This window comes from Microcoleus sp. Pol8_D6 (genome assembly GCF_036700965.1).
GTDB lineage: Bacteria > Cyanobacteriota > Cyanobacteriia > Cyanobacteriales > Microcoleaceae > Microcoleus.
The window spans coordinates 57672-115342 of the sequence record NZ_JAUBPW010000001.1 but is presented as its reverse complement, the minus strand read 5'-3'; the positions used below and the strand labels follow the sequence as shown (position 1 = coordinate 115342).

Annotated in this window: 45 protein-coding genes (2 of these 45 cut by a window edge); 17 read left to right on the top strand and 28 right to left on the bottom strand. The window is 46.3% G+C overall.

Annotation, left to right across the window (positions count from 1 at the left end):
- Window positions 1-1254, bottom strand: partial view of a photosystem II high light acclimation radical SAM protein gene (locus tag QUA10_RS00480; protein WP_333080656.1) — the 5' portion only. Its footprint begins 327 nt before the window's first position; 1254 of the gene's 1581 nt are visible here — the first part of the coding sequence; the start codon lies at window positions 1252-1254; the stop codon falls past the left edge of the window.
- A gap of 374 nt (window positions 1255-1628) precedes the next feature.
- Here QUA10_RS00480 and QUA10_RS00475 point away from each other — a divergent pair, with 374 nt between their 5' ends.
- Window positions 1629-2018, top strand: coding sequence for a DUF1830 domain-containing protein (locus QUA10_RS00475; RefSeq protein WP_333080653.1), 390 nt, complete (start codon window positions 1629-1631; stop codon window positions 2016-2018).
- Window positions 2019-2255: 237 nt separating this feature from the next.
- Entirely contained in the window at window positions 2256-2846 is a 591-nt protein-coding gene (locus QUA10_RS00470; RefSeq protein WP_333080651.1) for a hypothetical protein, read from the top strand.
- A gap of 140 nt (window positions 2847-2986) precedes the next feature.
- Here QUA10_RS00470 and QUA10_RS00465 read toward each other — a convergent pair whose 3' ends face one another.
- From QUA10_RS00465 to purL, 8 genes are all read right to left on the bottom strand, one after another.
- Window positions 2987-4072 carry a DUF3474 domain-containing protein gene (locus QUA10_RS00465; RefSeq protein ID WP_333080649.1) on the bottom strand — a complete coding sequence of 362 codons (1086 nt, stop codon included), beginning with the start codon at window positions 4070-4072 and terminating at the stop codon, window positions 2987-2989.
- A gap of 740 nt (window positions 4073-4812) precedes the next feature.
- Window positions 4813-6279, bottom strand: a complete 1467-nt coding sequence (gene purF / locus QUA10_RS00460; protein WP_333080646.1) for an amidophosphoribosyltransferase — start codon at window positions 6277-6279, stop codon at window positions 4813-4815.
- A gap of 566 nt (window positions 6280-6845) precedes the next feature.
- Window positions 6846-8861 carry a bifunctional serine/threonine-protein kinase/formylglycine-generating enzyme family protein gene (locus QUA10_RS00455; RefSeq protein ID WP_333080644.1) on the bottom strand — a complete coding sequence of 672 codons (2016 nt, stop codon included), beginning with the start codon at window positions 8859-8861 and terminating at the stop codon, window positions 6846-6848.
- Between the two features lie 67 nt (window positions 8862-8928).
- Window positions 8929-9279, bottom strand: coding sequence for a hypothetical protein (locus QUA10_RS00450; protein WP_333080642.1), 351 nt, complete (start codon window positions 9277-9279; stop codon window positions 8929-8931).
- Window positions 9280-9296: 17 nt separating this feature from the next.
- Window positions 9297-9644: a DUF5615 family PIN-like protein gene (locus QUA10_RS00445; RefSeq protein WP_333080640.1), complete on the bottom strand. Its 348-nt coding sequence runs from the start codon at window positions 9642-9644 to the stop codon at window positions 9297-9299.
- Window positions 9645-9648: 4 nt separating this feature from the next.
- Complete coding sequence (locus QUA10_RS00440) at window positions 9649-10008, bottom strand: DUF433 domain-containing protein (protein ID WP_333080638.1); 360 nt, start codon at window positions 10006-10008, stop codon at window positions 9649-9651.
- 328 nt (window positions 10009-10336) lie between these two features.
- Window positions 10337-12085: a bifunctional serine/threonine-protein kinase/formylglycine-generating enzyme family protein gene (locus tag QUA10_RS00435; RefSeq protein WP_333080636.1), complete on the bottom strand. Its 1749-nt coding sequence runs from the start codon at window positions 12083-12085 to the stop codon at window positions 10337-10339.
- A gap of 245 nt (window positions 12086-12330) precedes the next feature.
- A complete protein-coding gene (purL, locus tag QUA10_RS00430; RefSeq protein ID WP_333080634.1) occupies window positions 12331-14892 on the bottom strand; it encodes a phosphoribosylformylglycinamidine synthase subunit PurL in 2562 nt (853 codons plus the stop codon).
- 156 nt (window positions 14893-15048) lie between these two features.
- Between purL and QUA10_RS00425 the strand changes: the two genes are divergently transcribed.
- A complete protein-coding gene (locus QUA10_RS00425) occupies window positions 15049-15654 on the top strand; it encodes a pentapeptide repeat-containing protein (RefSeq protein WP_333080632.1) in 606 nt (201 codons plus the stop codon).
- A gap of 20 nt (window positions 15655-15674) precedes the next feature.
- On the opposite strand, the gene QUA10_RS00420 is transcribed toward QUA10_RS00425, so the two are convergent.
- Window positions 15675-16049, bottom strand: coding sequence for a Uma2 family endonuclease (locus QUA10_RS00420; protein WP_333080630.1), 375 nt, complete (start codon window positions 16047-16049; stop codon window positions 15675-15677).
- Between the two features lie 459 nt (window positions 16050-16508).
- Between QUA10_RS00420 and QUA10_RS00415 the strand changes: the two genes are divergently transcribed.
- Window positions 16509-18263 (top strand): DUF3352 domain-containing protein, encoded by a 1755-nt coding sequence (locus QUA10_RS00415; protein WP_333086134.1) that lies wholly within the window; start codon window positions 16509-16511, stop codon window positions 18261-18263.
- A gap of 181 nt (window positions 18264-18444) precedes the next feature.
- Here QUA10_RS00415 and mrdA read toward each other — a convergent pair whose 3' ends face one another.
- Together mrdA and QUA10_RS00405 are read right to left on the bottom strand one after the other, a co-directional pair.
- Window positions 18445-20271: a penicillin-binding protein 2 gene (mrdA, locus tag QUA10_RS00410; protein WP_333080750.1), complete on the bottom strand. Its 1827-nt coding sequence runs from the start codon at window positions 20269-20271 to the stop codon at window positions 18445-18447.
- A 159-nt stretch (window positions 20272-20430) separates the two neighbouring features.
- The gene (locus QUA10_RS00405) at window positions 20431-20691 is read right to left on the bottom strand and encodes a hypothetical protein (RefSeq protein ID WP_333080626.1); all 261 of its coding nucleotides are present in this window, start codon (window positions 20689-20691) and stop codon (window positions 20431-20433) included.
- A gap of 127 nt (window positions 20692-20818) precedes the next feature.
- Between QUA10_RS00405 and QUA10_RS00400 the strand changes: the two genes are divergently transcribed.
- Window positions 20819-21301 carry a hypothetical protein gene (locus QUA10_RS00400; RefSeq protein WP_333080624.1) on the top strand — a complete coding sequence of 161 codons (483 nt, stop codon included), beginning with the start codon at window positions 20819-20821 and terminating at the stop codon, window positions 21299-21301.
- A gap of 175 nt (window positions 21302-21476) precedes the next feature.
- Window positions 21477-22283: a serine O-acetyltransferase gene (gene cysE / locus QUA10_RS00395; RefSeq protein ID WP_333080622.1), complete on the top strand. Its 807-nt coding sequence runs from the start codon at window positions 21477-21479 to the stop codon at window positions 22281-22283.
- A 169-nt stretch (window positions 22284-22452) separates the two neighbouring features.
- On the opposite strand, the gene QUA10_RS00390 is transcribed toward cysE, so the two are convergent.
- Window positions 22453-23034 (bottom strand): Npun_F5749 family FMN-dependent PPOX-type flavoprotein, encoded by a 582-nt coding sequence (locus tag QUA10_RS00390; protein WP_333080621.1) that lies wholly within the window; start codon window positions 23032-23034, stop codon window positions 22453-22455.
- A gap of 156 nt (window positions 23035-23190) precedes the next feature.
- Between QUA10_RS00390 and QUA10_RS00385 the strand changes: the two genes are divergently transcribed.
- Together QUA10_RS00385 and QUA10_RS00380 are read left to right on the top strand one after the other, a co-directional pair.
- The gene (locus QUA10_RS00385; RefSeq protein ID WP_333080619.1) at window positions 23191-24309 is read left to right on the top strand and encodes a tocopherol cyclase family protein; all 1119 of its coding nucleotides are present in this window, start codon (window positions 23191-23193) and stop codon (window positions 24307-24309) included.
- A gap of 68 nt (window positions 24310-24377) precedes the next feature.
- A complete protein-coding gene (locus QUA10_RS00380; protein ID WP_333080618.1) occupies window positions 24378-24875 on the top strand; it encodes a plastocyanin/azurin family copper-binding protein in 498 nt (165 codons plus the stop codon).
- A 70-nt stretch (window positions 24876-24945) separates the two neighbouring features.
- Here the strand turns inward: QUA10_RS00380 and clpS are convergent, their stop codons facing one another.
- The 4 genes from clpS to pflB form a co-directional block, all read right to left on the bottom strand.
- A complete protein-coding gene (gene clpS / locus QUA10_RS00375; protein WP_006633998.1) occupies window positions 24946-25239 on the bottom strand; it encodes an ATP-dependent Clp protease adapter ClpS in 294 nt (97 codons plus the stop codon).
- A gap of 230 nt (window positions 25240-25469) precedes the next feature.
- Entirely contained in the window at window positions 25470-28103 is a 2634-nt protein-coding gene (adhE, locus tag QUA10_RS00370) for a bifunctional acetaldehyde-CoA/alcohol dehydrogenase (protein ID WP_333080617.1), read from the bottom strand.
- A gap of 124 nt (window positions 28104-28227) precedes the next feature.
- Window positions 28228-28968 (bottom strand): pyruvate formate-lyase-activating protein, encoded by a 741-nt coding sequence (gene pflA, locus QUA10_RS00365; RefSeq protein WP_333080616.1) that lies wholly within the window; start codon window positions 28966-28968, stop codon window positions 28228-28230.
- A 179-nt stretch (window positions 28969-29147) separates the two neighbouring features.
- A complete protein-coding gene (gene pflB / locus QUA10_RS00360; protein WP_333080615.1) occupies window positions 29148-31376 on the bottom strand; it encodes a formate C-acetyltransferase in 2229 nt (742 codons plus the stop codon).
- A 414-nt stretch (window positions 31377-31790) separates the two neighbouring features.
- Here pflB and QUA10_RS00355 point away from each other — a divergent pair, with 414 nt between their 5' ends.
- Window positions 31791-34526, top strand: a complete 2736-nt coding sequence (locus tag QUA10_RS00355) for a bifunctional acetate--CoA ligase family protein/GNAT family N-acetyltransferase (protein WP_333080614.1) — start codon at window positions 31791-31793, stop codon at window positions 34524-34526.
- A gap of 102 nt (window positions 34527-34628) precedes the next feature.
- Here QUA10_RS00355 and QUA10_RS00350 read toward each other — a convergent pair whose 3' ends face one another.
- A complete protein-coding gene (locus QUA10_RS00350) occupies window positions 34629-35234 on the bottom strand; it encodes a superoxide dismutase (RefSeq protein WP_333080613.1) in 606 nt (201 codons plus the stop codon).
- Window positions 35235-35615: 381 nt separating this feature from the next.
- On the opposite strand from QUA10_RS00350, the gene QUA10_RS00345 reads away from it, so the two are divergent.
- Entirely contained in the window at window positions 35616-36155 is a 540-nt protein-coding gene (locus tag QUA10_RS00345) for a phosphate-starvation-inducible PsiE family protein (RefSeq protein ID WP_333080611.1), read from the top strand.
- Between the two features lie 505 nt (window positions 36156-36660).
- Here the strand turns inward: QUA10_RS00345 and QUA10_RS00340 are convergent.
- Window positions 36661-37209, bottom strand: coding sequence for a peroxiredoxin (locus QUA10_RS00340; RefSeq protein ID WP_445243544.1), 549 nt, complete (start codon window positions 37207-37209; stop codon window positions 36661-36663).
- 123 nt (window positions 37210-37332) lie between these two features.
- Here QUA10_RS00340 and QUA10_RS00335 point away from each other — a divergent pair, with 123 nt between their 5' ends.
- On the top strand, window positions 37333-38682 hold the full coding sequence (locus QUA10_RS00335) for a peptidylprolyl isomerase (protein WP_333080609.1): 1350 nt from the start codon (window positions 37333-37335) through the stop codon (window positions 38680-38682).
- A 113-nt stretch (window positions 38683-38795) separates the two neighbouring features.
- Here QUA10_RS00335 and QUA10_RS00330 read toward each other — a convergent pair whose 3' ends face one another.
- Window positions 38796-39506 (bottom strand): tetratricopeptide repeat protein, encoded by a 711-nt coding sequence (locus QUA10_RS00330; RefSeq protein WP_333080608.1) that lies wholly within the window; start codon window positions 39504-39506, stop codon window positions 38796-38798.
- Window positions 39507-40111: 605 nt separating this feature from the next.
- Here QUA10_RS00330 and QUA10_RS00325 point away from each other — a divergent pair.
- The 3 genes from QUA10_RS00325 to QUA10_RS00315 all read left to right on the top strand — a co-directional run bounded on the left by QUA10_RS00325 (window position 40112) and on the right by QUA10_RS00315 (window position 43863).
- Window positions 40112-40816 (top strand): pentapeptide repeat-containing protein, encoded by a 705-nt coding sequence (locus QUA10_RS00325; protein WP_333080607.1) that lies wholly within the window; start codon window positions 40112-40114, stop codon window positions 40814-40816.
- A 573-nt stretch (window positions 40817-41389) separates the two neighbouring features.
- Window positions 41390-42121, top strand: coding sequence for a cytochrome c biogenesis protein CcdA (locus QUA10_RS00320; RefSeq protein ID WP_333233091.1), 732 nt, complete (start codon window positions 41390-41392; stop codon window positions 42119-42121).
- Between the two features lie 329 nt (window positions 42122-42450).
- On the top strand, window positions 42451-43863 hold the full coding sequence (locus QUA10_RS00315; protein ID WP_333080605.1) for a cytochrome c biogenesis protein: 1413 nt from the start codon (window positions 42451-42453) through the stop codon (window positions 43861-43863).
- 554 nt (window positions 43864-44417) lie between these two features.
- Here QUA10_RS00315 and queF read toward each other — a convergent pair.
- Window positions 44418-44837, bottom strand: a complete 420-nt coding sequence (gene queF / locus QUA10_RS00310) for a preQ(1) synthase (protein ID WP_333080604.1) — start codon at window positions 44835-44837, stop codon at window positions 44418-44420.
- Between the two features lie 145 nt (window positions 44838-44982).
- Between queF and QUA10_RS00305 the strand changes: the two genes are divergently transcribed.
- Window positions 44983-45579 (top strand): hypothetical protein, encoded by a 597-nt coding sequence (locus QUA10_RS00305; RefSeq protein WP_333080602.1) that lies wholly within the window; start codon window positions 44983-44985, stop codon window positions 45577-45579.
- Window positions 45580-45663: 84 nt separating this feature from the next.
- On the opposite strand, the gene speD is transcribed toward QUA10_RS00305, so the two are convergent.
- From speD to QUA10_RS00280, 5 genes are all read right to left on the bottom strand, one after another.
- A complete protein-coding gene (gene speD, locus QUA10_RS00300; protein ID WP_333080601.1) occupies window positions 45664-46086 on the bottom strand; it encodes an adenosylmethionine decarboxylase in 423 nt (140 codons plus the stop codon).
- 513 nt (window positions 46087-46599) lie between these two features.
- Window positions 46600-47661, bottom strand: a complete 1062-nt coding sequence (locus QUA10_RS00295) for a pentapeptide repeat-containing protein (RefSeq protein ID WP_333080600.1) — start codon at window positions 47659-47661, stop codon at window positions 46600-46602.
- Window positions 47662-49135: 1474 nt separating this feature from the next.
- On the bottom strand, window positions 49136-50347 hold the full coding sequence (locus tag QUA10_RS00290) for a histidine kinase (protein WP_333080598.1): 1212 nt from the start codon (window positions 50345-50347) through the stop codon (window positions 49136-49138).
- Window positions 50348-50745: 398 nt separating this feature from the next.
- On the bottom strand, window positions 50746-51228 hold the full coding sequence (locus QUA10_RS00285; RefSeq protein ID WP_333080596.1) for a BON domain-containing protein: 483 nt from the start codon (window positions 51226-51228) through the stop codon (window positions 50746-50748).
- A gap of 480 nt (window positions 51229-51708) precedes the next feature.
- Entirely contained in the window at window positions 51709-52263 is a 555-nt protein-coding gene (locus QUA10_RS00280; protein ID WP_333080593.1) for a hypothetical protein, read from the bottom strand.
- 69 nt (window positions 52264-52332) lie between these two features.
- Between QUA10_RS00280 and QUA10_RS00275 the strand changes: the two genes are divergently transcribed.
- Window positions 52333-53733 (top strand): S-layer homology domain-containing protein, encoded by a 1401-nt coding sequence (locus QUA10_RS00275; protein ID WP_333080592.1) that lies wholly within the window; start codon window positions 52333-52335, stop codon window positions 53731-53733.
- 551 nt (window positions 53734-54284) lie between these two features.
- The gene (locus QUA10_RS00270) at window positions 54285-55316 is read left to right on the top strand and encodes a histidine kinase (RefSeq protein WP_333080591.1); all 1032 of its coding nucleotides are present in this window, start codon (window positions 54285-54287) and stop codon (window positions 55314-55316) included.
- A gap of 500 nt (window positions 55317-55816) precedes the next feature.
- Here QUA10_RS00270 and QUA10_RS00265 read toward each other — a convergent pair whose 3' ends face one another.
- Together QUA10_RS00265 and holA are read right to left on the bottom strand one after the other, a co-directional pair.
- Window positions 55817-56806 carry a hypothetical protein gene (locus QUA10_RS00265; protein ID WP_333080590.1) on the bottom strand — a complete coding sequence of 330 codons (990 nt, stop codon included), beginning with the start codon at window positions 56804-56806 and terminating at the stop codon, window positions 55817-55819.
- A gap of 229 nt (window positions 56807-57035) precedes the next feature.
- A protein-coding gene (holA, locus tag QUA10_RS00260) for a DNA polymerase III subunit delta (protein WP_333080589.1) crosses the window boundary here: on the bottom strand, window positions 57036-57671 show its 3' portion. The gene runs 345 nt beyond the window's last position; only the last 636 of its 981 coding nucleotides appear in the window; its start codon lies off the right edge, out of view; its stop codon occupies window positions 57036-57038.

The window sequence follows — 57671 nt, the reverse complement described above, 5'->3', positions numbered from 1 at the left end:
TCCGAAAATTCGCTCTAATTCTCGGTGATAAGCAATAGTTTGCCGGATGGTTTCAAAGGTTTCGTCAATGACGTTAAACGAGTAATTAACGGAAACCACATCGTTGTAACCGGCTGCTTTTAAATCGCGGCAATTCTCTAAAACTACTCGCAAGTTGTAGCCCATCCGCATTTTGCGAACCAGTTCCTGGGAACCGCTGGTGATGCCGATTTCAAAGTAATTCATCCCCGTTTTTACCATCAAATCGCACAATTCTGGTGTGAGATTGTCCGCACGGATGTAAGCAGCCCAGTGTATGTCGTCCATGCCGGCGGCGATGATTTTTTGCAATAATTCGATCGCATCATCGATGAATTTGCGTGCGGGGATAAATTGAGCGTCGGTAAACCAGAAATTACGGATACCTCGATCGTACAATTGCCGTATTTCCGCCACCACCTCATCCGCCGGATTGATCCGCACTTGCTTGCCTTCAATCACCGTATAAATGCAGTAACAGCAATTATGAGGACAGCCGCGCTTGGTTTGAACTCCCACGTAGAAGTCCATATCCTGTAGATAATAGGAAAATTCCGGCCAAATGGTTTCGATGTAGTTATAATCGCAGGCTGTTTTCTCGATGTTGGCTGGCTTTTCGTGAATTAGCTTCGCGCGCGGCACGGTTTCTCCCACCACATAACACCTTTCCTCGGCCAAATCTTCGCCCTTAATCAACTTCTCCAGCAAAGCTTCGCCTTCCCCCACCGAAACCACAGTTCCCGCCGGCAAACTGCGGCCCAACTGCTCGTAAAACACGCTCACAGCACCGCCACCGACCACTGCACGAGCTTCGGGCCGGTATTTCCGGGCCCGCTTCAATCCGCGCTTAATCAGTCCCAAATTGCGCCAGAGTTCGGTGTAGTAAGACGCGGCTAAACGCAGTCCTCCGAGGGCTCCCCGGAACTTGATCAGCGGATTTTTAGCGTAGTAAAACTCGAAGGCATTTTGCAACGGGTTGCCGCCCCTGCCGCCCACGGGCGCGTAAATTTGAATGTCGCGCCAAGAGAAAACCAGCAGAGTCGGCTTAAACTCGTCTATGCTGGCATCTAAAGCTTTAGCGAAATCCAGGGGGGGTACGGCACCTAAATCGAAAATGCGTTGTTCGACATCGGGAAACAGCTTGTGTACGTGATCCGAAAGATAGACAACTCCGATCGGGAAAATAGGATTGCAAGGGAGGCGAACGTACAGGACTCGGTTTTCTCGGTTTTCCATGATTGCCATATCCTAAAGTGGAACTTTTTCAGCTATGTTAATATTCTTTTAATATAACTTTACAATATGTCTAATTTTCGCAATTTGACATTAAATATTCTTAAATTTTTCTATTTGGCTCAAGGCCGAGCTTGTTAGTGTTGATCGGCGACAGCAGTAGAAAAAAGCTAATTTTTAAGTCTATACAGCGTATTTTGACTTAAAATCCCAGCGGGGAGTCAAAAATTCGATATTTATCTGGTTAGATTTTAATTTAAGTTCGATCGGTCTCTCATGTATTAGGGAGTTGGTAGTCGGCTTTACAGTAGGCGGGATCACCTAGTGTTAGCCTGAGAAGATAACTAAAACTTTTAGGCAAGGCTCCCTCAGCAGTTATGGCTCAAATTCTTGACCCCGTACCCTCAGACACCGACAGCAAGATTCTGTGCTGCTACGTCAACGCCACCAGTCAGATTCAGATTGCTCGCATCGCCAACATTCCTAACTGGTACTTTGAACGAGTGGTGTTTCCCGGACAGCGCTTAGTGTTTGAAGCGATGCCGGCGGCAGCATTGGAAATTCACACCGGGATGATGGCCAGTGCAATTTTGTCGGATAAAATTCCTTGCGATCGCTTGCAGATTAACGAAGGCCCCTATTCCAACGTCAATCCTAGCAGATCGCGAGAGGCAGTTCCGGGCGATCGAGCAGCAATGACTGGCCGCCCCAAATCCCGAGAAATCTCAGAACCTCTGACTGTACCGGCACTAACGGCCGTTGATTAATTGAAGTTGTGAGTTTTGAGTTATAAATTGTCAGTGAATTGATAACTCCGCGCTCAAAATTCCAACTTCAGCAAAGCCTTAAAAACTCAACACTTAAGAATCAAAGTTTGTGAAATAAATTTTAGATCAAAACTCCCGACTGCAAATATTGTCCGGTTTTTCCTATTTCCCTGAGTTTGGTTGGCGGGTTCGGCAACTGTGCAAAAATATCATTAAACAGCTTCTCGAATTTCAGCCATGTCAGCACAACCTCTTGCTTCTTCCCCATCTTCGGCCCCAGTATTTGAGCCGGCGGTATTCCGGCTTTCTCCCCTGATTAGAATCACGCTGTTGAGCTTGTACACAGCCCTGACAATTCCCTTGCCGTTTTTGTCGGAAGTAACAAAAGCACCGGTTCCCCCGGCGACCCTCTGGGTGGCAATCGTTGTCGGCGCTGTGGGCCTGTACGGCGTGCTCAGTGAAAGGGTAATTTTGAGCGAGGAGGGGATTGAAGTCACATATCCCAACTGGTTTCCGCGTTGGTTTCGCAAGGGTTGGTCGCTACCTTGGACTGAGGTAAAAGCTCTCAAAGCTCGATCGACAGGTCAAGGAGGTTTAGTTTACTATTTTTTGAGTCATTCGGGTGAAGGTTATTTGTTGCCAATGCGAGTGGCTGGGTTTGGTAAATTAGTCGGTTTGGTAGAAGCAAAAACAGGCATTGATACTAGAGATGTCCGCCCTTTGTCGCAGCCTTGGATGTATCTTATTTTGCTGGGATGTACGCTGCTGTTGCTGTTGGTAGATGCGTGGACTATTGTTACGGCGATCGGGCTTAAAGGTAATCTGTAAATTTCTTGTGGGGCGAGGAAGATGGCCGCCCCCAATATGCAGGCTAAATGTGGAACATCTTATTATCAAACACGCAGAAAAAAGAAAAACCCGGTTTCTTAAAGAAGCCGGGCTTTTACGTATTCTATTGTTTATTTAAGCTACTTAACTTCAGCCGATCGCCGACTGTTAGGTGATTCGTAGTAAACTCCAGAACCTGTATCCGAGACAAAATGACAATCCCAGTAAGAGCGAATAAAACTCTTCCAAATTGGCTCGGTTGACTTGCGGTAATAATCGCCCAACACTGGCTTGATGGCTTCCGTTGCTTCCTTCAAGTGATAGTGCGGCATTGTCGAGAAAATGTGGTGGGCTACGTGAGTCCCGATGTCGTGATGGATGGAATTAATGATTCCGTAGTCGCGATCGATCGTAGACAATGCACCTTTCAAGAAAGACCAATCATTACCGCGATACCAAGGAATATCGGCTTCTGTGTGGTGCAGGAATGTTACCAAATCCAGCCACATCACGAACACTACATAGGGAACCAAGTAGAACTTGAGTAAAAACAGCCAACCAAACTGATAGGTTAGCGCGCCTAAAAAGCCTACCATCAGTACCAAGGATGCGGAACTCGTCAACACATCCCATTTTTCGGACGGACGGAAAAGCGGGCTACCGGGCATGAAGTGAGAACCAGTTCGATCGGGCGAGCGGCGAAATAGATAAATTGGATAGGCAAATAACATCAAATAAAAGCGTCCCAGCTTTTCGTACCAAGGCATTTGATTGTATTTGCTCTCCGATACCGGATACCAGCTTTCATCGTTATCTAAGCTGCCTGTATTGGCGTGGTGGGTTCTGTGACTAATCCGCCAACCGTGGAAGGGCACGAGAATTGGAGCGTGAGAGAGGTGTCCGATCAGGTTGTTGAGCCATTTGCTCTTAGAAAATGAACCGTGTCCGCAGTCGTGGCCCACTACAAACAATGCCCAAAACATGGTTCCCTGCATCAACCAAAAAATTGGGTAAAAAAGCCAGGAATCGACGGTGTAGGCGATCGCATATAAACCTGCGATGATGCCAATATCTAAAAAGAAATAAGCCAGAGATTTCCATGCCGAGGGCTCAAAACAGTGGGCTGGAATGGCTGCCTTGATATCTTGAAGAGTAAAAGGTAACTCTGCTGTACGAGAGGATGAGCCTGGATTGCTCGCGGGATTGAGAACAGTATTTGATTGCACGAAGTTTCCGATTTAAGCTGACTTGAGAAACCGCATTCCGCCTTCTTTTAACAGTCAATCGATTTTAGATTTTAGATTTTAGATTTTAGATGCACTCCACAGATGAATCTGGGGGCTTAAACTAATATCTAAATTTTTTGGCTCTCCCCGACCTGAGCCGGGGGGTTGTATCCCTATGCAGGTGAGGTCAGTTTCAACCTGCAAGGAGCCATATTTTTACTCTGCAAGGGTTTCTAAAGTTCTTTAGTTCGCATGAATAGCCCGTCCGCGATTCTCAAGCAAGTTGGCTTGTCGAATACTTGTGTCGGAAAAATTAGTGCGATCGACCCTGTTATCTGAAAAAATCTCCTGTGCCCGTTGTTGGTGCGAAATGCGACTTCAATCTGAGAGTGGACATCTGGAGGAACTACCTCCAGTCTGCAGGTAGCATACAGCGTTTCGAGCAGGAATTGTCAACGAGAGTTTAGGGAAAAACCATCGATTTTAGATTGGATATTTTAGATTCAAGCACAAATCTCCAATCTTCAATCTTCCATCTCCAATCTCCAATCCGAGGGTTGGGTTTCACACAAGTTGTACCCAAGGGACTGTTCACTACAGTTCACCAATTCTGCAAGAATTGCTACAGCTAAGTTAATGTAACATTTCTACACACATTCTGGCAACGACTTACCAGAAAATTTTGAAAATCCCTAAATCGCGGAAATTGACGGGCGATCGCTTTCTCGCTTTTTGATTTTCTAGGTTCCAGCTTTTTCTAATATGAGCTTAGACCTTTTTACCATTTCTGGAACGTCGATCGGATAATCACCAGTGAAACAGGCCGAACAAAAACTCATCGGGTCTTCGTTAGTCGCTTTCAGCATTCCATCCCAACTCAAAAAAGCCAAAGAATCAACCCCAATTTGGACGCCGATTTCTGCGACTGACTTAGTAGCAGCAATCAACTGATCTTGATTGTCGGTGTCGATCCCGTAGAAACAAGGATGTGTCACCGGTGGCGAAGAAATTCTCATGTGAACTGCCGTTGCACCCGCATCCCGCAAGGCTTTGACGATTTTGCGACTGGTAGTGCCACGCACGATCGAATCATCGATAATAATTACTCGCTTTCCTTCCAACACATCTTTGAGAGGGTTGAGTTTCATGCGGATTCCTGACTCTCGCATTGTCTGAGTCGGTTGAATAAAAGTGCGCCCTACGTAGCGATTTTTAATCAATCCTTCGGCGTAAGGAATGCCGGAAGCTTGAGAAAAGCCGATCGCCGCCGGGATTCCAGAATCAGGAACGCCGATGACTATATCAGCATCAGCCGGAGATTCTGCTGCCAACAAACGCCCGATCCGCAGTCGGTAGCTGTATAAACTTTCACCTTCCATTTGGCTGTCGGGTCGAGCAAAATAGATCATTTCAAAGATGCAAAGTTTGCGCTTTTGTTGCTGACTCCAGTGGAAGGAAGCCATACCTTCCTCTGTAATCCAAACTAATTCCCCCGGTTCTACGTCCCGCAAAAATTCAGCACCAATAATATCTAAGCCACAAGTTTCCGATGCTAAAACGTATCGTACCGGAGTTGTGGGGAGGATGCCAATTACCAACGGGCGGACGCCCTGGGGGTCGCGGACTCCCATCACGCCTTTGGGGGTGGCGATCGTCAAACTAAAGGCTCCTTGGCACATACCAAAGGCGCTGATCGCTGCTTCCAGCCAGTCTTTGCCCTTGTCTACTTCGGAACCGATCGCCACTGCGATCGCCTCTGAATCCGTCGTACTGACAAATTCGCACTTCCGAGACAGCAATTCTTCGCGCAATTCTTTTGTATTGACAAGATTCCCGTTATGTGCTAATGCCAGACTTCCCAAACGGGTTTGGACGACAACAGGTTGAGCGTTGACCACGCGCGAGGAGCCGGTAGTAGAGTAGCGAGTGTGGCCTACTGCTAAGTTACCGGGCAAGTGACCTAAACTCGATTCGTTAAAGACTTGGGAAACCAGTCCCATATCTTTGTGCAGGTGGACTTTTTCACCTTCAAAGGTGGCAATTCCTGCTGATTCCTGACCGCGGTGCTGCAAAGCATACAAACCGAAGTAGGTCAACTTGGCGACATCTTCACCCGGTGCGTAGATACCGAAAACGCCACAAGCTTCCTCGGGCTTGTCGGGTTTACTAGAATGCTCGTCAGCCGCGAAGGAATGGTTGGGAATCATAGATGGGTGGGTTCCTAATGGGGAAGGTGGGTTAGGGGGACAGTTTCAGCGGGAAATCTTGTTTGCGAAAGCGTCGCATAACTTAACATTCCCTTAATCTTGCCACGGATCTGTCATTTTTTCCAACTCGTGTAGCATTTCAGACAGAAGCGATGCGGCGTTTAAGGGCATTGTAGTATCGATCGCTCGCAAATTCTATACTAACCTTGATTAAGGGCGGGCGATGGATGGGGCGAAGGATGCGGCGATTGTCAAACGAAGTCCGCGCAACGCCAGACTGAAGAGATCGGCGATCGGGCCAGGGAAAATAAATTAGAAGTTGCTTGATCGGCTTTTTCAAATATTAGGATTTAATGGCGATCGCTCTTGACTTTTCTGTGAGATTGACGTACTATATTATCATGGGAATCTGTGTGGCCATGTAAAGTCAATTTTGGGCGCAGCCAGTTAAGGCAATAGCACGGAGCAGATAAGTTTTTCAGTTTAATTTGTAGGGTGCGTCGCTGTGAAATTGTTGATCGAACTTGCAGATTGTTTCGGGCGACGCACCTTACGGCTTCAACCCACTACGCGGAAACCAAAGCCACGCGAAAACCGATGTCTGAGTAACGATCGCCCGCCGAATTGCTAAGACGATACGCACTGCGACAATTCACCGCAGTGTCCTTCCAGGAACCGCCACACCGCACCCGGCGATCGTTGTCGAGATGACTGCACCATTCCCAAACATTTCCGTGCATATCATAAAGTCCAAAAGCATTGGGTGAAAAATTCCCGACATCAGTTGTTTGTTTGCGGAAAAGTCCCTTCGATGCCCCAGCGTAGGGATTATTGCCATTATAATTAACTAAATCCGGGGTAATTGTTTCACCAAAAGAGAAAGGTGTTTTAGTTCCGGCGCGACAAGCATATTCCCATTCCGCTTGTGAAGGTAAACGATAAGTCTTGCCTGTTTTTTTAGAAAGCCGCTTGCAGAATTCCACAGCGTCATTCCAGCTTACTTTTTCGACAGGAAGTTTCGCACCTTTGAACTCAGAAGGATTATTTCCCATCACGGCTTGGTATTGTTCTTGAGTGATCTCATATTTACCCATAAAAAAAGCAGGCATATTCAGGGTACGCTGCGGCCCTTCATAGCTACTTCGTCCGGCTTCCGTATCGGGGGAACCCATCACGAAACTGCCGCCAGGAATTGCTACCATGTCTAGAGTAATACCATTCCCAATATTTTCTATAAAAGTCTGTGCTTTTCCTGGACGGCGGTTGGCGATTTGCCCCGTAGAGTTGACTGTCACTGTTTCAAAAGTAAAGCTTTTTAAAGCATTGGAAAATGGCTGAGGTTTTGGAGTTTCTGGTGCGGGTTTTGGAGATGGTTTTGGCGATGGACTTTCTGCTACAGATTGTGGAGATGGTTTTGGCGATGAACCTTTGGCTGTAGTTTTTGGAGATGATTTTTGAGCTGATGATTTAGGAGATGGGGCCGCCTTGTTGGATGAAGGTGGCAGATTGGGTGAAGAGGAAGAAGATTTGTTGTTCAACAAACTTTGACCCAGCAGGGCTAATGCAAATCCCCCCCCAGCAAAACCCGCTAATTGCAAGAAACCTCGCCTTGTTGTGTTAGTTGGTAACGGCAAAGAGTGTTGTGGAACCACAGGAATTGTGGGATTTAGTATCGGTGCGGGAGTTGGTATTGACTGACGTTGAAAATCTATTAAAACTTGCTCTGCTGATTGATAGCGCTGCTGGATATCTTTTGCCAACAACTTAGATAAAATCAATTCCAATCCCTTGTCTATGGGACTTTTCAAATGTTGCTGCCAATTTCCAGTCCAGCTATAACCGTGTTCCGTCCACAAACCATAAGGATGTACCCCCGTCAGTAGATGAAAAGCCGTCGCCCCCAAACTGAACAAATCGCTGGCTGCATAAGCTTCACCACCTTGCATTTGTTCAAGCGGTGCATAACCATGCGAACCAATTTGCGTTCCCCGTCTCGATATCACTGTTCCCGACAACTGTTTGGAGACTCCGAAATCAATCAGCATTAACACACCGTCGCTGCGACGGCGCATAATATTCTCAGGCTTGATATCTCGGTGAACAATTTTTTGTTCGTGAATAAACTTGAGAACAGGTAGAAGTTCGAGTAATAGTTGCTTAACTTGGCTTTCTTGCCAAATTCCCTGATTTTGGAAAAGCGTCAACAAATTATCCCCATCCACAAACTGTTGTACGAGATACAAATATTTGTTGTTTTCAAAGTAGGCATCTAGTGATGGAATTTGGGGATGTTGTCCTAGCTGTTGCAGTTGTCTAGCTTCTAGCTGAAATAATTCTACCGCTTTGTTAATCGCCCAAGTTCCCTGGACATCTGGTGCTAATTGTTTAACGACACAGGGTTGATTTAGTCGATCAATATCTTCTGCTAAATAGGTTCTGCCGAAGCCACCTTGACCGAGGAGTTTGATCATGCGGAAGCGATTTCGCAGGATGGGTACGAGTTCAAGACCACAACTGATGCAATATGTTTGCCCGTCGGGGTTTTGAGGATTGGGGCAGTCGGGATTGATACAGCAAATCATTTATTGTCTGAATGATACTGTTTATATTGTATAGGAGTTACGCATGGGGCCCCGAAACCGGGTTTTTTTACGAAAAGACCCGTTGCACCTCGCAGATTCGGTAAAAAACCCAGTTATGAAGACGAAGTGCGTCCAGTAGTCTAATTTGTAGGGTGCGGATATGTGAGATTTGCATCTGTCTTAATTCTGCGTTACCCACCCAGAAGCAAGACTCTTCGGGGTCGGAGTTGACTGGTTGAGAGATTACCTGATGAACGAGTTGATAGAATTCGATGGAAGTGTCATAAATCCCGGTTCCGAATGTAAAGTCTAAGCGCAACGTTAAAGGTTGGGGAATTAGAGAAATGCCTGCGAGGTTGGCACTTTTCAAGTCTTCTATGCAAAAATGTTTTAAAGGGTGATCGGTTGTAGCAGTCATAGAATTATTCAATTCAATTAAGATATGGACGGCGGCCCAGAACGATAGACACGAATCACTTTTCCCGTCAGTATCTCAGCAGTAGATATCGCATCATTAATATTCGCACTCAGTCTAGGCATATGGTCATCTCGCGTGCAGGCAATAATACCACAATGGTCAGGTTTCAGCTTGTGCAGTTGAAAGAAATCGCGTCGGTTGATGGTCAAAACAGCTCGATTGTCACTGATGGCAAATACTAATACATCCTCATCAGGTAGTCCAGCATTTCCTGCTTCTTGAACAGTCAGGATATCATGGCCCAAAGATCGCAGATTCTGCACAACTTGTCGGGGAAAGTGTTCGTCTGCATAGAGACGTGCCATAGGTTTATTTGATATTTTCAGGTGTATCTAAGATTTCATCAGCATCATCTTGCTGCCGAATTGCTGACTCAATTTCGTCAGGATAAGCTTCTGTATAAGCCCAAACATTTACCAAATCAGCAGCACTGAGATGGGGGTAGCAGTCTAAGATAAAAGCATCGGTAGCGCCGTCATTGCGATAGCTGGCGAGCAACCAAACGGGAATGCGAGTTTTGTCAATACAAGCATCACCGCCCATCACGCCGGGTGTTTTGGTTATCGGGCGCCCGCTGTTTTTCAGGCTTTGAGTTAAGATGCCGATCGCCTCAGCTTTTTCGATCGCCGTTAAGGCCAGGAGTTGTACTTCTAATTCTTCGATTGTCATAAAAATTTGGGGATTTATGAATTGTGTAGCTATTTGATATTGTAAGGCGATATCTCTATCAGTTATCAAGCTCGGTAGGCTTAATTCTGCGCTAGGGGCTGGTTTTACCAGCCATCTATGTCGGAACCAACAACATAATAAACCAGCCCCTGCCTAATCTCCGAATCCTCTTCACAAGCCCCCGGATTCATCTGTCGGGTCGGTCCTTGAATTCTTTAATCTAAAATCTAAAATCTATTGACTGCCTCTCGCGGTGTGTGGCTGCGAGATTGTCGATTTGATTTGTAGATTGTTCAATGCAACGCACCCTACCACTACTACGCGGAAACTAGGACGAGGAAGAAACCGACGCTACCGCAACGCGAAAACCGAGGTGCTTGCTGCGATGAACCGCCGAATGCCTGCCACGATAGGCACTACGGCAATAGAACGCATTGCAGTTCCATGAACCACTACGCAGCACTCGGTTATTATCTGTTCCAGTTTCCCAAGAACTTCCGTCAGTCGGTGCGCCGTTATAATTACCATGCCAGCGATCGCTGCACCATTCCCAAACAGTCCCGTGCATATCGTATAAACCAAAGGCATTAGGTGGAAAACGCCCCACATCCGTTGTTTTTTCGCGGTAAAGTCCCTTCGGCACCACACCGTAGGGATAATTGCCATTATAATTAACTAAATTCGGCGTAATCGTGTCACCAAAATAGAAAGGCGTTGTAGTTCCGGCGCGACAAGCATATTCCCATTCGGCTTCCGAAGGTAAGCGATAAACCTTGCCGGTTTTTTGAGAAATTTTCTGGCAGAATTCCAGAGCATTATTCCAGCTTACTTGTTCTACAGGACGTTTCAAACCTTTGAGATCAGAAGGGTTATTCCCCATCACTATTTCCCACTGTTCTTGAGTAATGGGATATTTACCCATAAAAAAAGGAGAGATATTAACAGTACGCTGCGGCCCTTCATTGTTACTTCGCCCTGCTTCGGTATTGGGGGAACCCATCACGAAACTGCCACCAGGAATTGCTACCATGTCTAAGATTGCACCGCTACCTAAATTTTCACTAAAAAATTGTGCTTGACGGCGTTGACGGCTACTTATATTACCCCGCACCTCAACTGTCACCGGGTCAAAGTCAAACCTTTTTAAAGTCGGCGCGGGAGGTGGTGTCGGTGCGGGAGTTTGTCTTGACTGATGTTGAAAATCTTTTAAAACTTCATCTGCTGATTGATAGCGCTGCTGGGTATCTTTTGCCAACAACTTAGATAAAATCACTTCCAATCCCTTTTCTATGGGGCTTTTCAAATGTTGCGGCCAATTAGCCGTCCAACTATAACCTTGATCCACCCACAAATCAAAAGGATATAGCCCTGTCAGTAGATGAAAAGCAGTCGCCCCCAAGCTAAACAAATCGCTGGCTGCATAAGCTTCACCCCCTTTCATTTGTTCAAGCGGTGTATAACCAGGCGTACCAATTTGCGTTCCCCGTCTCGACATCACTGTTCCCGACAACTGTTTGGAAACTCCGAAATCAATCAGCATTAACACACCGTCGCTGCGACGGCGCATAATATTCTCAGGCTTGATATCTCGGTGAATGATTTTTTGTTCGTGAATAAACTTGAGAACAGGTAGAAGTTCGAGTAATAGTTGCTTAACTTGGTTTTCTTGCCAAATTCCCTGATTGTGGAAAAGCGTCAACAAATTATCCCCATCCACAAACTGTTGTACGAGATACAAATATTTGTTGTCTTCAAAGTAGGCATCTAGTAATGGAATTTGGGGATGTTGTCCTAGCTGTTGCAGTTGTCTGGCTTCTTGCTGAAATAATTCTACCGCTTTGTTAATCGCCAAAGTTCCCTGGACATTTGTTGCTAATTGTTTAACGACACAGGGGTGATTGAGTCGATCAATATCTTCTGCTAAATAGGTTCTGCCAAAGCCACCTTGACCTAGGAATTTGATCATGCGGAAACGATTTCGCAGGAGGGGTACGAGTTTGACGCCACAACTGATGCAATATGTTTGTCCGTCCGGGTTTTCGGGTTTTTGACAGTCGGGATTGATACAGCAAATCATTTGTTTTATAAATGATATTGTTTATATTGTATAGTGTACAAGAACCCCGACTTCTGTAATAGGTTTTTGCCAGAATCGTGAATTTTGTAAGAATTCGGGTATCTCAGGTGTGTCTTTAAACCCGGAGATCCCCCCTAGCCAAGCCAAGGGCGGGCACGGGGGCACCGCCCCTACGAAGGGGGGGACAAGAGTATTCAAAGTCCCCCTTTTTAAGGGGGATTTAGGGGGATCGAAACTTCACGTTGTCAGACAGATGCAATCCGACGCTCGATCGCATTATAGAATCGATCGCCCATATCACCCATCGCCACCTCAATTAACACTTGATTGTCAGCACTCACAACCCGCAAAGGTGATTCAGCACAGCAAACTAAACCAATTTTATGCCACATTTTTGTCAAATGTTCTTGCAGGTAAGCCTCCCAAATTTCTTGATTTTTCGGTGCGACTGAAACTACAATGCAGTTGCCCATTTCACCAAACAAAATTTCATCCCAGCGACTGACATTTCCCGAATTACAACTGAGATGAATTTCCGCACCCATTTTAGCAGAGATACAGCATTCCGCGAGGGCGATCGCAATTCCACCTTCCGCACAATCATGGGCCGAACCTACCCAACCTTGCCGAATTCCATCGCGACAAACCGACTGCACTTTTCTTTCCAACTCAAAATCTATCCTTGGCGGTTTCCCCGCTACAATCCCGTGAATTGCCGCTAAATATTCCGAACCTCCCAAAGTAGGAGAAGTTGCGATTTTTGAGCTTTCAGATGAAAGTTCTGGATTTTGGGATGATTCCCCCATTCCCAGCACATAAATTAAATCGCCTTTCTTTAGCCAAGCTTGGCCGGAAATCTTCTTCAAATCGGGAATTAACCCCACCATTCCGATTACCGGAGTCGGATAAATTGGTTGAGGATTCCCCTCAGCATCAACCGTTTCATTGTAAAGAGAAACATTGCCGCCAGTCACAGGCGTTCCCAACTCGCGACAAGCATCAGCAATCCCGCGACAAGCTGACGCTAACTGCCAATATCCGATCGGCTTTTCAGGACTGCCAAAATTCAAATTATCAGTAACTGCCAGAGGTTCAGCACCCACACAACTTAAGTTTCTCGCTGCTTCTGCTACGACTGCTTTTGCACCTTCATAAGGATCGAGATAAACATAACGAGAATTGCAATCAACCGTTGCAGCAACTCCAGGAATCATCCCTAGGGGCGCTTCCTTCTTGCTAAGGGGGGGAGAAACTTTTGGAGTTTCCCTACCTTGTGCCTTTGTAAATAGAGGAATTACCTCTTCTTCCTGTTTGCTTTCGGAAGCTAGAGAAACAGCATTTTCTCTCTGTAGATCCCCCTTAGCAAGGGGGTGTACTTCTAGCCCGTTACCAAGGGAAGATTGGCAAGGCTCTAGCGGACGCAATCTGACAACCGCAGCATCAGCACCTCCGGGTAAAACAACAGTATTGTTTTGCACTTGATGATCGTATTGGCGATAAACCCAGCGTTTAGAAGCGATGGTGGGAGTATCTAAAAGCGTCAGCAAAATCTGACTCCAAGTTTGGAAATTGCCGTTAATTTCGATACCTGTAACTGTGGATTGTGGCAGGGAATCAGCCGTCCATTCCCATGCTTTTTTAGCATATTCGGGCGGCTCTGTCAACAGTTCTCGGTGATAAATTGGCGTGTTATCTGCCAAAGCTGTCGCGGTAATTTCGGCAGCGATTTCGCCTTTAAAGAGAATTCGGACGATCGGCTCTTCGATGACTGTACCCGCTACTACCGCGTGCAATCCCCATCTGTGGAAAATATCGATTAATTCCTGTTCGCGTCCTTTTTGGGCCACAAACAACATCCGTTCTTGGGATTCCGAAAGCAGGTATTCGTAGGGAATCATGCCGCTTTCTCGAACGGGAACCTTGTCTAAATCGAATTCAATGCCGACGCCGCCTTTTGCTGCCATTTCTGATGTGGAACAGGTGATTCCGGCCGCACCCATATCTTGGGCGGCGACGACTGCACCGGTTTTGAATGCTTCTAAACAAGCTTCAATTAACGATTTTTCTAAAAATGGATCTCCTACTTGGACTGCGGGGCGATCGTCCATTGATTTGTCGGTCAATTCGGCACTGGCAAAACTTGCTCCTCCCATGCCATCTCTGCCAGTAGTTGAACCGACGTACAGCACGGGATTTCCGATTCCCGACGCCCCGGATTTAACGATTTCTTGAGTTTCCATTAAACCCAAGGCCATGACGTTAACTAATGGGTTGCCGGAATAAGCAGGATCGAAGTAAACTTCGCCGCCAACTGTGGGCACGCCGATGCAATTTCCATAATGGGAAATTCCTGATACTACTCCTTTGAATAACCTCTGAGTTTTGGCATCGTCTAAGTTGCCGAAACGCAGGGAATTCAAAAGTGCGATCGGGCGTGCACCCATTGTGAAGATATCGCGGAGAATCCCGCCGACACCGGTTGCCGCACCTTGGAAAGGTTCGACTGCAGACGGGTGGTTGTGGGATTCAATTTTGAAGGCGAGTTGCAAGCCTTCTCCCAAGTCTACGACGCCGGCATTTTCTCCGGGCCCGACTAGAATTCGATCGCCCTCTGTGGGAAACTGTTTTAATAGTGGCCGCGAATTTTTGTAACAGCAGTGTTCGCTCCACATAACGCCGAACATTCCCAATTCAGCTTTATTGGGATGGCGGCCTAGACGCTGAACGATTTCTTCATATTCTTCAGGTGTGAGTCTTTCACCGGCAATTTGTTCGGGGGAAAATGGGGATTCGGAGATGGGAGACATGGAAACTCGTTATAAACCACAGGCTTTATTCTAAATGCCCTGTGCTTGGTTAATCTAAAATCTATAATCTAAAATCTATAATCCTAGGTCTTTGGGTTGCTAACCTAAAATCTAAAATCTAAAATCTAAAATCTAAAATCTAAAATCTAAAATCGAATGACTCAACCTCGAAATCTCAATTTTGCTAACCAAAACTTGCGGAACCGTTCTTTTAAAGGGCTTGACTTGTCAGGGGCGAATTTCAGCGGTTCCGACATTCGAGGCTGCAATTTCACCGGGGCGATTTTGAGGGGGGCAAATTTTCAGGGTGTCAGAACCGGACAAAGCCGCAGGCGAGTGAGAAATTTGATTGCTAGGGCTGGGGTAACTGCGGTGACAGTGACGACGGCCGGGGCTTTGACTGGACTGATTGCCGGGGCAGATGCGGGGGCTGTGGCGGTGGCTGGAACGGCGGCTACGGCGATTGCTGTGACTCGGTGCGAGGCTGGGATTGTGGCGGGGGCTGTGGCTGGGGCTGCGGCTGCGATTGGGGCTAGCGGTATTGTGACATTTTTAAGCGGAGATACTATCAGGGGAATAGTCTTATTTTTGGTTTCTGGGGTAATTCTGGGGTTAACTGCGATCGGATTTTTTATAGCTGTTGAACAAATAGAAAAATTGTCGATAACGTCGTTTAGAAAGGCTGATTTAACTGATGCTGTATTCGATCAGGGGGCGCTTCTAGATGCAGATTTTTCCGATGCGCGAGGAGTGCCGTGGTAGACTGCACAATTACTGATTTTTTACCCATTCCCGGAATTCTCGCACTGCTGTGGTTGCGCCTGTAGTTTGAGTGCGATCGATAAATTCGTCAACTTTTGTAGTGGGTAGCATCGGGAAACCCGGCAAAAATTGCACTCGGCATATTCGCCATTTTGCAATTGATAAAACTTGATGCTTCGTCCGTCGTACCGCCAAATTTCTGGTACGCCTAAATCTGCATAGAAATCGAATTGATTTAAGGAACTGCTGGTAATATCAATTTCCAGTGCTAAATCTGGCGGCGGATCTTGAGCAAAGTCTAATTCTGTTCTCCCTCTGACCAGTGCTTCATTCTGGATATAATAGCATGAATCTGGTTCTTTTCCCGCTGCTTTTTTGCGTTTTTTAATCGTCATTGAGCCAAAGGGGTTGTATTCTAGATTGAGTTCTTCGATGAGTTACAATTAAGAGATCGATTAGCCTGTTGCGATTTTCATGTTCCGGTTGTGGCACCATAATTTCTAATTGACCTTGATGATAAGCAATTCTGGTGGAACGTTTGTTGCCCAGTTCCGCTAGCAGGCTTTCATATAATTGCCAACTGATATTTTGCAGTGAAACTCGCTGTTCGGGGGGGGTTGATATTGTTAGAATTTTACTTAGGTTTTAGATATTGAGAATATTTTAGTTTAGCCTTTTTTTTTGCGAACCGCACAAAAAGTATCGGCCGACAGCTACGATTATGCGCTGCTCTATAGCGGTTCTCACGAAAGTAAGGTACTCTTCCAATGCCCAATGCCCAATGCCCCATCCCCCATGCCCAATGCCCAAGAACACCTCATGTTACTGAGAAAGGCTATAGTTAATAATAGACTGTGGTCATTAGTCCTTGTTGTATGAAGCTGCGATCGTTCTTTTCTTTCCTCATTGCTGGCGTCTTGACACTCTTAGGCTTGAGTGCGGGGGGTTTTTACTGGCTGACAACTCAAACTCCCCTGAATTTGCTCGCTGGCGGGCCGACAACTACTCCGGCTGCGGCTGTGTTTGTCTCGAAACAAGCACCTTTGTTAGCTTCAATGCTGGTAAATCCCGATCGCCTCGAAGCATTGCGACAAGTTTTTGCCACTCCCGAAGAAAGAAGTCGATCGCACGCAGAATTTGAGCAAATCAAAAAAAGTCTCCTCGGCAATACAGGTCTCGATTACAGTAGAGATATCCAACCTTGGATAGGTGACGAAATAACCCTCGCCGTCACAACCACTGATTTCGATGGCGACAGCAGCAACGGCCAACAAGCCGGGTTTTTGCTGGCCGTTTCCTCCCAAAAGGTTGATCGCAGCCAACAATTTCTCGACTCCTACTGGCGCCAACAATCTCGTGCCGATAAAACAGTTCATTCGGAACTATATAAAGGCTTTAAAATTAATTATAAACAAGCACCACTAGCCAAGAAAAAATCTACTTCGCTTTTGCCTTTTAACCAGTTTTCTTTGCAGAATTCAAAGTTGCCATCCAGCTTCGCAACAGCAGCCATCGGCGGTAATTTAAATTCTGGGAATCACCAAAATTTTGTTTTATTTTCCAATAGCCCGATTGTGATTCGAGATGCAATTAATAACGTTGAATCAGCCAACCTAAATCTCAACAATACCCCGGAATATCAAAAAGCTTTGCAGCAGCTAAATCAAGGTAGAATCGCTTTAGCATTTGTCAATCTCCCGCAGTCAGCAATCGAGCAAAATCCCCCAGTTTCTCTTAATTCTCTCGCAGTTGCTGTCGGAGTCAACCGACGGGGATTGCTGGCTCAAACTGCTTTAGTGACATCGCGAGAAAACACAGCTTCTCCAACACTCTCCGAACCGGTGCAAGCCTTGCAATACATTCCCTCAGCCAGTCCTTTCGCGGTCGCCAGCACCGATTTAAGGAATTTTTGGGCTGATTTGTCATCGGCGGTGGCCACTAATGCAGAAGTGTCAAATTTAGTCGATCGCACCCTGGCAGATATTCAGCAAGTTTGGGGCGTCAACCTGCAGCAGGATATATTTGACTGGGTACAAGGAGAATACGCTTTAGCAGTGCTTCCGAATTCGTCAAATGGTGCAGACTGGATTTTTGCCGCCGAAAACTCTGCTGATTCCCAAAAGGCGATCGACAAACTCGATGAAATTGCCCGCAGCAAAGAATACAGCATCGGCAGCTTCACTCTTAGAAACCAGAAAATTACCGCTTGGACACAGTTGACAACGAACGCAAATTATGGAAGAGAAAATAATAGAAAAAGTGCGATCGAAACCGAGGCAAAAGGAGTCCGAGCCACCGTCGGCAAATACGAAATTTTTACCACTTCAGTAGAAGCAATGGACGCAGCACTAGAAGCAGCCGCAACAGGTTCTTTAGTTGCCAATCAAGATTTTCAAACCAGCATTGAACCGCTTCCGCCATCTAACGACGGCTATTTTTATTTAGACTGGCCCTCCAGCAGGGCAATTTGGGAAAAACAAATCCCGCTGTTGAGGTTAATTGAACTTTCGGCAAGACCATTGTTCGACCACTTGCGATCGCTTACTGTCACCAGTACGGGAGAAATAATAGGAATTCGCAAAGCTACTATATTTATGCGGCTCAATTAGTCAGAAGGAAGTTCGGCAACGGATTCGCTCGACGGATTCGCTCGACGGATGTAAAGGATAGAAGGAAGAAGGAAGAAGGAAGAAGGAAGAAGGAAAAACAAGAAACTATGGCCAATGGCCAATGCCCAATGCCCAATGCCCAATTCCCAATGCCCAATGCCCAATGCCCAATTCCCAATAACTAAGGACTAATAACTACTGGCTGCTTCACGTTTTTAGGTGGCCCAAAATAAGCTTGAAATACCTCTTTGGCGATCGGGGCCGCGGCAACAGAACCATAACCGCCATTTTCCACAATCACGGCGATCGCAATTTCCGGCTTGTCAGCGGGTCCGAAGGCGACATACAAAGAGTGATCCTCCTGTCCGATGACCTCCGAAGTCCCTGTTTTGCCCGCCGTCAGTGGAATCGTACCGTCATTCATCCCCTGTCCCGTACCCTGGGCAACTACCGCGATCAGTCCTTCCTTCACCACCTGAATGGTTGAAGGTTTCATCCCCGTATGTACCCGTTTAGTCTCCGCTGTGCCGGTCATAGAAGTCAACAGATGAGGCTTCACCCGATAGCCCCCATTGGCGATCGAACTCACCATTACCGCCCCCTCCAAAGGAGTCATCAACACCAACCCTTGCCCGATCGACATCGTTACCGTATCACCCGCATACCAAGGTTCTTTATAAAGTTTCTCCTTCTCCTCCGGCGTCGGGATTTGACCGTAATCGCCGCCACCTAGCCCCAAAAGATTCAAATTCGTATCCTTGCCAATTCCCAGACGGTGTCCCCACTTAGAAATTTGCTCCGGCCCCGTACTAATCCCCACTTGATAAAAAAATGTATTGCTGCTGAAAGCCAAAGCATCCCGAAAGCCGATGTCGCCGTAACCGCCGCTGTGTTCGTTAAAATCAATTCCCCCCACAGTAATGTAAGAAGAAGTACCGAGAATTGAGTCCGGCGAAAATTTGCCCGACTCCAGGCCCGCGACGGAAGTCACAATTTTAAAGGTGCTGCCGGGGGGATAGCCTTGCATGGCCCGATTCAAAAATGGATTTTCGGGGTCTTGAAGAGTTTTCCACTCATCCTTAGTGATTTTTCGCGTAAACAGATTGGGATCAAAAGTCGGGTGGCTGGCCATAACTAATACCGCCCCGGTTTTGACATCCAGTGCCACTACTGCTCCCCGGCGCTGCCCCAAGGCTTTTTCGGCTGCTTTTTGCATGGACAAGTCTATGGTTAGCTGCACCGCCTCACCGGGTTTGGGCGGTGTATCTCCCATCAGTCGCAATTCTTGATTTTGGGCATTTACCTCGATCAGCCGATCGCCCCAAACTCCGGCAATCTTCTGGTTAGAGCTCGCTTCTATGCCCATTTGACCGACAATCATCCCCATCGGATATTCGGGATGATCTTCTAAGTCTGCTGCGGTAGCTTCGCCAATATATCCGATCACGTGAGCGGCTAAACTGCCTTCGGGATAGTAGCGATTCGCTTCTGGCCGCACTTCCACTCCCCGCATTTGTCCCACCTCTTCTGCTAGTGGCACAAACACCTCTGGCGGCATTGCTTGCTTAAGCCGCACCGGTCTGTAGGATTGAGGATCGACCTCTTTTAATTTTTTTAAAATTTCTTTGGCCGGGATTTTAACCAACGGACTCAACTTTTCTGCTGTCGCTTTCCACTGTTCCGGCGTTTGTTCTTTCGGCCACAAATATACGGATCGGGCTAAATTGTTTGCTGCTAGCAAGTTCCCTTTGCGATCAATAATATGTCCGCGATTAGCCGGCATGGGAACTAGGCGAACGCGATTGTTTTCGGCTCTTTCCCGGTTTTGCTTCCCTTGTATCAGTTGCAATTCCACCAGCCGACTAGCGTGCAGGCCCAGCAAACCGGTCGCCACCAGCATTAACACGATCGCCCGGTGTATCGGACGCTCCTGTTTCTTAGGAGTTTCCGCCAAGGTTTTGTCAGAAGAGTGAAATGCTGAGATCGAATAAACTTGTCGTTGCATCATTCTATAGGTAGATGTCAAATCCTAGATTTTAGATTCTTGAATTGTCAATTTTGAAGTATACATCATCAAACCGGGGACGATCGCGCCTTGCCCTTTGGTGGAAGCGGAATGATTGAGCGTTAACTTTTGACTAATCACTAATTAACTCATGACTGCTCACTAATCCCCCAAGCACCAAGAAATAGCCAGAAAAATCAAGGTCAGGCTCAGCCAATTAGGGAGGTGGAGCCAGCCAGATAGACCTATAGGTAACAATACCAAGGCCTGTGTTAATAGGGAACCGATCGCCAACAGGAAGGCTAGGAGTATCAAATTTATCATCTTGACACCGTACAATTTCGGATATGAGTCGATCGCCTGTGGCAGAAATCCGACTGGCACAACCGAGCGCGATCGTACAGGGATTGTCCTGATAGACATAAGGAAGAGAAGCCAGGAGGTTTTGAACTAATTTAAAAATTATTCTTCCTCCATAGTTTGTATTCGAGGGGCTGCGATGGGTAAATTCTGAGTTGTGATTTTAAGTTGTGACGCCTGGAGTATTGCCATGTTGTTTAATCAGCGAGCCAATTTCAAAAACGGTGCGCTCTTGGCTGCGATCGCCGCGATCGCCGCCCTACCAGTTTTAGCAGAAACAGCCAATTTCGGCACTTTAACTTTATCGCGAGGTTTTGCAGGCCCAACAGCAGTTTTGAGAGGTTCTACAGGCGGATCGTACTCTCTATCTGTCATAGCCAACGCCGATCGCCACAAAAACAAATGTTTGGGTTTTGCCACCCCAACTCCCGACCACATCATAGTCTTGCAGGAAAACTTTTCAAAACTCACACTCCAAGTCCACAGCGGAGGCAAGGACACGACCCTACTCGTACAAGGCCCCGGTAATGCGGTGCGCTGCGGAGACGATATAGGTCAGAATAAAGATGCTGGCATACTTGATTCAGACTGGCAAGCAGGCTCTTACAGGATTTGGGTAGGTACTGTCGAACCCGGAGTCAAATCTAACTATACAGTCTCAGTACAGGAATAGTCAGTAGTCAGTAGGAAGAATTACCAATTGCCCATGCCCCATGCAAATTGCCCATGCCCCATTCCAGGAACCCCACTCTCCCACTCTCCAATCTCCCGATCGACCGCTCACTTCCCCATCCAGTAAAATGTAAAATCGAAAGTGGCGTGTTTAACCAAAATAGGTAACTCCGAAAGTGCTAAAGACTCTTAGAGCTGACTTCAGTATAATTTTTGATCGCGACCCTGCCGCTCGCAACTGGCTGGAAGTTTTGTTTTGCTACCCCGGTCTTCAGGCCCTAGTGTTGCACCGCCTCGCACACTGGCTTTATGTGTTGGGACTTCCCTTCATCCCCCGCTTGATTTCCCACATTGCTCGTTTTTTGACCGGAATTGAAATCCACCCAGGGGCAACCATCGGCAAAAGCGTATTCATCGACCACGGTATGGGGGTTGTGATCGGCGAAACAGCGATTATCGGCGATTTTGCCCTAATTTACCAAGGTGTGACCCTTGGCGGTACGGGCAAACAAAGCGGCAAGCGTCACCCTACCGTCGGCGAAAACGTAGTTGTAGGTGCCGGCGCCAAGGTACTCGGCAATCTGCAAATTGGCAATAACGTCCGCATCGGCGCCGGTTCCGTCGTGCTCCGCGACGTACCATCTGACTGTACAGTGGTAGGGATTCCCGGCCGCATCGTCTATCGATCGGGAGTGCGCGTCAATCCCCTAGAACACGGCAGTTTGCCGGATTCGGAAGCTGTGGTAATTCGCTCTTTGCTCGATCGTATCGAGTCCCTCGAACAGCAAGTAAAAAGTTTGCTTCCTCAACCATCTGTCTCCTTAACTTCTGTTCCCAATTCCCACAATTTCCACTCTGTATCAGAATCTTTAAACCAAGCCAGTAATGTAGCCGTAGCCGAAAAAACACAGCTAGTTACAACCCCTAGCTGCAAGTTAAAGGATAAAGCAATTCAAGAATTTTTCGACGGCACCGGCATCTAAAATTTGAATTGGGCATTGGGCATCGGGCATTGGGCATTGGGCATCGGGCATTGGGCATCGGGCATTGGGCATTGGGCATTGGGCATTGGGCAGTGGAACTGACAACAAATAACCAATAACCAATAACTAATAACTAATAACCAATAACTACTGACTAATGACTTCTTTTTCAAGGATTAACAGATCGCACAGACCAATTTCCCTCCCCGTCGCGCCGATAAAGCGATCGGTTTTGCGGTTCCCCCCGCAACTCCAACAAATCCACCGTTTCCGGTTCCAACAACAGCAAGCAAAAATTAGGCAGCGGCTCGATCGCATTTGGGGAAGCAGAATCAAAAGCACTAGCCTCGGCTTTGTCATCCCCCGGATGCGGCCAAGCAAACTGCGCTCTAGCCGCCTCAGAAAGCTCCTGCCAAGTTGTGCACCGCGATGAGAACAACTCTGCCTCTGGATAATCTGCCCCTACCAAAACTAGCTTTCCAGCAATCCGAAATTGTTCGCGAGTTTTCGGGAAATACCAGCAAATTTCCCCCCAAGGATAGAGGTTAATTTCCTCGGCTTTTTGGCTGCGAATATCTGTAATAAATTTCAACTGATTAGTATCTGCTAAAAAGCCTCGAAACACCACAGTGCGGTTAGCCGGACGCCCGGTGGCGCGAACAGTTGCAAGTTGCAAGTAACGGGCAAAAGCAAGACTGCGGTTGCGGTGGAGGGCACGAGCTAAGGGCGATCGCCAAAGTGCTAAAGACATAATTAATAACCTATCATATTAGTCATTAGGAATTAGGCATGGGGCATTGGGCATCGGGCATTGTTAACCGTTGACTGTTGACTGTTAACCGTTAACTAATGACTAATGACTACTGACTACTAACTACTGACTCTTCTTTCTGCTATTGGTAATTCTATGTCAAATTCACTCTCAAAACTCAAAACTATTGAAACTCCCCACAGTGGCTACCACTGGGATGGCAGTTCCCGCCGCTTTTTTGAAGGCTGGTACTACAGAATAACATTACCGATTCATGGACAATCCTTTGCATTCATGTATTCCATCGAAGACCCCAGAGGCGGTCAACCTTACAGTGGCGGTGCAGCTCAGATTCTCGGCCCGAAAGATAGCTATTTGTGTCGCACTTTTCCCAATGTAAATAAGTTTTGGGCGGATCGAGAAAGCTTAGGTTTCGGACATTGGGGCAAAACAGATTTACAAATTAAACCCCAATATCTAGAGCCGCAAGTATTCGACAGCCGCGTCGAAGAAGGCTATCAAGCTACTGCTACTTTGAATCAAGGTTATCTGCACGATCCGGGAAGCTGCAGCCACTGTTTTTGGCAGTACGAAATTCAACCTATTTATGGCTGGGGAAACTCTCAGGAACTCCAGAAATCTACCGCAGGAATGCTATCTTTTCTGCCCGTATTTGAGCCTGGATGGCAAGTTTTAATGGCTCACGGTTTAGCCACGGGCTGGATTGATTGGAATGGCGAACGCTACGAATTTAAAGATGCTCCCGCTTACAGCGAAAAAAACTGGGGCGGTGCTTTTCCGCAAAAGTGGTTTTGGATTAATTGCAATTGTTTTCAAGGCGAAAAGGATTTAGCTTTAACCGCTGGTGGCGGCAAGCGGGGCGTGCTGTGGTGGATGGAATCGGTAGCCATGATTTGTCTACATTACCGAGGCAAGTTTTACGAATTTGTGCCTTGGAATTCGGAAGTTAGTTGGAATATTGAACCTTGGGGAAGCTGGAAAATGCAGGCTAGAAACAGTCAGTTTGAAGTTGAGTTAATTGGCACTACAAACAGTCCTGGTACTTATGTGCGAACTCCTACAGAAAAAGGTATGGCTTTTTGCTGCCGGGATACGACGCACGGCGAATTGCGCTTGCAACTGCGAGAGTTGTTGGGGGGAAATGTGGAAAAAAATGGCAAGCAGCGTTCTAGAATTATCTTAGAGGCTCAAAGTTCTTTATCGGGTTTGGAAGTTGGGGGCGGGCCTTGGGATGAAGTTTGGCGATCGAATTAAATCATTAGTCATTAGTCATTAGTCAGTCGTCATTAGTCAGTGAATAGTTAACAGTAGTCAGAACAGCCATGATCAATTTACTCGGTTTGCAAGGCAAATTATACCGCAGCCAGCGGTTACAACAAGCTCTCAAGGTGATTTTGGGACTAACTTTATGTTTGAGTACAATCTTGATGCCGACGGCAATTGCTAGTGCTGCCGGTGATTTGTCTCAGCAACCTGTCACAGCAATTACTGTTAGTTTGGGTAACGAAGCTGGCGAACTCAAATTTTTTCCCAATCTGCTAGAATTTGAATCGGGCAAGCGCTATAAATTAGTGCTGAAAAATCCCAGTTCGCAGAAACATTATTTTACTGCTAAAAACTTTGCTGATGCGAGTTGGACTCAAAAAGTGGAAGCGGGTAAGGTGGAAATTAAAGGAGCGATTCACGAATTGGAACTTAAACCGGGCGCTATGGCAGAATGGGTGTTTGTACCCGTGAAATCGGGAACCTACAACCTGCGCTGTACGGTAGCCGGACATACGGAAGCAGGGATGATTGGCAAAATTACGATCGCCTCTTAAATCCCAATCTCCGTTCAATTTCAGATGAATTACCGAAAATTAATCGAACTTTCGGCCCTCTAGACACTTTTTAAGTAGACTCTAGCGGAGCCATTGTCAGTCCTGCACGGCTCAATTGCATATGATAAAGTTCTGCTTGCTCTTGCGGGCCAACCCAAACGGTGGCCTGGCCTTCGTGGTGGATTTGGTTGGCGAGTTTCCAAGCTTGATCGCTCGTCATCCCTGGAATGTATTTTGTCAAACATTCCACAACGTGCTGAAATGTGTTGAAATCGTCGTTGAGGACTATTACCCGATAGTTTGGATAAGGTTTGCGGGTAACTTGACTCGATCGAACGGGTGCTATGGTTGGTGAAGAGGTCATCGCGCGAACAGCCACTAAAACTACAAAATTCGTAAAATAGTTACCTCTAAAATTTTAACACAATTTCAGATTTTTTTTAACCCCTACTTGGTATTTTGATCCGCTTCGGGGTTTATTTTCACCACCGGGCCCTGCGTTAGATTTCTCCAGAAACTCCTGTGGGGAGTAGGGGTTAGACATCCTGCCCCCATTGACAGGCTTTTCTGGAGAAATCTATGGCATCGCGCCGATTACACTACAGTTAACACTCGATCGACCTCAGAAGTGTCGCCCCCGTGAGAGTACGCTTGCACCAGAAGTTGCTTTAAATCTTCAATCAATGGATAGCGGGGGTTCGCTCCGGTACACTGATCGTCAAAAGCACGATCGGCCATTTCCTCAACGCGAGCAAAAAAGAAATCATCACTCATTCCCTGACTGGCAAGAGCCTCCTGAATCGTGCTAGGAAGATCTACCTCACGCTTCAGAGCTTCCACCGCTGCGATCAACTTCTCAACTTTTTCATCTTCTGTATCCCCGCCCAAATTCAGATAGTCTGCAATTCGAGCATAACGCCACTTGCTGTTAGGATACTTGTTTTGAGAAAAAATCGCTTGTTTGAACGGAACATCCGTGGCATTGTAGCGAATTACGTGGGAAATCATCAGCGCATTCGCTAAACCGTGAGGGACATGGCAAGTTGCACCTAATTGGTGAGCCATTGAGTGACAAACCCCCAGAAAAGAGTTAGCAAATGCCATCCCGGCGATCGTAGCAGCATAATGTACTTTCTCCCGCGCTTTCGGATCGTTAGCACCATTTTTGTAAGCGCTGGGCAGGTATTTAAACAGCAAACGAATCGCTTCTAAAGCCAAACCATTTGTATACTCAGAAGCCAACACAGAAACATAAGCTTCTAAAGCGTGGGTTAGCGCATCAATGCCGCCGTAAGCAGTCAGTTTCCGAGGCATATTCAGCGTAAGTTCTGGATCGACGATCGCCATACTCGGAGTCAGAGCATAATCTGCAAGCGGATACTTAATCCCCGATCGTTCATCCGTAACAACCGCAAAAGGCGTGACTTCCGAACCCGTTCCCGAAGTAGTTGGAATTGCCACCATAATTGCCTTTGAACCCAAAGGCGGCAGTTCGTATACCCGCTTGCGAATATCCATAAACCGCATCGCCAATCCTTCAAACTCAATTTCTGGATGCTCGTACATCAGCCACATTACTTTAGCAGCATCCATCGGCGAGCCACCACCAAAGGCAATAATCACATCTGGATGGAAACTATTGCAGATTTCTAAACCTTTGCGAACAGTAGCCAGCGAAGGATCGGGTTCTACATCGTAAAATGTGTAGTGATCGATGCCGATTTCTTCCAAACTATCTGTGACTTCCTTAGTCAATCCCAATTCAAACAAAGGTTTATCCGTCACGATCAAAGCACGTTTCTTACCTGCAAGATCCCTCAAAGCTACAGGAAGACAACCCGACTTAAAATAAATCTTGGGAGGAATGCGGAACCAGAGCATATTCTCGCGCCGTTCTGCTACGGTTTTGATATTCAGCAGGTGATGGGGTGTCACGTTGACAGAAATGGAATTATCGCCCCAGCTACCGCAACCGAGGGTAAGGGAGGGATCGAGGCGGAAATTGTACAAATCGCCGATCGCACCTTGAGAAGAAGGCGTATTAATCAGCACCCGCGAAGTCTCTAGTTTGCTTTCAAAATAACGAATGTGCTTCTGATTGTGCGGAGCGGTGTAGAGTACAGAAGTATGTCCGTGTCCGCCAAAAATTATCAGCGCTTCAGCTTTGTCTACTGCTTCAGTAAAGTCCTTGGCGCGATACATTGCGAGAATCGGCGAAAGTTTTTCACAAGCAAAGGGTTCTTCTTTACCAACCGCCTCCACTTCTCCAATCAAAACCCTGATGTTTGACGGCACTACAAAACCCGCAATCTGCGCCACCTTTTGCACCGATTGTCCGACTATTTCGGCATTCAATCGACCATCAATTAAGATTACCTGACGCACTTTTTCCCGTTCTTCAGCATTGAGGAAATAAGCACCGCGCTTGATAAATTCCAGTTGCACTGCGTCGTACACCTCATCCACAACAACTACCGATTGTTCCGAAGCACAAATCGTGCCGTTGTCGAAAGTTTTGCTGAGCAAAATTGAGCTGACAGCCATTTGGATGTGGGCGGTTTCATCGATGATGGCGGGAGTATTTCCTGCGCCGACACCGAGGGACGGATGCCCTGAAGAGTAGGCAGCTTTTACCATTCCCGGCCCGCCAGTTGCCAAAATTAGTTTGATATCGTGGTGCTGCATCAAAGCTTGGGAAAGCGGCACAGTTGGTTCGTCAATCCACCCAATAATATCCGGCGGTGCTCCTGCAGCTACAGCAGCATCGAGGAGGATTTTTGCCGCCGCAGCCGTGCAGGATTTTGCGCGGGGATGGGGCGAAAATATAATGCCATTTCTAGTCTTGAGCACGATTAAAGACTTGAAGATGGTGGTGGAAGTCGGGTTAGTTACAGGAACGATTCCCGCCAGCACTCCCACGGGTTCGGCAATGCGTTCGTAGCCAAAATGCCGATCGGACTCGATGATACCGCAAGTCTTGTCGTTTTTGTATTTGTTGTAAATCATTTCCGAGGCAAAATGATTTTTGATTGCCTTATCTTCGACGACTCCCATTCCCGATTCTTTGACTGCTGCCTTGGCTAAGGGAATGCGGGCGGCATTAGCTGCTAAAGCTACTTGCTTGAATATGCGATCAACTTGTTCTTGAGTGTAGGTGGCAAATTCAGCTTGGGCTGCTTTTACTTTTTGAATTAAGACTTCTAATTCTTCTAAATTGGTAACTTTCATGTTGTTTTTCCTGATGTTTATTTCGGAAAAATTATTGCCTCAATCTTTGATTGGTAGGGAACCCGCAGATCAACGCAGATAATTTCAAGATTGTTGGTGAGTTGTGAACGCGGTCTTTTAATTATTATATACCGCTAGCTCCGATCGCATTGACCCCGCGACTGCGAAAAATATTAACTGTTTGTTGCACGAGTTCCGGTGAAGCTGGAGGTGTATCCTTGAGTTCGTAATCCAGTTTTAATTGTTCCCATTTGTATTCTCCCATTTTATGAAATGGTAATACTTCTACTTTTTCCACATTGGTCAGATTGGCAATAAAATCAGCTAGTTTTTCTACGTTTTCGATGGCATCTGTGAGGTGAGGAACTAGAACGAATCGAATCCACGTCGGTTTGCCAATTTCGCTGAGATATTTTGCCATTGCTAAAGTTGGCTCGATCGACACATTGGTGACTTTGTAATACAGTTCGGGAATGTAAGATTTGATGTCCAATAAAACCAGATCGGTCATTTCCAGAACCGGTTTAGCAACTTCTAAAAGACAGAATCCTGATGTGTCAAGGGCTGTATGCAATCCCATTTGATGACAGCGACTAAAGATTTCTCTGACAAAATCCGGCTGCATCAACGGTTCGCCGCCGCTGACTGTAACGCCTCCTTTCCGCAGGTAGGATTTACATTTTGTAATTTGAGCGATTAAATAATCAACAGTTACTTCTTTACCATCGTGGGAATTGCGGCAGTCGGGATTGTGACAGTAAAGACAGCGTAACGGACAGCCTTGGGTGAAGACGATAAACCGGATTCCGGGGCCGTCTACGGTACCAAATGTTTCGATTGAGTGAATGCGACCAATTCCAGACATTGATTTGGTTTTGAATTTTGCTTGGCTTCAACTCCGCTCAGTTAGCCGTCAAGTTAAAGTTTTAGTTTGGGCTTCGATTCCGCTCAGCCAGCGGTTAAATCGTTAAGGGAGCGAAGTCGAAGTTTGAGTTTGGGCTTTGCTCAGACAGCGTTTAGGTTGGTAGCTGAGCGAAGTCGAAGCTATACCCGTTCGTGGAAAGTCCGTTTAATCACATCTAATTGCTGTTCGCGGGTAAGTTTGATGAAATTAACCGCATAACCGGAGACGCGAATTGTTAGCTGGGGATAGTTTTCTGGATGTTCCATCGCATCTAGTAATGTTTGCCGATCGAGCGCGTTAACATTGATGTGATGGCCGCCATCGTGGAAGTAGCCGTCTAGGAGACCAACTAGGTTATTAGTCCGATCGCTCTCCATTCTGCCCAAGGCCTGCGGTAGAATCGAAAAAGTATTCGATATGCCATCTTGACAATCGCTGTAAGGCAGTTTCGCTACAGAAGATAAGGATGCGATCGCCCCACAGGAATCTCGGCCGTGCATCGGGTTAGCACCGGGAGCAAAGGGTTCGCCTGCTTTACGTCCGTCGGGAGTGCTACCAGTTTTTTTGCCGTACACTACGTTAGAAGTAATCGTGAGTACCGATTGAGTCGCTACAGCGCCACGGTAGGTTTTGTGCTGGCGAATTTCGTTCATGAACCTTTGCACAAGTTCGATGGCTAGACTGTCAACGCGATCGTCATTATTGCCGTATTTGGGATATTCTCCTTCGATCGAGTAATCTACGGCCAAACCTTGCTCGTTGCGAAGCACCTTAACTTTAGCGTGTTTAATCGCCGAGAGCGAGTCCGCCACCACAGACAGTCCGGCAATTCCGCAGGCCATTGTCCGGTAAACATCGCGATCGTGCAATGCCATTTCCAGGCGTTCGTAGCAGTATTTGTCGTGCATATAGTGAATGACATTCAACGTATTGATATACGTTTTTGCCAACCACGCCATCATGTCATGGAACCGCGCTCTTACCTCTTCATAATCGAGATATTCGGTAGTAATCGGTGACAACTGCGGCGCAATTTGGTCGCCGGACTTCTCATCTTTACCACCGTTAATCGCATAGAGCAAAGTCTTAGCCAAGTTAACTCGCGCGCCGAAAAACTGCATTTGCTTGCCAATTCGCATGGCGGAAACACAACAGGCGATCGCGTAATCATCGCCGTATTGAGGACGCATCAAATCGTCGTTTTCGTACTGAATCGAACTCGTTTCGCTGGATACCTTTGCACAGAATAGTTTGAAGTTTTCCGGCAAGTTTTCCGACCACAACACGGTAAGATTCGGTTCGGGTGCAGTACCGAGGTTTGAGAGAGTGTGTAAGAATCGGAAACTGTTACGAGTTACCAATGTTCTACCGTCCTCGCTGATACCGCCGATCGCCTCTGTTACCCATGTTGGATCGCCTGAAAACAGAGCGTTATAGTCGGGAGTTCGCAAAAACCGCACCATGCGGAGTTTCATTACAAAATGGTCGATCAGTTCTTGCAATTCCACTTCAGAACTCGCGCCACTTTGCAAATCGCGCTCGAAATAAATGTCTAAGAACGTCGATACGCGGCCGAGAGACATCGCTGCCCCGTTTTGTTCTTTCACTGCTCCCAAGTAGCCAAAATACACCCACTGGACAGCTTCTCGTGCATTTGCCGCCGGACGGCCAATATCAAAGCCGTAGCTAGCAGCCATTTCTTTTAACTCAAACAAGGCCCGAATTTGCTCGGATAACTCTTCGCGCAAACGAATTGTTGCCTCGTCCATCGCGTCTAGTTCGAGCGATTCTTGCTGTGTTTTTTTATCATCAATCAGGCGATCGACACCGTACAAAGCAACGCGCCGATAGTCACCGATAATCCGCCCGCGTCCATAGGCATCTGGCAAACCTGTGATGATACCAGAACGTCTCGCCAGACGCATCGAGCGCGTGTAGACATCAAATACACCATCGTTATGAGTTTTGCGATATTTCGTAAATATTTCTTCTGTTTGCCGATCGAGCTGATAGCCGTAAGCTTCTAAACCGGCCTTGACCACGCGAATTCCCCCCAAGGGCATAATCGCGCGTTTCAACGGTCTGTCTGTTTGCAAACCTACTATTTGTTCTAAGTCGCGATCGATGTATCCTGCTGCATGAGCCGTGATAGATGTGGGAACTTTTGTATCAACATCCAATACACCTTTTTCGCGCTCTTGCTTCATTAATTCCAGAACTTTTTGCCAAAGCTGCTGGGTTTTTTCGGTTGGTGCTGTGAGAAATTCTGCATTCCCTTCATAGGGGGTGTAATTCTTTTGGATGAAGTCTCTGACGTTGACTTCGTTTGTCCAGTTGCCTTCAGTAAAGCTGTGCCATTCTGCAAACATAGCTTGCTTTCACCTCAATTTTTTGTTAGCGATCGATCTTTTTTTCTTCGACCACTACATCTAGTATATATTTAATTTCAATATTTTAACTACCCGGTTCGCTACTTGTTACAAAAGTTGACTTGTTAATTCCGTGGAAAGAATTAAGATAGGTAGTAGGCAGAACATCCTCTTGAATTGTTAAGGAAGCTCTGACCAAATTGGTTCCCGAACTAACACTTTGACAACCGAAATGTTGTTTAAGGGCGGGTGGGTCGGAAACGCGCAATGAGATTTTTTTTTTCAGAAACCGCGAACAGCCGAATAAGCTGAATAAAAAGCAGAAAACAAGTAGAAAAAAAGTTCGGATTGGATGCGGTAAGTGTAAGAGAAAGCAGAGCAATATTAATTGCTGATTAATTGAAGTAGGGTATTATGCAGATAAATTCAAGAAATCAAAGCACTGCGAGCGATCCGGCTCACGATATTTGGAAAGAACAGCGTCATCCGCTAGATAGAATTTTTAGGCCTCGCTCCGTGGCTGTAATCGGCGCAACAGAGAGAGAAGGAAGCGTCGGACGTACTCTGCTGTGGAACTTGATTCGGAATCCGTTTGGCGGCACAGTTTTTCCGGTGAATCCGCAGCGCCGCAGCGTCTTGGGGCTCAAGTCTTATCCTGACATTGCTAGCGTCCCGGAAGTAGTGGATCTGGCGGTGATTGCTACCCCTGCTGCTGGGGTGCCGCAAGTGATCCGCGAATGTATTGCTGCTGGGGTGAAAGGAGCAATTATTGTTTCTGCTGGCTTTAAAGAGATTGGTGCTGCTGGGGAGGCTTTAGAACAGCAAGTTATGGCCGAGGCGCGTCGGGGCGGAATGCGGATTATCGGCCCCAATTGCCTCGGCGTGATGAATCCTGTGCTTGGGCTCAATGCTACTTTTGCAGGTACGATCGCCCGTCCGGGTAATGTCGCCTTCATTAGTCAAAGCGGCGCTCTCTGTACTTCAATTCTCGACTGGAGTTTGGGGGAAAATGTCGGTTTTAGCGCCTTTGTATCGATCGGCTCTATGCTCGATGTTGGTTGGGGCGATCTGATCGAGTATTTCGGGGACGATCCCCATACTCACAGTATCGTTTTGTACATGGAATCTATGGGTGATGCTCGTTCGTTCCTGTCCGCCGCCCGCCCAGTGGCGATCGACAAACCGATCATCATTCTCAAGGTAGGACGTACCGCAGCAGCAGCAGCAGCAGCCGCTTCCCATACGGGAGCTTTGACCGGCAGCGATGACGTGCTTAACGCTGCTTTCCGCCGCTGTGGCGCGTTGCGGGTACATACGATTTCCGATTTGTTCGACATGGCAGAAATTCTGGCCAAGCAACCGCGACCGCAGGGCAACCGCCTATCGATCGTCACCAATGCCGGAGGCCCAGGGGCGATCGCCACTGATGCCTTAATTAGCGACGGCGGTGCGCTGGCAGATCTGGCACCGGAGACGGTGCAGCAGCTTGATGAATTTTTGCCGCCTCAATGGAGTCATCACAACCCGATCGATATTTTGGGCGATGCTAGTAGCGATCTTTACGCCAAAACTCTAGAAGTGGTCGCTCCCGATCCCAATAGTGACGGATTGCTGGTCATCCTGACGCCACAAGCGATGACAAATCCCACCCAAACCGCAGAAAAACTCAAGTCTTACAGCCAACTCGGAAAGCCCTTGTTAGCAAGCTGGATGGGGGGCGTGGAAGTGTCAGCGGGAACGCAAATTCTCAATCAGGCAAATATTCCGACTTTCCCTTATCCCGATACCGCCGTCAGGTTATTCAACTATATGTGGCGGTACACGTACAACCTGCGCGCTATCTACGAAACGCCATCTCTCCCCGCTGATTGCGAAATCGAGACTTCCGGGTGTGCGACTGCTGCGAAAATTTTGACTGCCGCCCGCCAAAACAATCGCACTCTATTAACCGAGTACGAATCAAAACAGTTGCTGGCAGCTTACGGCATTCCCACCGTAGCGACAGAAATTGCAGCCAGTGCGGCCGAAGCTGTGGAAATTGCCGATCGCCTCGGTTATCCTGTGGTGCTAAAACTCCATTCTGAGACGATTACTCACAAAACCGATGTGGGGGGCGTAAAACTAAATTTAGGCGATGCTAAGGCTGTAATTAGTGCCTTTGAGGCGATCGCCCAGCGGGTACGGGCGATCGATCCTGCAGCGTTTCTCGGCGTAACCGTGCAGCCGATGGTGCATTTGGAAGGCTATGAACTAATTTTGGGTAGCAGTATTGATCCACAATTTGGGCCGGTGATGCTGTTTGGTTCCGGCGGACAATTAGTGGAAGTATTTCAAGATCGATCGCTGGCACTTCCCCCTTTAAATACCACCCTAGCGCGGCGGATGATGGAGCAAACGCGCATCTATAAAGCTTTGCAAGGAGTGCGCGGTCGATCGGCAATTGACTTGGTACAACTCGAACAGTTATTAGTTCGTTTCAGTCAACTGATTGTAGAGCAACCTCAAATTGCCGAGATTGATATTAATCCGCTGTTGGTTTCTCCTGAAGGTGTGATCGCTCTTGATGCCCGCGTTGTTCTGCAAACAACGGAAAACCCCATTTCACCCGCGATTCGCCCCTATCCTACGCAATACGTTCAAACATGGTCAACTAATGGCGATCGTCCGATCACCATCCGTCCGATTCGTCCAGAAGATGAGCCGCTGATGGTGCTGTTCCACGAAGAACTTTCGGAAGAGAGCGTGTATTTGCGCTACGCTCACATGGTAAAGTTAAAGCACCGCATCGCTCACGAACGTTTGACCCGGATTTGTTTTATTGACTACGATCGGGAAATGCTGTTAGTAGCCGATCGTCAAGACCCGGAAAGCTCAGAACACCGGATTTTGGGAGTAGCACGTCTGAGCAAACTCCACGGCACAAACCAAGCCGAATTTGCCCTGATCGTTAGCGATAGCTATCAGCAGCGCGGTTTGGGAACAGAATTATTGAGGCGGCTGCTGCAAATTGGTCAGGAAGAGAAATTAGAGGCGATCGTTGGCTACATTCTCAATAGCAACTACAAGATGCAGAGCCTCTGTAAAAAACTAGGATTTGAACTCCAACCAGACCGAGGCGAAGGAATGTTGAAAGCTGTTTTTGTCTGCTAATCGCAACTTTGGTTAAATAATTCTCATTCATCACGACTAAAGTCCTCACTACAAACTTTATCGTTTTGTAGTGAGGACTTTAGTCCTCAAACTAAGATGCTACTAAGCCGCTGCAGCCAAATTTGCTGCTGCAAACTCCCAGTTAGCCAAATTATCTAAGAAATTAGTAATGTAGTCGGGACGGCGGTTTTGGAAATCCAAATAATAAGCGTGTTCCCACACATCCAAAGTCAGCAACGGAGTTTGGCCGTGTGCAAGCGGGGTGTCAGCGTTAGCAGTTTTGGTGACTTTCAAAGTGCCGTTGTCCACAACCAGCCAAGCCCAGCCACTACCGAACTGAGTTGTCGCAGCAGTCTTGAATTCTTCTTTGAATTTATCGAAGCTGCCGAAGTCGGCGTTGATTTTGTCAGCTAAAGCTCCTGTCGGAGTGCCACCGCCGCCCGGTTTGAGCGAATTCCAGAAAAAGTTGTGGTTCCAAACTTGACCTGCATTGTTAAAAATGCCTGCTTTGGATGGGTCTTTAGCAGATTCCTTGACAATTTCTTCAAGGGATTTGCTCGCCATTTCAGTCCCTTCAATCAGTTTATTCAGATTGGTGACGTAAGCAGCGTGGTGCTTGTCGTGGTGGAACGAAAACGTGTTGGCCGACATATGAGCTGGTTCTAGGGCGTCAGCGGCGAAGGGTAATGGTGCTAGTTCAAATGCCATGGTGTTCAATCCTCTCTGGATTACTTTGGGTTTTTCGGTTGACTTGGTGGCTTTTTTATGATTAAAGCCGAGAGTCACTAGCTTGAGTGTATCAAGCTGTGGTAAATAATTCTTTACAATTTTCCTATTTTATAGCAGTTGCAGCATTTTAGGATTCAGACTTCTATTTTTTAGGTATCAAAGCTACTTATTGCCGGCTTCAAGCAGCATAAAGTATCACTAAATGTCAAGCTACCTGGGAGACAAATAAAAGTGTGTGTGAAATTGTCAACCGCTCGAAATTTTATGAGACTGATAAATAGATTAAACCTGTAAATTGTCAAAGATTAACCTAAGTTCAATTAAGCTGTAAGAAAGTCAAACAAGTTGCAGGATGTGTCAATGGAAAAGCGTTTAAACAACTCGTCTAGTCACCCCCCTCAATGGTTGAATCTGCAATTAATCGTCACCGCTTTGGAAACAGTCCAAGACTTAATTGTCATTTCCCTATGTATTGGTTTGTTTTGTTTCATGGTGCTAGAACTGCGAGAAATGTTTTTCTCGCTGCTGCCTCCTTTGAATTTCCAGCAAGTGACGGCAGACATTCTATTTTTATTAGTTTTAGTGGAATTATTTCGGCTGCTAATTATTTACTTGCAAGAGCAGCGGGTTTCGATAGGTGTGGCTGTGGAAGTCTGTATAGTATCTGTTTTGCGAGAAGTCATCGTGCGGGGAGTCCTGGAAACTCCCTGGGTTCAAATATTATCAACAGGCGCATTTTTGCTGGTTTTGGGAGTGTTGTTGGTAGTCCGAGTTTGGCTGCCACCAACCTTCGAGGGAATTGACCCGGAACGTCGCATGGCTAGCAGAAATAGAAATCTATCAGACAATGAATCTTCTTCCGCATCTGTTGTAGCAAATAGCAAGTTTAATTCTCATTGAATATGGCATGACAGGCGATTTAAGATTTTAAATTTACTCTAATATTGCTTGTCGCGTTACCAGCCATCATTTCCCGTAAAACTGAGATGTTGAACCATTGTCAAGAACGGGCATCTTGCCCGTTCCACAGAGAGTAGATTGTCTTGTAGGCTGGGCAGGAGATCCCACAGGGCTGTTTCATTCTCACGAAAATCAGGCTGTTGTAGGGGCGGTGCCAAGAGTGCCCGCCCCCCCACGGACGATGAAATCGATGTTTCAAATATCGGGGATCTTCACGAGGGATTGCCCCTAGAAGAGAATGAAACCGCCCTGGGATATCCCACCCAAAAAAGGATTATTGAGAATGGTGCAATATGTGATGTCAAATCAACCTGATAACGGTTGCAGTGAAGCCTAAAATACTCTGAAAATTCAGAGGAATGTAGTCTTAACTACAAAGACAAGCTTCATCAATCATTCCCAATTATTCAAATCTCAAATCTAGAAGCTAAAATCTAAAATGGTATTACCCGTTAGCCTGTAATTCCCCCAAACGAGCCAACACTTCTTTAGAATGAATCGCCGGATTAATCTTCACAAAGGTTTCACGCAAAATACCTTCAGGATCAATAATAAAACTGTGTCGTGCTGAGATAAAACTCATCCAAGAACCGTAAGCTTTACTCACTTTACCATCCGTATCAGCTAACAGCGGAAACTTCAAACCTTCCGAATCGCAAAATTCCGCATGGGAATCGACATCATCAGCGCTAATACCGATAATTTGAGTATTCTTTGCCAAGTATTTCGGCAAGTCTTGCTGAAATCTCCGCGCTTCGATCGTACATCCTGAAGTAAAGTCTTTCGGATAAAAATAGACTACCAGCCACTTACCGCGATAATCCGACAGAGACACTTGTCCGTCCCCGCTGTTTGTCGGCAAAGAAAACTCCGGCGCTGGTTGATTTACCGGAGGAAGCTTACCGCCGAGGGCAAATGCAGGTGTGGCAAAATTGAAACTTAGAAAAACTAGACAAATTGCCAATAAAGTGCTAAAAAAATTGCGACGGGACATCATAAATTTAGAAGTAGAACTGTACTTACAGACAAGTTTACAGTTTTCTGATTAAATAGGTAGAGGCAATTCGCGGATTGCTTCTAAAACCCAAAGATCACTCACTCAAATAGCAATTTACCCATGAGCGCTGCACTCCCGTTAACAGGCAAAGCTATAGTAGTCCAGGTAATTAACGGTCAACCCGTTGTGATCGAAGTAGACGGCACTAATGCCCCGATTACTGGAGGAAATTTTGTTGACTTAGTTGAACGAGGCATTTACGACGGGGTGATGTTTCACCGAGTTGTGCGCCAGCCAGATCCTTTTGTGGTGCAAGGAGGTGATCCGCGCAGCAGGGATACGACAATTCCGGCAAGTCAATTGGGAACGGGTAGTTTTATTGACCCGGATACCAATCAGGCGCGTTTTATTCCTTTGGAAATTAAGCCGCAAGGGGCCGCGCAACCTGTTTACAACCAAGTTGTAACCCAGACGCCGCAGCTGCGGCATAATCGTGGCGCTGTGGCAATGGCTCGTTCCAATGCTTTGGATTCGGCTTCTTCGCAGTTTTATTTTGCTTTGGATGAGTTGCCATTTTTGGATGGTAGTTATGCTGTTTTTGGCAATGTTATTCAAGGTTTTGAAACGGTGAATGCGGTGCAGCAGGGCGATCGCATTTCAACTGCAAAAGTCGTTCAAGGAATCGTCCCCAGTCGGGTTTCTAGCATCATTACCGATGTTAATGTGCTCAACGATTTAATTAATAGTACCAATTTCGTAAATCTATCTTTGGGAGCGCTCAGACTGCCAAATACCCCCAACAACTATCAAGTCACTTCCCAAGACTCTCAGCAAAATCCCAGCGGTGTAGTGGGAGGTAGCGCAAACGATCGCATCCTCGGTTCACCGACGGATGATGCAATTAATGGCAGCCAAGGCAACGATACCATCAGTGGCGAAGTCGGTGACGACTTTTTGCGAGGTGGCAAAGGTAACGATTCCATTAGCGGTGGTGTTGGCAACGATATTCTGATTGGCAATTTCGCTGACGATATTCTCAATGGTGATGCTGGTAACGACTTTTTGCGAGGCGGTCAAGGGGATGATATCTTAATTGGTGGTGATGGCAATGATATTTTGATTGGAGATACAGGCAACAATACTCTCACAGGAGGTAGTGGTGCAGATACTTTTGTTTTGCTCGGAGTAGATCCTGCTTCTCTTCCTTTTATTACCCTACCCCCGACAAGTCATACAATAGTTGATTTTAGACCAGAGGAAGGCGATCGCATTGCTTTGACAGGAAATTTATCCGATACTACATTCACTCAATCTGGAAGCAATACAGTCATTAACTTGGCAGCGGCTGGTACTGTGGTACAAAATTCTACTGTCGCCTCTGTTCAAAATGCAGCCTTTGCAATTCCTTTATCTAGGATTCCTAGTGATCCTAACCCTCAACCTGCTGATGCAGCCTTGAGAATTGGCTAACTTTAACTATAGGTGTAGGGTGCTTATGTCGCACCTTACAAATTCCCCAATTCCCATTCCCCATTCCCCAATTGCCCAATTTCCCATTCCCAATTTCTAATTTGAAAACTCAACTAACACCATAGCTTTGTAATTTGAGAAACTGCATCTTGATAAGAATCCATTCTCCCCTGCTGCTTAAAAAGCTCGGCAGCTTTCTGAAAATCCTCAAATGCTCCCTGAACCTCTCTCAATTTGTATCTAGTCAGTCCTCGGTTAAAATAAGCTTTAGCAAAATCGCTATCGAGGCGAATTGCTGACTCAAAATCAGCTAGTGCTGCCAGGGAATTTTCCATTTGCAGGTGGATAGCACCTCGGTTAAAGTAAGATTGAGCTACATTAGGGTTGAGCAGCAGTGCCGAGTTGTAATCGGCGATCGCCGCACTATAATCTTTTAAACGAGTCAGCATAAACCCCCGATTGCTGTAATACTTGGCTCCGTAAGGATTGAGTTCGATGGCTGTAGTTAAATCTTCGATCGCCGATTGCTTGTAGCCTAATTTGTACCGGGTCACACCGCGATCGTTGTAAGCTGACGCGAATTGGGGATTAATGTTAATTGTGGCAGTAAAATTTTTAATAGCGCTGTGCCAGTCTTGTTGTTCGAGATTTTTTAAACCCTGAGTGTAAAACTTTTTGGTACTAACTTTTAAATTTGCCTCTTGTCGGGATTCAGCTTGCTCGCCCGAAAATAGGCCGGCAATATTAGTGAATCCCAAAGATTCGATCGAATTGAAAATAGTTGTGACAACTAATTGGGTTGGCAGAAGGGGGATAGTAGGCATGGGAGAAGTGTTTTTCAACTGTATGCTGTTATTTTCCTCCATACTTCAGCTACTGACAGTGATATCCGTAGTTTCAGGAACGTGATAAGTTTGATGAGATTGGGTGATGCTGGGGCTTGAGTTGTGTGATGAAAGTCCGGCTTAGTTAGTGATGCCGATCGCAATTAACAAAAATTGCGGCTATAACCCTTTAAATATAAGGCTTGTAGGCGATAGGAGCGGTTTATTGATTCCCATATTGAGCAGTTTATACCAGGATTGTTTGCAGGTATGCCCCTGGGGAACCGATCGCAACTGTCGGCTGTAAGTATTACTTTGTAGCGATATTGCACTGGCAAATCTTGATCGAACTTGTGGTTATCTTATCCCAGGTTTTTAGGAAAAATATTAGTTTGGCAGCGAGGCATTTGTGAAGCAACCGGGTTTCTAGCTCAAAGCGGGTCTAAGACTGCCTGAGTTAAGTTTGTGCCTGCGCCAACCCTGATTAACCTTTCACTACACTAATATTTTTGAGTAATATTGCTGAGGGAAGTTGCAGATTATTTGCTATGCTTTGATTAGACATCAATAATTTATGGCGCAAATTAGTGTCAATGAAAAGAGTTATGAGGTTGAAAACTTTCTTCGCTGCGGTGTTGGCGATCGTCCTGTTCACTCTCTACTTAACTCCTCCTGTGATGGCCGCGAATGCGGAGGATGTGAGTCACCTATTAAAGGATAATTGGTGCGTCAGTTTTTTGTGGAAACAGTGCGATTTGAGCGCAGTCGATTTGCGGGGAGCTAATCTCCAAGAAGCCAATTTGAGTGGCGCTAATTTGTCCGGCGCTAATTTGTCTGGTGCTAACTTAAAAAATGCCGATCTTTCTGACGCAGACCTCAGCGGCGCTAATTTAGCAAATGCTGATATTTTAGGCACGGATCTCAGTCGAGCTAATTTGACCGAAGCTAATTTCAACTCCACGAAGTTGTGGGATGCTAATCTGACTTTGGCAAATCTGAGTCGCGCCAATTTACAAGATGCTAATGTCTTAGATTCTCGACTTTGGGGAAGCAATCTTACCCAAGCTAACTTAACGGATGCGACGCTGCACGGTGCTGACTTGCAATATGCTAATTTGGCCGACACTAATTTAACAGGTGCTGACTTGCACAGCTTCTTTTTCCGAGGTTCCAAACAAGTCACAAATTTGAGCAATGCTAATTTAGAAGGCGCTACTTTAACGGGAGCAAATTTCAGAGGTGCGGTGCTGGCAGGGGCAATAATGCCGGACGGGTCTATTAATGAAGAAAGTGGCTTTAATTTACAGTAGAGTAAAATTAAAGTCTGCTTGAATAATTTCAACAACAGGCTTTCGGGCTGATTTCGCAGTCAATGAATTATCTGGTGTAGCTGCGCCCGTTGCCAACATCTTGTTGAGGATGCTGTCAAGATATCAATTTAAACCAGGGTGCGATCGACCTTTTAACTCCCAAGCTGCGCCCGTTGTCAACAGCTTGTTGAGGATTCTGTCAAGATATCAATTTAAACCAGGGTGCGATCGACTTTTTAACTCCCAACCCGTAAATATCGCTAAAATCTTAAATTTAAAACAGAACCTGCGCGCATCTGTTACAATTTTCAACAAAGCCAGAAGAGCCCCGAACCTGAAGTCACCTGCTTAGGGATACAAGCCCCCGACAGGAGTCGTGAATAGCAAAAATATTAGATATTTAGTTTAAACTCTCAGATTCATCTGTAGAGCCTCTCTAAAATCTAAAATCGATGGGCTGTGGAGTCAATCTAAAATCTAAAATCTAAAATCTAAAATCTAAAATCTAAAATCTAAAATCGATAGGCTGTGAAGTAAATCTAAAATCTAAAATCTAAAATCTAAAATCGACTGATGGAAACCCTGCAAACTCAACTTTACGAACTCGCACAATTTGCTAATAATTTAGTAAATACTCAACTGACAAACCTCAGTTTAGTCAGCGTCGGAGTCATCTTTCTGGCAGGGTTGCTAACGAGCTTAACGCCCTGTATGCTTTCAATGTTGCCGATCACGATCGGCTACATCGGTGGATACGAAGCAAAAAGCCGCCTGCAAGCTGCCGCCCAGTCTGCGTGGTTTTCCCTGGGATTAGCCACCACCCTTGCGGGTTTAGGAATTGTAGCATCATTCGCCGGACAAGTTTACGGCAAAATTGGCCTGGGTTTGCCGATTCTTGTCAGCATTATTGCTATTCTAATGGGGCTCAATTTACTCGAAGCTTTACCCTTGCAAATGCCGTCTTTTGACGCTGTGGGGTGGGTGCCGAAAGATTTGCCTGCGGGCGTGCGATCGTACTTATTGGGCTTAACTTTTGGTTTAGTAGCGTCTCCCTGCAGCACGCCGGTTTTAGCTACACTCTTAGCTTGGGTTTCCAAAACGGGAGATACAGTTTTAGGTGGTGTGTTGCTGCTGTTTTACGCTGCTGGCTACGTCGCTCCGCTGATTATAGCAGGTACTTTCACTGCTAGCATTAAAAAGTTGTTAGAATTACGTCGATGGTCGAGTTGGATTACGCCTGTTAGTGGCGTTTTGCTAGTAGGATTTGGCGTTTTCTCCCTGCTTTCCCGCATCCTTCCCGCGTAACTTTCGTTCTCAGGACTTCAGTCCTTATTTAGAGATATAGCAATCACTATGGAATGCGTAAATTAAGTTTTTTTAAACGAACCGCGAAGACGCGAAGAACACGAAGGAAAGAAGGAAGGAAAAAAAGAAAAAGACTTCAAAATTGATTGAGACTTGCTCGATAAAAATAATAATATTTATTTTATTCATTTTTTGTTGTTCCCTCCTCTTTCTTTCTTCTTCCTTCCTTCTTCCATCCGTTACATCCGTTAGACAATCCGTTGCCGAACTTCCTTCCATCCGTTACATCCGTTACACAATCCGTTGCCGAACTTTCTTCATAATTACCAATGACATCAAAAGAAGTATTTCTATCTAAACTATCAAACTGGGCGACTGCCCCTCAAAGGTTTTTCAAGCGAGAAATCTTGCCGATACTAGCTGATTTGCGACTAGCAATTATCTTGCTGCTGGCGATCGCATTTTTCAGCATTTCCGGCACCGTCATCGAACAAGGCCAATCAGTACCCTTTTACCAATCCAACTATCCAGAACACCCCGCTTTGTTCGGCTTCTTAACTTGGAAAGTTGTACTAATTGCAGGACTAGACCACGTATACCGCACTTGGTGGTTTTTGTCAATCCTAATTTTGTTCGGCAGCAGCTTAACAGCTTGTACATTTACTCGACAATTTCCCGCATTAAAAGCCGCCCGCCGCTGGAAATTTTATGAAGAACCAAAGCAGTTTGAAAAACTAGCTCTCAGTGCGGAATTAGAAACAGTTGCTTTAAGTTCGTTAGAACCACTTTTGCAGCAAAAAAACTACCGCATATTTCGAGAAGGCGAAAAAGTTTATGCCCGCAAGGGAATAATTGGCAAAGTCGGCCCGATTATTGTTCACGCCAGTATGCTGATTATTTTAGCTGGGTCGATGTGGGGCGCCATGACGGGATTTCTCGGTCAAGAAATGGTTCCCAGCGGCGAAACATTTCAGGTGCAGAATATCCTGGATGCAGGGCCTTGGGCGGGGCCGCAAATACCGAAGGATTGGTCGATACGAGTTAATCGGTTCTGGATTGATTATAGTCCGAGCGGTGCGATCGACCAATTTTACTCTGATCTGTCAGTTTTGGACAAAACAGGCCAAGAGGTCGATCGCAAAACCATTCACGTTAACGAGCCCCTAAGATATCGGGGAGTCACTTTTTATCAAGCAGATTGGGCAATAGCCGCCGTGCGAGTTCGCCTTAATAAAAGCCCGGTTTTACAATTGCCAATGGCTCAGTTAGACACCCAAGGTAAAGGTCGAATTTGGGGTGCTTGGATTCCGACAAAACCAGATTTGAGTGCTGGAGTTTCTCTGCTAGCAAAGGACTTGCAAGGCACGATGTTAGTGTACGGTACGGATGGCAAATTGTTAACTACAGTTCGCGCAGGCACGGCGGTGGAAGTTAACGGAGTTATGCTGACAATTGACGAAGTTGTAGGCAGTACGGGATTGCAAATTAAGGCTGATCCGGGTATTCCGATCGTTTATACTGGCTTCGGGTTGCTGATGCTTAGCGTGCTGATGAGCTATCTGTCTCACTCGCAGATTTGGGCTTTGGAAAAAAATGGCAAACTATACGTCGGCGGGCGCACTAATCGCGCTCAGGTGAGTTTTGAAAGAGAAGTTGTGGAGATTTTGGACAAGTTGGCAGAATCGAAAACAGCAGAGGAAAAAAGTGCGATAGCCCCGACTTCTGTTGCAAGTCAAAGCTAACCGTCGGGTGCGCCTAGCGCACCTTACACCAACGATAAATATTAAAAAAATTAGTTGAGATTGTAGGGTGCGCGTTGCCAGATATGTCGAGGTTGTTAATGTGAACCTGAAAAAAAGCAGAAAACCACTATTTCACGTTCGGATTTTTCAAATTTCCAGTAATCAAAATTACTATAGCAATCCTAAATCATTTGTGAATTTCTTACTCCCTCCCCTTGCTAAGGGGAGGATTGGGGTGGGGTAAAAAATTTATGACTCCTGCAAGGATTGCTATATATACGGAGTTTTGGTTTCAAAATCCAAACGCTGAAACGCCCGTGAACCGATACTCTCCGGTGGGTGACAAACTCGACCCATGCCCAGTTTACACCCTACAAACTACCAGATTTTAAGCGTTTGAACGGCTTTTTGACTACGTTGAGAGGGCTGCCTTGACGCACCCTACAATTACTTGCTAATTTTATTAACAATCCTATTTCTTAAAACTATTGTGGGGTGCGCTCCGACGCCGCCCCACAATTAAATCTCAATGCCACAACAGCTTAATACCCGCCCTACTTTTCGTGCCGCACCTCAATCACTGTGTGGACGTTCCCCCGTGGCGAAAAATCGCCCTTAATCGTCGCTTCCAGCGGCGCGCAAGCTGCCACAAAATCGTCTAAAATTTGATTGATCGATTCTTCGTGAGAAATGTAGCGCTCGCGATAACTGTTGACGTACAGTTTCAGCGCCTTTAACTCTACCACCCGCTCGTCTGGCACGTAAGTAACGTGAATTGTCGCAAAATCGGGATAGCCAGAAAATGGGCACTTGCAAGTAAACTCCGGCAACGTAATGTTAATCGAGTAGCGCCGCCCGACTCGCGGATTCGGAAAAGTAATTAACTCGCCTTCCAAAATCTGGCGTTCGCCGTATTTCATTTCTTCGGTGCTTGACTTTTGCGACATAGTTTGTTCCGGTGCGTAGTTGTTCATAGCGATCGACTAAAAACTTGTAACATTAAATTAAATTAACCTTCAATATCTGTAACAAATATCTTGACGAATTGTGTTGGGATCGATCTAATTGCAAATACTCTCAGGCTAAACTAAAACAAGTTCACCCTCGCCATCTACAATTATGCAAAATACTACCTTATCTGACAATACTTCCCCTGAAAACTCAAATAGTTACTCTCCATCGGTACCAATTTCCCTCTATCGAGAAGTTACGGCAGAGCTGCAAGCAGCCCAAGCGATGGTGGACTCCCTCAAAACCCACAATCAGCAATTAGTCCAACAAAATCAACAACTGCGGCGAGAAGTAGAAACAGTAGTTCAAGTATCCCAACAGTTACAGCAAGTAGTCAACTCGGCTCAGAGCATCACCCAGACAGGGATGCCTCAAATGCCGTCAGTCAAATTCAATTTCAGTGTTGAACCTCCGCCCCCACCACCTGTAACCTCGCAGATTAACTCTGCCGTACCTCAACCACCTCAGACAGTGGCTTTCCCCTTCCCACTATCGGAACCGGAGCCAACAGCGGCCTCAATGCCGCAGCCACTTCCGGAAAAATTATTTACAGAGGTGCCGGAAACTCCTTACCGTGTGCGATCTCAACTCAAAAAAACCTCAGACTTAAGTGGATTGTGGTTGGCGATCGCGATTTTTCTGATTGTGATTGCAGCTTTTGGTGCAGGTTATTTAGTTGTCCGCCCTTTATTAATGAAAAAGTAAATTCCAACAAGAATCCCACGGTTCGATCCGTGGGATTTTAAACAAAACCTAGCATAAATTGTTCAAAGTTACGCTAATTGGCCATCATCCTCTGGCGGCACTCGTTTCTACTGAACGAGGGGCATACTGCTCTTCACAAGCAGAACCTACAATGCCCACCCCTGGATCGAAACCGCGCGTGAACTCAGTGAGTTTTACCTGTTTAGCTTCCAAAGCTGTCTGTAGCACCTTCATGGCTCGGTGAGGGTCGCCGGCTCCGCAGAAAAATAAGTCTGCAGCAAAATAACCGTGTTCAGGCCAAGTATGGATTGCTATATGAGACTCTGCCAAAGTAGCAGTAGCTGTCACTCCGTGAGGACTAAACTGGTGTACGCACAAATCGATGAGAGTAGCTCCTCCGGCTTCGATCGCATCGAGAATAGCGCGGCGGATACGTTCAGGATCGTTGAGCAGGTCTCCAGGAGACTGCCAAGCATCAGCGACCAGATGGGTTCCCAATTGTTTCATTCTGCGGGGTTTTACCTCTATTGATTTTTAAGTCTCAAACCTTTTAACGTTAGCACGGTGTCCAAAATTTTGCAAGTATGTTTCACAAAGAAAGATGAAGATTAGGAGGATGGAGCCCTAAGTCGTAATTTTTGGGGTTTGGGATTGGGGCTGGCGATGATCGCGCGTCAACTTGGGGAACTGCACAGCTATCGCCCTGACTGCCTATGTTGGAGACTTTAATCAGAAACCAGCTCTTGCTGCGGGGTTTCAACATCATGTTGTAAAACCTGTCCAAGCGAATTAGTTAGTCAAAGAATGCTGAAATTGCCTCTGAGATTGCATCGCTGAGTCCTAATTTTAATAGATTGTCAATAGATTGTCGATCGCAGACAATGTATTAAACCCGCCCTGCACAACCAATAACTGACTTCTGATTCCTGACTCCTGAATTCTTTATTGTCAAAAGTTTTGAGTTTTAAATTAAAGATTATTTAACTTAAAACTCAAAACCATTTTCTCTTAATCAACTTATCAATCCCGGCTGTGAGTAGCTCCATTCGGCAAAATCGCCCCGCCCAAAGCTGCTTCATTCAAATTATCAACATTCAAGCTCGCCCCAATCAAATTAGCCTCTGACAAATTAGTTCCTGTCAAATTCGCCCCTGTCAGAGAACTCAACAGCAAACCCGCTCCAGACAAATTGGCGTGACTCAAATTCGCCCCCCGCAAATCGGCTTCCAGCAAGCTAGCACCTGCCAAATTCGCACCGCTCAAGTTAGCTCCCCGCAAAGAAGCTTTGTTCAAATTCGCAGCCCTCAAATCAGCATTGTGCAGAATCAAACCATTTAAATTAGCTTTACTCAAATTAGCTCCCTGCAAGTCCGCACCGCTCAAATTAGAGCCATTTAGATTTGCCGATTGCAAGTCAGCACCGCTCAAGTCAGCACCACTCAAATTAGCAGCGCTAATAGAAGCCTCCCGCAGACTTGCTTCGCTCAAACAAGCCCCAACCAAATTGACGCCGCTGAGATTTCCGCGATTGAGATAAGCCCGAGTTAAAGTTGCTCCGCTCAGGTTCGCCCCGGTCAAATCTACCTCGCTGAGAATCGCTCTCGTCAGATTTGCTCTACTTAAGTCAACGCCGCTCATAATTGCTCGGCTCAGCGTCGCCCCGCTCAAATTAGCCTCAGTTAGTTTTGAGCCGCTTAGCAAACAAGCTCCTACTAAACTCGCTCCAGTCATAACTGCTTTGCTCAAGTCAGCCTGAGACAGTATTGCTCCGCTGAGATTGGCCCCGCTAAAATCTGCGGAGATCGCCACAGTTCCAGTTAAACTAGAACTTCCGAGGTTAGCTTCAATTAATTTCGCCTTAGACAAATTAGCCCCGCTCAAGTCGGCGGCGTTTAAATTAGCTCCAATCAGTTTACTTCTAATTAAGTTGGCACCTTTCAAATTAGCGCTGCTCAAATTTGTTCGACTGAGATTAGCTTCACTCAAATGAGCTGCAATGAGGTTAGTCCCTCGAAAATCTCGTTCCCCGTTTCTATGTCTAGTTAAAAGTTCATTGGCACTTAAAAGCTCAGTGAAATTCATAAAAAAATTGAGTGAGTTTCCTTAATTTCTCGATGTTCTATGTTGTGCGAAAGTTTGTACTATCGTGTTTGCCAGTCAGTTTTTTAAACTAATACTGCCACATTAACAATTGTCAAAACTGCTTGATTCCTACCATCACCCTGCTCTCATAGTTATAATTTACGAAAATAAACCGGGTTCTGGTATAATCTGAGGTTGGCTAGCGCGGAAGTTATAAAAAAACCGCGTTTCTCGCCACCTGTAAGTCCTGTAAGTATTATTTTGCTAGTAATTAGTTGGCGGTTGATATTAGTTGTTAATGGTTAGTTGGATTTATACTAACTGCTAACCACTACATATTACCTCCTAACTCTTTACCAAAATACCGAGAAGTTGTTGATCGATCTTGTCAAGGTCGATCGAATATTGGCGGTATTGCGGGCGGCATCCGCGCCGTCTTCTGACCCGAAAATTTGCCAGTACAGGCGATCGAATTTATGAGTGCAATCAAGAAAGAAGATATCGGAGCTTCAACCCCTAATGCCTTCTAAATAAGTGCTTTCTACCTTCGAGGAACCCGGACGGCAGCGCCAGGCCAGCTCAGCTAGTGTCACCTCCCCCCACTGTGCTCCGTGCCAGTGAAAACCAACAGGAAGGCTGTTTCCCTCGGAGTGCTGAGCGAGTCGTCGGCGAAGCAAGCAATACGCTGTGCTGAGCCTGAGATTGCGCGAAAAAATGGCTCGCGAGTCGTTCCCCTATTCCCGCGCTGCTGTGCTTGCTGTTAATGTTTTCTCGATCCATGAGCGCTTGCGGTTCTAATTTACAGAACACTCGACACCAGACGCGCTCCCGGACATAAAAGCTGTTCCTGGGCTTCTCAAATGCTTCTCTGAGGCATTCCCAGAAAAACTGTATTCATGCCGCAGGTCTTGCCAACAGCAATTGGGCTGCTACAGCCAAGCAATGACCAGCCTAAGTCTGGCGGGAAAGCGACGACAATATTATTCTAATAGTTGCCGACCACTGCATGCCGTACTCGGCGCGCGGGACTGGCTACTTCACCTGTATAAGTTGCTGAAATTAGCTACCCATAATTAAAGATAGTCGCTCTTTGACTAACTGGGCAATATCTGTGGTAATTTAGGTCATTAAATTTGATAATACTGCGGGGTTTAAAATCTAGCAGTAGTTAGTGTTACAGACTAAAAAACCGCAGCGGATTTCTGCTGTAAAAATTCAGGGAGCCGATCGATCCACTGGTGGAAAGCCCACCTTGCCAATCAAAATTAAACTTTTGACAGGTGGCTTTTTGAAGTTTCCAGAACAAAACAAAAGCCGGCTTTCAGAGAAAAAGCCGACTTTTGAGATAATTTTACCGACGAAGCGTAAAACCGCTAGCTCGCCGCTGTTGCTTGGATCACTTTCCACAATCCGAGTGAGCGAGTGCGACTACCCGGCAGAAAGTAGAAACAATACCCAAACAAAGTCTGAATTATTAAACCCGACGGTGGCCGGTGACGCCCTGATTGGGATCGTAAATATCAGCCGTAGTATCAACGCCAGGAGTGCCAGGAGCGCCGTAATCAGCCCGAGCACTATCGACGCTGGGATTATAGTCGTAGGTGTTCCAATGCTGAATGCCTCCACGGCTCAGGATGGTTTCAGCTGTAGCGACTTCTGCTTCACTGCCGTCAACCAGTACCAAGTAATCTCCTCTCGCCACGCGATCGTTGTATGCTCTAGCTTCCTCTTCGGGAATTCCCATACCGACTAAAGCTCCGATCAACCCACCTGCTGCCGCACCCAAAGCCGTACCGGCTAGTGTAGTGGCGATCGCCGTAGCTGAGGCTCCTGCCAGCATAATCGGCCCGATTCCCGGAATTGCCACTAGGCCCAGACCTACCAACAAGCCTGTCAAGCCGCCCAAAGTACCACCTGTGAGTGCGCCCTTTGTGGCCCCTTCGTCGGATTTGTTGTCCGCGCTGTCGTGCACGTCAATGCCTGCGATGTCCCCTTTAGAGTCAGCATCCTTAGCGATGACCGAAACCCGATTCATGTCGAAACCGGCAGTTCTCAGTTCTCCCAGTGCGTGTTCCGTCTCCCGGCGGGTTGAAAATACTCCCACGGCGCGCTTCTGGCGGCCCGAAGCTCTGCGACCAGTGTCTGCAGGCACATCGTAAATGCCCCAATCCTGAATACCCCGCACGCTCATAATTCCTTCGGCGGTGGCAAGTTCAGCATCTGTTCCTTCTACGAATACCAAATATTCTCCGCGCGAGATGCGATCGTTATAAGCTTTAGCTTTATCTTCGGGAACTCCCAAACCGACCAAACCGCCGACCAAACCGCCTGCTGCTGCCCCAATCGCGCCTCCGACTACAGTATCTGCCAGCAGAGTGGCGATCGCACCCCCCGCCATCACCGGGCCAACTCCCGGAATCGCTAGCGCTCCAATGCTTCCGAGTAAACCAATTAAGCCGCCCGTCACGACTCCCGCTGTCGCCCCTGCTTTGGCGCCACCACCGACTTTCTCATCGGTACTCTTACCAGCGCTAGCGCCCGCAATTTCGCTGTTATCTAGCTTTTCCCCAACTACCGAAACTTTATTCATCGGAAACCCGGTACTTTGCAGTTCTATCAGGGCTAGTTCCGTATCTCGGTAATTAGAAAATGCTCCTACAGCTCGCTTGTGTTGACCTAAAGCCATTTTTTTTCTCCTGAAAAATATACTACTTTTACACAACCACAGAATTTATGCTCTGCCATCAATCACATTTAGTCATTTTTTCCCAACAATTTTCATCGGTCGCTGGGAATAACTTCCCGCTCTATCTTCAGATTGGTTTCTAACTAATTCTCCGGAATGGGAAATCGGAAATGGGGAAGGGGAAGTTGCAGGTATTGCGTGAGTTTTGAATGCGTGAATTTAAAATTCAATTTAAACTCTTTCACTTAAAACCCAGCTCTCCCTAGAGAGTCACCTAAGTGTTGCAATCCGTTCTGCAAGGAATCTTACAATGCCAAACTTTACCCTCTTCCCTCAGACTTCTCTCCTAGATAACTACATTTTTCTCCCTTGTGTCCCTCGGACTTCTTCCTTGTAATTTATTGATTGCTGCTAGGGGATGCAGGTGCAGCGGGGGCGACAACAGCAGTAACATTCACCTGTTTGACACCCTTAATCTCTTTAGCTAGGGGCTCAATTTTAGCTAAATCAGTTTGATTGGGAACTGTGCCACCTACGGTGACAAGCCCATCTTTTGCGTCAACAGTTAGCTGACCTTTAGTGATGTTTACTTCTAACTTAGAGCGCACTTCACTTTGGAGGTCGCCATCGGCTCTTATGGCATCGCCACCCGTCACATTGTTGCGCTGTTCTCTGGCCCTGATATCAGAATTTGCTTGGTTTTGGCGAATCTGGCTAGTGGCGTCACCCTGAGTTTTTTGAACTGTCTCGGCTGGGGGCGGGCTAGTGGTATTTCCTGTGGCAGAATTAGGAGAATCAGCGCTAGTTTTAGCTCCTTCGCTGCAAGCAGCAGCTCCAAATAATAGGAGACCGCTCAGGATAATTGGTGTTAGTTTGTTCATAATATATTAATACCCTCCGGGTAAGCTTTCGATGAGGCTGACTTGGTTGAGCCAGATGGGAGCCAGATGGAGCAAGACAGCATCTTTGTTTATGCTTTCTGATTTTTGCTTTCGGCGATTTAAAAATCCTTATATCAAATATATAAATTTGAGCAAGTATCTACATCGCTCCACGGGTGTAAAATTAATCTATGTCGTTAGATAGAGTACAAAAAATACAATAAGGTATCAAGTCAAATTTAGCTTAATAGAGTTTTAACCAAATTATTACTCAAAAAGCCGGTTGATGGCGACCTTTTTTGTTGCCAAAGCCACTATTCTCCTAAACACCGAGTTGCCAAGCGTAAGTTTTATTAATAAAGTTGATTGCCACTTCCAACTCATTTTTATTGTTTCCCTGTAACTTCTGACTTATTTCCTCAACATTTATCAGTTAAATATGTTAAATCTCCTAAACTACTCATTGTAAAAGTTCCTGCTTCAAAACAAACGAAAAGAGTCGAGAAATTTTTGAGCATTTTCTGGTTCTGAGTTCGTGGCAACCAGCCCATAAACGCGCGTTTCCACCAAAAAAACTTGACCTACACCTACAGGTTCAGTGGGGGAAAGCGGCTGAAACTCAAATTCTTTTCCCGGATAGCCTCCGAGGGAAATATCCCGCACTTGCAAGACTTTAGCATTCGCTGCCACAACAAAAAAATCAACGGCATTATTTAAAGTAATTCTGATATTATTGATATTATTGTTCCTCAGCCTAAAATCTAGGTCAAAGTATTGAAGCAAATAAGTTTCTTTGTTTTTTAAGTTCGATCGGTATGTATGAGCAATAATTTGATTTGAAAAAATTTCGGAATTAATTTTGGGGTTTGCCGGCATATCGATCGCAAACTGGCCCATCGCTGAGCAAAATGGCTGCCACTCTGGCGTCTGAATGGCTGTCCGCAGCGGGGCTGGTTGAGATGCCGCGGGACGGGCAAACTTGACAGGGTATGAAAGTAATGTAGCAGTAACTAGAAGTAAATACAGAAATTTCATTTGGGTAAAAATTATATATGCCCGATCGATCTGCGCTAGCCTAGAAATATATCCGCAAAGGGGGGATTTATGATGAATATTATATTTACTCAACGGCGAGGCAACTCTCAAGGACGCTCTAAAATCACTAAAACCAATAAAACCAATATACTCGCTGCTGTAAATACTTGGCTGGCTGTGTGTCTCCTGGCTGCGGTCACAGGTTGTGCAAACAGCCCCAACAGCAAGGCACTCGAAGAATCATTAGCCGCCGATCCGAAATTAAAACAAAATCCAGTAGTTTTCTCTTCCCCACCACCAGCGACAGCTATTGAGACAAACTCTACCGCCAAACTTCCTCCCGATTTCCCGACAGAGATTCCACTCTATCCTAATGCTGAGTTAATCGAAGTTGCTGGGCAAACTGCTCCGTCGCCAAAAAATGTGCGGCTGCGCTGGGAAAGCACAGATCCTGTTAATTCGGTTCAGAACTTTTACTCTACAGAGTTTGGGCGTCGCAACTGGGAAATAGTCAGCCGCCCCACCGCCGAGGGACAAGGTTCTTTGGTAGCAACGCGAGATAATTTGCGGGTAACTGTGTCGCTTTCTCCTACTCGGAAAGTAGGAGGTTTTACAGAATTTGCGATCGACTACAGCAAAGACAGCCCAGAAATTGCCACCAGTCCCCAACCTAACAATTCCGAGTCTAGCGCATCTCCAACCGCTTCACCAAATTCATCTAATTCAGAGGGAACTACTCCAACACCATCCGCGTCGCCAAAATCAACAAACGTTAGCCAACTAGACACCCAAATTCCTCAACAGTTGCGGCAGTATGTGGCTGATTTAAGTCAGTTGGAAGTGCTAAAAGTGCGAGGGACAGAAAATGCTAATTTAGAAACAGCCAGCACTTTGCCCAAACCCAACAAAATTGTCACTCGCCGCGAATACGCCCGCTGGTTAGTAGCAGCTAACAATCAGATTTATGCTAGCCGTCAAGCCAAACAAATTAGATTAGCAGTAGACTCTAGCGAACCAGCCTTTTCTGACGTACCCAAAACAGACCAGGATTTTTCAGCAATTCAAGGTTTAGCAGAAGCCGGTGTAATTCCGAGTTCGCTTTCGGGAGAAACTAAAGATGTGAAATTTCGCCCGGATGCACCTTTAACTCGCGAAACAATGATTCTCTGGAAAGTACCTTTAGACACTCGTCAAGTTTTGCCCACAGCTAACATTGACGGAGTGAAAGAAAAGTGGGGCTTTCAAGATGCTTCTAAGATTGATTCCCAGGCGTCGCGGGCAGTTTTAGCTGATTTTAACAATGGAGATTTGGCGAATATTCGCCGCGTTTTTGGTTTTACTACTCTGTTTCAGCCGAAGAAATCCGTGACTCGCGCCGAAGCTGCTGCTAGTTTGTGGTATTTTGGGGTTCAAGATCAGGGATTGTCTGCTAAAGATGCCCTGGAAGCAAAGTCCCAACCTGCTGAGTAGAGTTGTTTGGGGTGGTTGAAAGTTTTGACAACAGCATGTACTTACCCAAACCCAAGAAACCGGGTTTTTTCTCTGTAAGCAAACCCGGTTTCTGCGTCCAAGACTGAAGAAATTGTACCAATTTTTGATAAATCGGCGTGCGATCGCCCGCAACAAAAATTGGAGCTTGAGTTTCTAGGATTTCTGTGAATATGGCTGACCCAGAAACCGAATTTTATCTACCAAGATGCCCTATAAAACGCGAGGCATATCCAGTGAAAAACCCCGTTTCTTTAATTCCGTGGTGGGAGTTTTCGTGTAAAATTTTTGTGAAAAAATTTTACAAACTATACCTTGGCTTTTCTGTCCTTGTGGCCTACCCTAGGGGATAGATTTTTTTTGCTTTAATCTTAATTTCTGTATCCTGCCATACAACTGCTGCATTGGGCGGACACATTTTCTACATATTTTAACTAACACTTTCTGCAAAACTCTCAGTATGATTCCGGATGCCGTAGCGGCCTTAACGATAAATGAACAAGAGTGTTTGAGCTCTTGGAGAGCATTTTTTAATGTACGATATTACCTTATTTACCCCGCAAGACATGGCTAAATGCAGCTTAGTCCTGCGCCACTTAGGTAGAAATACTGCTAGTATGGAAGCCAGCAGCCAGAAGATTGTTAACTATATTTACCGACATTTTTGCAATTCGCAAACTGGAGAAAATTCCTGTGCCTTAGTGCGTTTGTTCAAAACTCATCCCTACGGGGAATTAGAAGACTCCTTGCAACAATCCGCCCGCCGCTTGATGAAGGGAAATTCACCCACCGCCGACATGAAATGTTTGACTCTGCTAGCAGCCGCAGGCCCTGAACCGCAGTGGAATTCTCGGCACACAGCAGCAGAAAATACAGCTATTCCATTAGTTAGCACAAAATTAGTGGCTCAAATGCCGGCGATTTCCGAAATAATCAGGCAGTTCGGTTTAGACATTCCTACATTCCTCGGAATTGAGCGAAAAAGGTTCCTGCAATTAGAGCCCGCAGTATTAAATATTTTTCACGTATCAGAGGCAAAAGGCAGCCCCTTTATTCCTGAGCAAAATTCCTTAATTATCCCCTACCAAGTCAAGTCTGTCTTAGGATTTGGGGGACTTCTGCCGTCAGGAAGTGTGTTTGCGGTAGTGATGTTCCTGAAAGTTAAAATTCCCCACAACACTGCTGAAATGTTTAAAGATTTGGCACTTAGTGTCAAAACAGCATTGTCCATGCCCGACAAAAAAAGTGTTTTTGAGTATTCAGAAACTCCTATAAGCTTTGTTACAAATAACAATATTTACGAAACCCAATTACTTGAATATCAAGTTGCTAATCTGATGCAATTGCTGGACTTTTCCGAACAAGAAATGCTCAGACAAGCCACTCGCTTGCAACAGACTATTGACAATTTACAGTGCGAACTAGCCGAATACAAAAATAAGGAACAAGCTTTGAAAGTAAGCGAAAGTTCATTTGCAGGCATCCTCAATATTCCCAAAGATGCTATTTTTCGCGCAGAAGATCAAGGAATTCAGCGTTTTAATCCAGGGGAAGAACAGATTTAAACCAAGCTCTGTGTTTAGCAAACCGGTTTATCCAAGAAACCAAGTTATTGCGGTGTTTGTTGAGTAAATTTTGTTTTTACAGGAAGGAGTGCGAGCATCCGGCTTGCTGTATATACATCTAAGTAAGTCGGTAGAAAAAAATCAAGGTAAATAAAGTAATGTTAATATCCGTTTCCCAAAATAATACTACAATGATGCTGAGAGCGTGAGAAATATTTTATGCACGTAAACTACCAAGAAAGAATTGATTTAACCTCAGAGGAGTTAAAAATAATTTTGTCGCAGCGCCGTGAACTATAATTAATCGACCAAAAATTCCGATACCGAGATTGATTAAAGGCTGAAGATAGCTAAAGCCTTACAGATGTAGTGAAGTTAAATAAATTTTTAATAAAATTGAAAAAAGTCAAAAGTAAGAAAGCTTTCAGTAAAAACAAGTTTTTTTACTTTTGGCTTTTGACTTTTGACTTTTAGCACATCCAGTATTCAACTCAAAACTCTTAAGGTGCTGCTGCCGCCCTGCGGTTGGCAACAATCAGATTAGCCTGATACTCTGCTGCTTTTTGCTGAGCCTTTTGATAGTTAGGGCTGGTTGACGGTACGGCTCTCATGAGCTTAACCGCTTGCTGCCACTGGCTTGCTACTGCGATCCACTCATTTTGAGACTGAGCCGTCTGGGCCGAAATTGCTGCCTTCTGAGCTGTGTTAACGGCTTCTCTCCAAGAGTCAGGCTTAGGCGCGGCGGCTTTTGGTGCAGGAGAAGCTGGAGCTGGGCTTGCTGGTGCTGCAGCAGTGGGAGCGGGTTTTGGTGCAGGGGAGGCTGCCTGTGGGGTGCCCGGAGAGGCGGCGGTCGAGGATGCAGCGGCTTTAGACGCGGGAGATGCGGGTTTCGGGGAGAGGGAAGTAGCTACGGGGGCGATGGGTTCTGGGTTCGAGTCGCCGAAGGGGAAAGTTTTAGTAAAGAAAAGCCCTGCGATCGCCGCCAGAGGTACTAAGATACCCACAGGTATTACCCATTTGGGAAATTGTTTTTTCGGAGGCGGGGCTTGATCTTCGTCTTCGTCTTCGTCTTCCTCGTCGTCATCTCGATCGAATTCTCCTTCTTGATAATAGTCTTCGCCTTCGGGCTCGACATCATCTAAACCTACAGAGTCGTCAGGCATTCCACTATCCAAGGGGTAAGGCATTGAATCTGCGGGCATCAGATCAATTTCATCTTCCCACGTAGGCTCACCGTCACCTGTTCGACGCCCGTAAACCTTTACAGTGTGAATTGATTCAAGTCCCAGCTTCGTCATGCCGGTGCGGATGAAATCGACCAATACCATTTGATCCGGTACTTTGTCTGCCTCCAGAATTATGTGGAGGCAGCCGTTGTCCCGCGTCACATCGGCGTTGATGCCTTTGGGTTTGAGTGTACGGTTGATGCTAGATGCGATCGCTTTTGGATCGCCTTGCTTGAGCAGTTCCCGCGGGTTCTGTTGTGTCATGGGTAGCGCTCTTTTTTTGGGGGGGGTGGAGAGCCGGCAAATAATATTAACCGATCGGCATTCGGCGGACAATATTTATTTACCACATTAACTTCTACTTTGGCATTCTAAGAGTATTTCTAGTATCTATTGACCTTTTGCCCCACGATCGGGCATCAAGCACATAGCCACTATCGAAATTTGTTATAAAAATTTACAGTAAAGTGTCGCTCCTGTGCTCTGTCGCGCATCAGCGAAACAAGCTAGAAAGTTCTATAACTTTGGTTTGCAGGGTTGAGATTTCTTCTCGGCCCCGTTTTAAAGAAGCTTCTAACTCTAGGAGCAAAGGCAAACTTTTTTGCAGTTTTTCTAAGCTGGCATTCTTGACTTCTTGCCGAAAATAGTATACTCGTTTCGGATTGCCGAGATCGAGAGCTTGAGCAATTTTATCATCGCGATCGCCCGCTTGGATCATCGCCTTTACCCACAGCCAAATCCGAAACTTACCAGTCAAGCCAGCGACAATCCTCAAACCCGGCTCGCTGCGGCCAGTTAAGCCTGCCAGTAAATCCAAAGCGGCGGAGGTATTGCCCTCGCGAATCGCATCGGCTAGCTGGAAGGTATTTTGGGCGTGACAGTGTACCAGTGCTGCCACTTCCTCCGGGTTCAGAGGTTGGCTGCGGTTGCCCGCAAACAGTCGCAATTTTTCCAGTTCGCTGTATAGCCCGCGGGTATCGCTGCCAATGGATTCGGCCAAAAGTTCGATCGCTGTGGCGGTCAATTTTACGTTCATTTCGCCCGCGACTTGGCGCACCCGCTGGGCTAATTCTTTGTCATTCCAAGGCGGAATCGGTGAAAATTCCCGCACTTGGGCGGCGGACTGGGA

What these genes read in the sequence shown, in the direction of transcription:
- clpS (WP_006633998.1), bottom strand. Translation starts at nt 25,239, where the DNA reads ATGACCTCTTCACCAACCATAGCACCCGTTCGATCGAGTCAAGTTACC.
- mrdA (WP_333080750.1), bottom strand. Translation starts at nt 20,271, where the DNA reads ATGATGCAACGACAAGTTTATTCGATCTCAGCATTTCACTCTTCTGAC.
- QUA10_RS00320 (WP_333233091.1), top strand. Translation starts at nt 41,390, where the DNA reads ATGGAAACCCTGCAAACTCAACTTTACGAACTCGCACAATTTGCTAAT.
- QUA10_RS00470 (WP_333080651.1), top strand. Translation starts at nt 2,256, where the DNA reads ATGTCAGCACAACCTCTTGCTTCTTCCCCATCTTCGGCCCCAGTATTT.
- QUA10_RS00315 (WP_333080605.1), top strand. Translation starts at nt 42,451, where the DNA reads ATGACATCAAAAGAAGTATTTCTATCTAAACTATCAAACTGGGCGACT.
- QUA10_RS00435 (WP_333080636.1), bottom strand. Translation starts at nt 12,085, where the DNA reads ATGATTTGCTGTATCAATCCCGACTGTCAAAAACCCGAAAACCCGGAC.
- QUA10_RS00405 (WP_333080626.1), bottom strand. Translation starts at nt 20,691, where the DNA reads ATGTCTATCAGGACAATCCCTGTACGATCGCGCTCGGTTGTGCCAGTC.
- QUA10_RS00270 (WP_333080591.1), top strand. Translation starts at nt 54,285, where the DNA reads ATGTACGATATTACCTTATTTACCCCGCAAGACATGGCTAAATGCAGC.
- QUA10_RS00380 (WP_333080618.1), top strand. Translation starts at nt 24,378, where the DNA reads ATGATCAATTTACTCGGTTTGCAAGGCAAATTATACCGCAGCCAGCGG.
- QUA10_RS00390 (WP_333080621.1), bottom strand. Translation starts at nt 23,034, where the DNA reads ATGTCTTTAGCACTTTGGCGATCGCCCTTAGCTCGTGCCCTCCACCGC.
- QUA10_RS00425 (WP_333080632.1), top strand. Translation starts at nt 15,049, where the DNA reads ATGACTCAACCTCGAAATCTCAATTTTGCTAACCAAAACTTGCGGAAC.
- QUA10_RS00335 (WP_333080609.1), top strand. Translation starts at nt 37,333, where the DNA reads ATGAGCGCTGCACTCCCGTTAACAGGCAAAGCTATAGTAGTCCAGGTA.
- QUA10_RS00275 (WP_333080592.1), top strand. Translation starts at nt 52,333, where the DNA reads ATGATGAATATTATATTTACTCAACGGCGAGGCAACTCTCAAGGACGC.
- QUA10_RS00290 (WP_333080598.1), bottom strand. Translation starts at nt 50,347, where the DNA reads ATGGCTTTAGGTCAACACAAGCGAGCTGTAGGAGCATTTTCTAATTAC.
- QUA10_RS00350 (WP_333080613.1), bottom strand. Translation starts at nt 35,234, where the DNA reads ATGGCATTTGAACTAGCACCATTACCCTTCGCCGCTGACGCCCTAGAA.
- pflB (WP_333080615.1), bottom strand. Translation starts at nt 31,376, where the DNA reads ATGTTTGCAGAATGGCACAGCTTTACTGAAGGCAACTGGACAAACGAA.
- QUA10_RS00280 (WP_333080593.1), bottom strand. Translation starts at nt 52,263, where the DNA reads ATGAAATTTCTGTATTTACTTCTAGTTACTGCTACATTACTTTCATAC.
- QUA10_RS00450 (WP_333080642.1), bottom strand. Translation starts at nt 9,279, where the DNA reads ATGACTGCTACAACCGATCACCCTTTAAAACATTTTTGCATAGAAGAC.
- QUA10_RS00420 (WP_333080630.1), bottom strand. Translation starts at nt 16,049, where the DNA reads ATGACGATTAAAAAACGCAAAAAAGCAGCGGGAAAAGAACCAGATTCA.
- QUA10_RS00345 (WP_333080611.1), top strand. Translation starts at nt 35,616, where the DNA reads ATGGAAAAGCGTTTAAACAACTCGTCTAGTCACCCCCCTCAATGGTTG.
- QUA10_RS00340 (WP_445243544.1), bottom strand. Translation starts at nt 37,209, where the DNA reads ATGTCCCGTCGCAATTTTTTTAGCACTTTATTGGCAATTTGTCTAGTT.
- purF (WP_333080646.1), bottom strand. Translation starts at nt 6,279, where the DNA reads ATGATTCCCAACCATTCCTTCGCGGCTGACGAGCATTCTAGTAAACCC.
- QUA10_RS00305 (WP_333080602.1), top strand. Translation starts at nt 44,983, where the DNA reads ATGCAAAATACTACCTTATCTGACAATACTTCCCCTGAAAACTCAAAT.
- QUA10_RS00400 (WP_333080624.1), top strand. Translation starts at nt 20,819, where the DNA reads ATGTTGTTTAATCAGCGAGCCAATTTCAAAAACGGTGCGCTCTTGGCT.
- purL (WP_333080634.1), bottom strand. Translation starts at nt 14,892, where the DNA reads ATGTCTCCCATCTCCGAATCCCCATTTTCCCCCGAACAAATTGCCGGT.
- QUA10_RS00475 (WP_333080653.1), top strand. Translation starts at nt 1,629, where the DNA reads ATGGCTCAAATTCTTGACCCCGTACCCTCAGACACCGACAGCAAGATT.
- queF (WP_333080604.1), bottom strand. Translation starts at nt 44,837, where the DNA reads ATGAACAACTACGCACCGGAACAAACTATGTCGCAAAAGTCAAGCACC.
- QUA10_RS00455 (WP_333080644.1), bottom strand. Translation starts at nt 8,861, where the DNA reads ATGATTTGCTGTATCAATCCCGACTGCCCCAATCCTCAAAACCCCGAC.
- QUA10_RS00355 (WP_333080614.1), top strand. Translation starts at nt 31,791, where the DNA reads ATGCAGATAAATTCAAGAAATCAAAGCACTGCGAGCGATCCGGCTCAC.
- QUA10_RS00445 (WP_333080640.1), bottom strand. Translation starts at nt 9,644, where the DNA reads ATGGCACGTCTCTATGCAGACGAACACTTTCCCCGACAAGTTGTGCAG.
- QUA10_RS00440 (WP_333080638.1), bottom strand. Translation starts at nt 10,008, where the DNA reads ATGACAATCGAAGAATTAGAAGTACAACTCCTGGCCTTAACGGCGATC.
- QUA10_RS00285 (WP_333080596.1), bottom strand. Translation starts at nt 51,228, where the DNA reads ATGAACAAACTAACACCAATTATCCTGAGCGGTCTCCTATTATTTGGA.
- QUA10_RS00330 (WP_333080608.1), bottom strand. Translation starts at nt 39,506, where the DNA reads ATGCCTACTATCCCCCTTCTGCCAACCCAATTAGTTGTCACAACTATT.
- speD (WP_333080601.1), bottom strand. Translation starts at nt 46,086, where the DNA reads ATGAAACAATTGGGAACCCATCTGGTCGCTGATGCTTGGCAGTCTCCT.
- QUA10_RS00325 (WP_333080607.1), top strand. Translation starts at nt 40,112, where the DNA reads ATGAGGTTGAAAACTTTCTTCGCTGCGGTGTTGGCGATCGTCCTGTTC.
- adhE (WP_333080617.1), bottom strand. Translation starts at nt 28,103, where the DNA reads ATGAAAGTTACCAATTTAGAAGAATTAGAAGTCTTAATTCAAAAAGTA.
- pflA (WP_333080616.1), bottom strand. Translation starts at nt 28,968, where the DNA reads ATGTCTGGAATTGGTCGCATTCACTCAATCGAAACATTTGGTACCGTA.
- QUA10_RS00385 (WP_333080619.1), top strand. Translation starts at nt 23,191, where the DNA reads ATGTCAAATTCACTCTCAAAACTCAAAACTATTGAAACTCCCCACAGT.
- QUA10_RS00265 (WP_333080590.1), bottom strand. Translation starts at nt 56,806, where the DNA reads ATGACACAACAGAACCCGCGGGAACTGCTCAAGCAAGGCGATCCAAAA.
- QUA10_RS00295 (WP_333080600.1), bottom strand. Translation starts at nt 47,661, where the DNA reads ATGAATTTCACTGAGCTTTTAAGTGCCAATGAACTTTTAACTAGACAT.